50 protein-coding genes and 3 pseudogenes (2 of these 53 running past the window's edge) are annotated in these 57,671 nt (G+C 68.5%); 41 read left to right on the forward strand and 12 right to left on the reverse strand.

What is annotated here, in order from left to right; all coding sequences use genetic code 11:
- Positions 1–1,056, forward strand: the 3' portion of a protein-coding gene (locus H0264_RS06945) for a M20 family metallopeptidase (RefSeq protein ID WP_181583201.1). It extends 108 nt beyond the left edge of the window; only the last 1,056 of its 1,164 coding nucleotides appear in the window; its start codon lies beyond the left edge, outside the window; it ends in the stop codon at positions 1,054–1,056.
- Between the two features lie 126 nt (positions 1,057–1,182).
- On the opposite strand, the gene H0264_RS06950 is transcribed toward H0264_RS06945, so the two are convergent.
- Positions 1,183–1,662, reverse strand: coding sequence for a gamma-glutamylcyclotransferase family protein (locus tag H0264_RS06950; RefSeq protein ID WP_181583202.1), 480 nt, complete (start codon positions 1,660–1,662; stop codon positions 1,183–1,185).
- A 203-nt stretch (positions 1,663–1,865) separates the two neighbouring features.
- On the opposite strand from H0264_RS06950, the gene H0264_RS06955 reads away from it, so the two are divergent.
- The 9 genes from H0264_RS06955 to H0264_RS06995 all read left to right on the forward strand — a co-directional run bounded on the left by H0264_RS06955 (position 1,866) and on the right by H0264_RS06995 (position 11,832).
- On the forward strand, positions 1,866–3,266 hold the full coding sequence (locus H0264_RS06955; RefSeq protein WP_181583203.1) for an NAD(P)H-quinone dehydrogenase: 1,401 nt from the start codon (positions 1,866–1,868) through the stop codon (positions 3,264–3,266).
- Positions 3,267–3,521: 255 nt separating this feature from the next.
- Positions 3,522–4,628: a hypothetical protein gene (locus H0264_RS06960; RefSeq protein WP_244976123.1), complete on the forward strand. Its 1,107-nt coding sequence runs from the start codon at positions 3,522–3,524 to the stop codon at positions 4,626–4,628.
- Positions 4,629–4,725: 97 nt separating this feature from the next.
- Positions 4,726–6,072 (forward strand): DUF8176 domain-containing protein, encoded by a 1,347-nt coding sequence (locus H0264_RS06965; protein ID WP_181583204.1) that lies wholly within the window; start codon positions 4,726–4,728, stop codon positions 6,070–6,072.
- Between the two features lie 216 nt (positions 6,073–6,288).
- Entirely contained in the window at positions 6,289–7,470 is a 1,182-nt protein-coding gene (locus H0264_RS06970; protein WP_181583205.1) for an aminotransferase-like domain-containing protein, read from the forward strand.
- A 149-nt stretch (positions 7,471–7,619) separates the two neighbouring features.
- A complete protein-coding gene (locus tag H0264_RS06975; protein WP_181583206.1) occupies positions 7,620–8,348 on the forward strand; it encodes a response regulator transcription factor in 729 nt (242 codons plus the stop codon).
- Complete coding sequence (locus H0264_RS06980; RefSeq protein ID WP_244976124.1) at positions 8,345–9,409, forward strand: sensor histidine kinase; 1,065 nt, start codon at positions 8,345–8,347, stop codon at positions 9,407–9,409. The genes H0264_RS06975 and H0264_RS06980 overlap by 4 nt, the downstream gene beginning before the upstream one ends.
- Before the next feature lie 181 nt (positions 9,410–9,590).
- The gene (ectA, locus tag H0264_RS06985) at positions 9,591–10,163 is read left to right on the forward strand and encodes a diaminobutyrate acetyltransferase (RefSeq protein WP_181583207.1); all 573 of its coding nucleotides are present in this window, start codon (positions 9,591–9,593) and stop codon (positions 10,161–10,163) included.
- The gene (gene ectB / locus H0264_RS06990) at positions 10,163–11,431 is read left to right on the forward strand and encodes a diaminobutyrate--2-oxoglutarate transaminase (RefSeq protein WP_181583208.1); all 1,269 of its coding nucleotides are present in this window, start codon (positions 10,163–10,165) and stop codon (positions 11,429–11,431) included. Before ectA ends, ectB begins: the two co-directional genes overlap by 1 nt.
- Before the next feature lie 2 nt (positions 11,432–11,433).
- Complete coding sequence (locus tag H0264_RS06995; RefSeq protein WP_181583209.1) at positions 11,434–11,832, forward strand: ectoine synthase; 399 nt, start codon at positions 11,434–11,436, stop codon at positions 11,830–11,832.
- A gap of 199 nt (positions 11,833–12,031) precedes the next feature.
- On the opposite strand, the gene glpK is transcribed toward H0264_RS06995, so the two are convergent.
- Positions 12,032–13,528, reverse strand: a complete 1,497-nt coding sequence (gene glpK, locus H0264_RS07000) for a glycerol kinase GlpK (protein WP_181583210.1) — start codon at positions 13,526–13,528, stop codon at positions 12,032–12,034.
- A gap of 186 nt (positions 13,529–13,714) precedes the next feature.
- Between glpK and glpD the strand changes: the two genes are divergently transcribed.
- On the forward strand, positions 13,715–15,463 hold the full coding sequence (gene glpD, locus H0264_RS07005; protein ID WP_181583211.1) for a glycerol-3-phosphate dehydrogenase: 1,749 nt from the start codon (positions 13,715–13,717) through the stop codon (positions 15,461–15,463).
- A gap of 1 nt (position 15,464) precedes the next feature.
- Here the strand turns inward: glpD and H0264_RS07010 are convergent, their stop codons facing one another.
- The 3 genes and pseudogenes from H0264_RS07010 to H0264_RS39165 form a co-directional block, all read right to left on the reverse strand.
- Positions 15,465–16,226 (reverse strand): Fpg/Nei family DNA glycosylase, encoded by a 762-nt coding sequence (locus tag H0264_RS07010; protein WP_181583212.1) that lies wholly within the window; start codon positions 16,224–16,226, stop codon positions 15,465–15,467.
- Between the two features lie 99 nt (positions 16,227–16,325).
- A pseudogene (locus H0264_RS39160) lies at positions 16,326–19,352 on the reverse strand (Lhr family ATP-dependent helicase); the annotation flags it as partial.
- 291 nt (positions 19,353–19,643) lie between these two features.
- Positions 19,644–21,587 (reverse strand): annotated as a pseudogene (locus tag H0264_RS39165) (DEAD/DEAH box helicase); the annotation flags it as partial.
- Positions 21,588–21,762: 175 nt separating this feature from the next.
- Between H0264_RS39165 and H0264_RS07030 the strand changes: the two are divergent.
- Complete coding sequence (locus tag H0264_RS07030; RefSeq protein ID WP_276514533.1) at positions 21,763–22,308, forward strand: histidine phosphatase family protein; 546 nt, start codon at positions 21,763–21,765, stop codon at positions 22,306–22,308.
- Positions 22,309–22,368: 60 nt separating this feature from the next.
- Here the strand turns inward: H0264_RS07030 and H0264_RS07035 are convergent, their stop codons facing one another.
- Positions 22,369–22,971: a TetR/AcrR family transcriptional regulator gene (locus tag H0264_RS07035; protein WP_181583213.1), complete on the reverse strand. Its 603-nt coding sequence runs from the start codon at positions 22,969–22,971 to the stop codon at positions 22,369–22,371.
- Positions 22,972–23,041: 70 nt separating this feature from the next.
- Between H0264_RS07035 and H0264_RS07040 the strand changes: the two genes are divergently transcribed.
- The 6 genes from H0264_RS07040 to H0264_RS07065 all read left to right on the forward strand — a co-directional run bounded on the left by H0264_RS07040 (position 23,042) and on the right by H0264_RS07065 (position 28,042).
- Positions 23,042–24,007: a patatin-like phospholipase family protein gene (locus H0264_RS07040; protein ID WP_181583214.1), complete on the forward strand. Its 966-nt coding sequence runs from the start codon at positions 23,042–23,044 to the stop codon at positions 24,005–24,007.
- A complete protein-coding gene (locus H0264_RS07045) occupies positions 24,004–24,858 on the forward strand; it encodes an SDR family oxidoreductase (RefSeq protein WP_181583215.1) in 855 nt (284 codons plus the stop codon). The genes H0264_RS07040 and H0264_RS07045 overlap by 4 nt, the downstream gene beginning before the upstream one ends.
- Positions 24,859–25,192: 334 nt before the next feature.
- Positions 25,193–25,792, forward strand: coding sequence for a hypothetical protein (locus H0264_RS07050; RefSeq protein WP_181583216.1), 600 nt, complete (start codon positions 25,193–25,195; stop codon positions 25,790–25,792).
- A 71-nt stretch (positions 25,793–25,863) separates the two neighbouring features.
- Positions 25,864–26,535 carry an LppX_LprAFG lipoprotein gene (locus tag H0264_RS07055; RefSeq protein ID WP_181583217.1) on the forward strand — a complete coding sequence of 224 codons (672 nt, stop codon included), beginning with the start codon at positions 25,864–25,866 and terminating at the stop codon, positions 26,533–26,535.
- On the forward strand, positions 26,532–27,305 hold the full coding sequence (locus H0264_RS07060; protein ID WP_181583218.1) for an ABC transporter ATP-binding protein: 774 nt from the start codon (positions 26,532–26,534) through the stop codon (positions 27,303–27,305). The genes H0264_RS07055 and H0264_RS07060 overlap by 4 nt, the downstream gene beginning before the upstream one ends.
- Positions 27,305–28,042, forward strand: coding sequence for an ABC transporter permease (locus tag H0264_RS07065; RefSeq protein ID WP_181583219.1), 738 nt, complete (start codon positions 27,305–27,307; stop codon positions 28,040–28,042). The genes H0264_RS07060 and H0264_RS07065 overlap by 1 nt, the downstream gene beginning before the upstream one ends.
- Positions 28,043–28,046: 4 nt before the next feature.
- Here the strand turns inward: H0264_RS07065 and amaB are convergent, their stop codons facing one another.
- The gene (amaB, locus tag H0264_RS07070; RefSeq protein WP_181583220.1) at positions 28,047–29,576 is read right to left on the reverse strand and encodes an L-piperidine-6-carboxylate dehydrogenase; all 1,530 of its coding nucleotides are present in this window, start codon (positions 29,574–29,576) and stop codon (positions 28,047–28,049) included.
- 58 nt (positions 29,577–29,634) lie between these two features.
- Here amaB and H0264_RS07075 point away from each other — a divergent pair, with 58 nt between their 5' ends.
- The 6 genes from H0264_RS07075 to H0264_RS07100 all read left to right on the forward strand — a co-directional run bounded on the left by H0264_RS07075 (position 29,635) and on the right by H0264_RS07100 (position 36,116).
- Positions 29,635–30,087, forward strand: a complete 453-nt coding sequence (locus H0264_RS07075; protein ID WP_067720610.1) for an Lrp/AsnC family transcriptional regulator — start codon at positions 29,635–29,637, stop codon at positions 30,085–30,087.
- Between the two features lie 109 nt (positions 30,088–30,196).
- Positions 30,197–31,489 carry an L-lysine 6-transaminase gene (gene lat / locus H0264_RS07080; protein ID WP_420832082.1) on the forward strand — a complete coding sequence of 431 codons (1,293 nt, stop codon included), beginning with the start codon at positions 30,197–30,199 and terminating at the stop codon, positions 31,487–31,489.
- 274 nt (positions 31,490–31,763) lie between these two features.
- Positions 31,764–32,951: a YVTN family beta-propeller repeat protein gene (locus tag H0264_RS07085; protein ID WP_181583222.1), complete on the forward strand. Its 1,188-nt coding sequence runs from the start codon at positions 31,764–31,766 to the stop codon at positions 32,949–32,951.
- A gap of 182 nt (positions 32,952–33,133) precedes the next feature.
- Positions 33,134–34,771 carry an acyl-CoA carboxylase subunit beta gene (locus H0264_RS07090; protein ID WP_181583223.1) on the forward strand — a complete coding sequence of 546 codons (1,638 nt, stop codon included), beginning with the start codon at positions 33,134–33,136 and terminating at the stop codon, positions 34,769–34,771.
- 218 nt (positions 34,772–34,989) lie between these two features.
- A complete protein-coding gene (locus H0264_RS07095) occupies positions 34,990–35,307 on the forward strand; it encodes an acyl-CoA carboxylase subunit epsilon (protein ID WP_181585341.1) in 318 nt (105 codons plus the stop codon).
- Between the two features lie 158 nt (positions 35,308–35,465).
- The gene (locus H0264_RS07100; protein WP_181583224.1) at positions 35,466–36,116 is read left to right on the forward strand and encodes a Maf family protein; all 651 of its coding nucleotides are present in this window, start codon (positions 35,466–35,468) and stop codon (positions 36,114–36,116) included.
- Here the strand turns inward: H0264_RS07100 and H0264_RS07105 are convergent.
- Entirely contained in the window at positions 36,042–36,812 is a 771-nt protein-coding gene (locus H0264_RS07105; RefSeq protein WP_181583225.1) for a helix-turn-helix transcriptional regulator, read from the reverse strand. The genes H0264_RS07100 and H0264_RS07105 overlap by 75 nt on opposite strands.
- Before the next feature lie 165 nt (positions 36,813–36,977).
- On the opposite strand from H0264_RS07105, the gene H0264_RS07110 reads away from it, so the two are divergent.
- The 6 genes from H0264_RS07110 to H0264_RS07135 all read left to right on the forward strand — a co-directional run bounded on the left by H0264_RS07110 (position 36,978) and on the right by H0264_RS07135 (position 43,059).
- A complete protein-coding gene (locus tag H0264_RS07110; RefSeq protein WP_181585342.1) occupies positions 36,978–37,877 on the forward strand; it encodes a sulfurtransferase in 900 nt (299 codons plus the stop codon).
- 179 nt (positions 37,878–38,056) lie between these two features.
- Entirely contained in the window at positions 38,057–39,850 is a 1,794-nt protein-coding gene (locus tag H0264_RS07115; protein WP_181583226.1) for an ATP-binding protein, read from the forward strand.
- A 103-nt stretch (positions 39,851–39,953) separates the two neighbouring features.
- Entirely contained in the window at positions 39,954–40,889 is a 936-nt protein-coding gene (locus H0264_RS07120; RefSeq protein ID WP_181583227.1) for a TerD family protein, read from the forward strand.
- Between the two features lie 116 nt (positions 40,890–41,005).
- Positions 41,006–41,425 carry a DUF1707 SHOCT-like domain-containing protein gene (locus H0264_RS07125; RefSeq protein WP_181583228.1) on the forward strand — a complete coding sequence of 140 codons (420 nt, stop codon included), beginning with the start codon at positions 41,006–41,008 and terminating at the stop codon, positions 41,423–41,425.
- Positions 41,425–41,772 (forward strand): hypothetical protein, encoded by a 348-nt coding sequence (locus H0264_RS07130; protein ID WP_181583229.1) that lies wholly within the window; start codon positions 41,425–41,427, stop codon positions 41,770–41,772. The genes H0264_RS07125 and H0264_RS07130 overlap by 1 nt, the downstream gene beginning before the upstream one ends.
- 495 nt (positions 41,773–42,267) lie before the next feature.
- Positions 42,268–43,059, forward strand: coding sequence for a biotin--[acetyl-CoA-carboxylase] ligase (locus H0264_RS07135; protein ID WP_181583230.1), 792 nt, complete (start codon positions 42,268–42,270; stop codon positions 43,057–43,059).
- A 217-nt stretch (positions 43,060–43,276) separates the two neighbouring features.
- On the opposite strand, the gene H0264_RS07140 is transcribed toward H0264_RS07135, so the two are convergent.
- The 3 genes from H0264_RS07140 to H0264_RS07150 all read right to left on the reverse strand — a co-directional run bounded on the left by H0264_RS07140 (position 43,277) and on the right by H0264_RS07150 (position 47,287).
- On the reverse strand, positions 43,277–44,677 hold the full coding sequence (locus tag H0264_RS07140) for a serine/threonine-protein kinase (protein WP_181583231.1): 1,401 nt from the start codon (positions 44,675–44,677) through the stop codon (positions 43,277–43,279).
- A gap of 68 nt (positions 44,678–44,745) precedes the next feature.
- Positions 44,746–46,278: a serine/threonine-protein kinase gene (locus tag H0264_RS07145; protein WP_181583232.1), complete on the reverse strand. Its 1,533-nt coding sequence runs from the start codon at positions 46,276–46,278 to the stop codon at positions 44,746–44,748.
- Positions 46,279–46,333: 55 nt separating this feature from the next.
- Positions 46,334–47,287, reverse strand: a complete 954-nt coding sequence (locus H0264_RS07150; protein ID WP_181583233.1) for an acyl-ACP desaturase — start codon at positions 47,285–47,287, stop codon at positions 46,334–46,336.
- A 160-nt stretch (positions 47,288–47,447) separates the two neighbouring features.
- On the opposite strand from H0264_RS07150, the gene H0264_RS07155 reads away from it, so the two are divergent.
- The 6 genes from H0264_RS07155 to H0264_RS07180 all read left to right on the forward strand — a co-directional run bounded on the left by H0264_RS07155 (position 47,448) and on the right by H0264_RS07180 (position 52,900).
- Positions 47,448–47,993: a PH domain-containing protein gene (locus H0264_RS07155; protein WP_181583234.1), complete on the forward strand. Its 546-nt coding sequence runs from the start codon at positions 47,448–47,450 to the stop codon at positions 47,991–47,993.
- 9 nt (positions 47,994–48,002) lie between these two features.
- Positions 48,003–48,680 (forward strand): response regulator transcription factor, encoded by a 678-nt coding sequence (locus tag H0264_RS07160; protein ID WP_181583235.1) that lies wholly within the window; start codon positions 48,003–48,005, stop codon positions 48,678–48,680.
- 48 nt (positions 48,681–48,728) lie between these two features.
- Complete coding sequence (locus H0264_RS07165) at positions 48,729–50,042, forward strand: sensor histidine kinase (RefSeq protein WP_181583236.1); 1,314 nt, start codon at positions 48,729–48,731, stop codon at positions 50,040–50,042.
- 122 nt (positions 50,043–50,164) lie between these two features.
- A complete protein-coding gene (locus H0264_RS07170) occupies positions 50,165–50,578 on the forward strand; it encodes a hypothetical protein (protein WP_181583237.1) in 414 nt (137 codons plus the stop codon).
- A 220-nt stretch (positions 50,579–50,798) separates the two neighbouring features.
- Positions 50,799–51,494, forward strand: a complete 696-nt coding sequence (locus H0264_RS07175) for a response regulator transcription factor (RefSeq protein ID WP_181583238.1) — start codon at positions 50,799–50,801, stop codon at positions 51,492–51,494.
- Complete coding sequence (locus H0264_RS07180) at positions 51,491–52,900, forward strand: HAMP domain-containing sensor histidine kinase (protein WP_181583239.1); 1,410 nt, start codon at positions 51,491–51,493, stop codon at positions 52,898–52,900. The genes H0264_RS07175 and H0264_RS07180 overlap by 4 nt, the downstream gene beginning before the upstream one ends.
- A 112-nt stretch (positions 52,901–53,012) precedes the next feature.
- Here H0264_RS07180 and H0264_RS07185 read toward each other — a convergent pair.
- Positions 53,013–53,537 (reverse strand): annotated as a pseudogene (locus tag H0264_RS07185) (GtrA family protein); the annotation flags it as partial.
- A 119-nt stretch (positions 53,538–53,656) separates the two neighbouring features.
- On the opposite strand from H0264_RS07185, the gene H0264_RS07190 reads away from it, so the two are divergent.
- From H0264_RS07190 to H0264_RS07210, 5 genes are all read left to right on the forward strand, one after another.
- Positions 53,657–54,880, forward strand: a complete 1,224-nt coding sequence (locus tag H0264_RS07190) for a 5-(carboxyamino)imidazole ribonucleotide synthase (RefSeq protein ID WP_181583241.1) — start codon at positions 53,657–53,659, stop codon at positions 54,878–54,880.
- Positions 54,873–55,376 (forward strand): 5-(carboxyamino)imidazole ribonucleotide mutase, encoded by a 504-nt coding sequence (gene purE / locus H0264_RS07195; protein ID WP_181583242.1) that lies wholly within the window; start codon positions 54,873–54,875, stop codon positions 55,374–55,376. The genes H0264_RS07190 and purE overlap by 8 nt, the downstream gene beginning before the upstream one ends.
- 35 nt (positions 55,377–55,411) lie before the next feature.
- Positions 55,412–56,089: a TetR family transcriptional regulator gene (locus tag H0264_RS07200; RefSeq protein ID WP_181583243.1), complete on the forward strand. Its 678-nt coding sequence runs from the start codon at positions 55,412–55,414 to the stop codon at positions 56,087–56,089.
- Between the two features lie 170 nt (positions 56,090–56,259).
- Positions 56,260–57,417, forward strand: a complete 1,158-nt coding sequence (locus tag H0264_RS07205; protein ID WP_181583244.1) for an acyl-CoA dehydrogenase family protein — start codon at positions 56,260–56,262, stop codon at positions 57,415–57,417.
- A 153-nt stretch (positions 57,418–57,570) separates the two neighbouring features.
- Positions 57,571–57,671 carry the 5' end (the start) of a hypothetical protein gene (locus tag H0264_RS07210; protein WP_181583245.1) on the forward strand. 229 nt of this gene lie beyond the right edge of the window, so the window shows 101 of its 330 coding nt (coding positions 1–101); its start codon is at positions 57,571–57,573; the stop codon falls past the right edge of the window.

The raw sequence follows: 57,671 nt of genomic DNA on the forward strand, positions 1-57,671 counted from the left end.
TTCGGTACCACCGAGTTCATCGAATCCTGGCTCGTCAAGGCGGGATTGGAGCCGCGCAAACTACCGAGCGGCACCGGCCTGATCGTCGACATCGGTCCCGACACTCCCCGTATCGGCCTGCGGGCGGATATGGACGCGCTTCCGCTGCAGGAGTACACCGGCCTGCCGTTCGCCTCGACCGTTCCCGGTGTGTCGCACGCCTGCGGGCATGATGCGCACACCACGATCCTGCTCGGCACCGCGCTGGCGCTGGCCGAGATCCCGAACCTTCCGGTCGGTGTGCGGCTGGTGTTCCAGCACGCCGAAGAGGTCATGCCCGGTGGGGCCATCGACATGGTCGCCGCGGGGGCCATGGAAGACGTGTCGCGCATGTTCGCGCTGCACTGCGATCCGCGGCTGGAGGTCGGACGGGTCGGTATTCGCGTGGGGGCCATCACTTCCGCCGCCGACACCGTCGAGCTCGTGCTGGATTCGCCGGGTGGGCACACCTCGCGGCCACACCTGACCAGCGACCTGGTCTACGCCATCGGCACCGTGATCACCGGACTCCCCGGTCTGCTGTCGCGGCGCATCGATCCGCGCACCAGCACCGTCATGGTGTGGGGTGCGGTGTCGGCGGGCAAGGCGCCCAACGCGATTCCGCAGACCGGCATGCTCACCGGCACCGTCCGCACCGGCGATCACGCCACCTGGTCGCTGCTCGAGCCCATGGTGCGCGAGATCGTCGAGGGGCTGCTCGCACCGACCGGCGTGCGGTACCAGCTCAACTACAAGCGCGGCGTGCCGCCGGTGGTCAATGACGAACTGGCCGTGCGCATGTTCGAGGACGCCATCCGGCCGCTCGGACCCGACGCGCTCGCCGACACCCTGCAATCCGGTGGCGGCGAGGACTTCTCGTGGTACCTGGAGGAGGTGCCGGGCGCGATGGCGCGGCTCGGCGTGTGGTCGGGTCAGGGCGAACAGCTCGACCTGCACCAGCCCACCTTCGACATCGACGAGCGGGCACTGGTGGCAGGCGTGCGCGTCATGACCAACCTGGTCCTGAACTCGCACTGAGGAATTCACGAACCAACCGGAATCGGGGGCAGCGCCCCCGATTCCGGGCATCCGGGTACACCTCGTAACGGGGGCCGGGGGCAGCGCCCCCGATTCCGGGGGTCCGGGGGCGGAGCCCCTGGGAGATTACAGCCCGAAGGTGCCCGGTCCCACGTTCTTGGAGTTGCGGGTGCGCAGGGCGAGCACGTAATCCGCTGGTGCGCCCGCCTTTTCGGCGGCGTCGGCGATGACGCCCAGGTAGCGGGCCGACGGTAGGCCGCCCTCGTAGGCGTCGAGCACGTACAGCCAGGCGAGGACCGGGTCGGTGCCGGTGCTCTGGTTGGGGGTGACGCGCAGCCGGATCTTCTTGTGGATGCCGAAGTCCGAGCCCTCCCAGCGGTCCAGGCTGATCTCGTCGTCGTCCGGGACGTCGTAGAGGACGACGAAGACGCGTTCGGCGGGGTCCTCGACCACGGTGGCCAGCGGGCCCTCCCAGCCGATGTCGTCGCCCGCGAAGGTCAGCCGCCAACCCTCCAGCCAGCCGGTTCCGTACACGGGGGAGTGCGGGCAGCGCTTCAGCATCTGCTCGGGATCCATGTTGGATCCATAGGCGGCGTAAATCGGCACCACAAAAGCCTATCGAACAAAATCCGCAACCGTCCCCGATCCCCGTCACCGGGCGGTTCGCGCACGGGCGCGGCGTGGTAGCTAAACGCACAAAACGCCCGTAAAGATCACACCCGACGTGCTCGCAGCCGTGAGGACCTGGCCCGATAACGTTGTAGGGCGGCGGCCGGAGATCCCGAGCGCCGAGGCAGAAGCGAGGGACAATGACCCGCATTGCGATCATCGGTGGCGGTCCGGCCGGTTACGAGGCGGCGCTGGTCGCGGCACAGCACGGCGCGCCGGTCACGCTGATCGACAGTGACGGCATCGGCGGCGCATGCGTGCTGTGGGATTGCGTGCCGTCCAAGACCTTCATCGCGTCCACCGGCGTGCGCACCGACCTGCGCCGCGCCCGCGACCTGGGCATCACCGTGCACCCCTCGCAGGCGCAGGTGCGCCTGGCCGAGGTGAACTCGCGCGTGAAGGCGCTCGCGCAGGCGCAGTCCTCCGACATCAAGGCCAAGTTGCAGACGGCCGGCGTGACCGTGCTGTCCGGCTTCGGCGAGATCATCGACCAGGCGCCCGGCCTGGCCACCCACCTGGTGAAGGCCACCTGCCCGGACGGCCAGCAGATTCTCGAGGCCGAGGTGGTGCTCATCGCCACCGGCGCCAGCCCCCGGGTGCTGCCCGGCGCCGAACCCGACGGTGACCGCATCCTGAACTGGCGTCAGCTCTACGACCTCAAGGAACTGCCCGAGACACTGGTCGTGGTCGGCTCCGGTGTGACCGGCGCCGAATTCGTGTCCGCCTATACCGAGATGGGCGTGAAGGTGAAACTCGTCTCCAGCCGCGACCGCGTGCTGCCCGGCGAGGACGCCGACGCCGCGCTGGTGCTGGAGGAGGCGCTCGCCGAGCGCGGTGTGGAACTGGTCAAGCACGCGCGCGCGGACGCGGTGGAGCGCACCGCCGACGGCATCGCGGTGAAGCTGTCCGACGGCCGCGTCGTGACCGGCTCCCACGCGCTCATGACCGTCGGCTCCGTGCCCAACACCGAGAACCTGGGCCTGCAGCGCGTCGGCATCGAACTCGACAAGGGCGGATACCTGCGCGTGGACCGGGTTTCCCGCACCACCGCGCCCGGCGTGTACGCGGCCGGCGACTGCACCGGCCTGCTGCCGCTCGCGTCCGTGGCCGCCATGCAGGGCCGCATCGCCATGTACCACGCGCTCGGTGAGGGCGTGCAGCCGATCCGCCTGAAAACCGTTGCGTCCGCGGTGTTCACGCGCCCGGAGATCGCCACCGTCGGCGTCTCGCAGACGGCGATCGACAATGGTGAGGTGCCCGCGCGCACGGTCATGCTGCCGCTCAACACCAATCCGCGGGCCAAGATGTCGGGCCTGCGACGGGGTTTCGTGAAGATCTTCTGCCGTCCCGCCACCGGCGTGGTCATCGGCGGAGTTGTGGTGGCGCCCATCGCTTCCGAGCTCATTCTGCCGATCGCCCTCGCGGTGCAGAACAATCTGACCGTCAACGATCTCGCGCAGACCTTCTCGGTGTACCCGTCGCTGACCGGTTCGGTGACCGAGGCCGCACGCCAGCTCATGCGCCACGACGACCTCGATTGATAGCGAACACAACTCGTCGGCCGGGGCGGCCGGCAGATGAACAGCGAAAGTTGTGACATCTGCCGCTTGCCGCCTTGCACCACGTGTGATTCACTTCGCCACGGGATGCGATCGGGCAGGGTGATCGCGAGATTGTCGGGGGGTCAACCCTTCCGGCGGAGCCGGTGCTCAAATGACCGTCGGCGGAGCCGGTGCTCGACCTGACCGGCACTCGCGTACCGATCGCGCGCGAGGGACGAAGGAATCGAGCGAAAAGTGAAGCACCGCAAGCCGAACCGGATCAAGGCGAGCACCTCCCTGTCGTTGGCCGTCGCGGCCACGGCGGTGACGCTGTTCAGCACACCCGCCAATGCGGCACCCGCCGATCCGGGCGCGGTGCCGGCCGCCCCCGGGCAGAACGGCGGCACCGACGAGAGCACCGTCGAGCCCGGCGGGCGCAACAACACCGCGCCGAATGACAACGGGCAGAACAACAATGGCGGCCAGAACAACGGCGCGCAGAACAACAACGGCCAGCCGGGTGTGACCACGCCGGGCTCGCCCAAACCGAACGACGAGACGCCGAAGTCGAACGACGCTGCGCCCAAGCCGGACTCGGAGAGCCCGAAGGCCAACGAGAATCAGCCCGCCGGCACCGATCCCAAGAAGGTGCAGCCGGGTGTGACCGTGCCGCGGGTCGCCCCGCTGCCGGTGCCGGGCCAGAACGTGCAGACCGGCGAGCAGAATCAGCAAGCGGGACAGCAGAATCCGGCCGGCCAGCAGAATCAGCAGGCGGGCGTGCAGAATCCGCAGACGGGCACCGGTCAGCCCGGCGCCGGCAACGGCGCCCCGGCCGATCCGTCCGTGAACACCCTGACCGACGAGGTCGTGGTCGAGCAGCAGCCGCGCTGGCAGGCGCCGGTCCTGGACTCCGCCCCCACCGCGCCGGTGGTCGAGATGACCGGCCCGCACAGTGAGCTCGGTGTCAGCATCGACGGCGGCACCCTGCTGGGCGGCTGGGCCGCCAACACCCACCATTTCAGCAACCTGGACGGCTACGTCGGCACCATCGGCTACACCACGCCGGGCGGCGTCGGCGCGGCCGGCATGTCGCTGGACTACACGATCGCCAACCAGATCAAGGTGACGGCGTTCGCCACCGCCGGCACCGACGAGGACCGCAAGCTCGAGTTCATCCTCGACACCACGCTCGCCAACGCCCTCAAGGCCGACGCCGAGAACTGGATCCGTCTGCTCCCCGGTGGCGAGACCATCCTGGAGGCCGCCGGCCAGATTGGTAAGCTCCCGGCAGGTGAACTTCCTGCCCAGACGTCGGACTTCGGTGGTCTGACCGCACAGGTGGGCGGTTCGGTACAGAACTGAGGCGGTGCCGCGCCAGCGGCACCGGTTGACAGGTGAGTCTGTCGCGTGGGGCGGTCAGGGGTGACCGCCCCACGTGTGTGTGGCGAAAGGACGGGTGATGGTTTCCGGCAAGGACGAGACGGCGGATCGCCCTGACCGCGAGTCCGAGTCCCAGCCGGGGCCAGGCGCGGCCCAGCCGGAACCCGGCTTCGGTCCGGCCCTGAATGATTTCGGCCCGCCGGTGCGTGACTCCGGCGCTGCGCCCGGTGGTTTCGGGCCGCCCGTGGATGATTCCGAGTCCGATCCTGCCGGATTCGGGCCTGCCCTCAATGATTTCGGCCCCTCGCTGAACGACTTCGGTCCGGCTGTGGAGCCGGGTGCGGCCGGATGGGCACCCGCGGGCGAGCCCGCCAGCCCGGATCTGGCGTGGCGTCCCGCCGATGCGCCGCCGTCGGTGCCGGCGCCGCCGCCGCAGTATCGTGCGCCGGATTCGTGGACGCCGCCGGCCACCGGGCAGTACCCGCCGGTGGGTGGGGAATCGCCTGCCACCGGGCAGTATTCGCCGGTCGCGCCGCAACAGCCGTCGACCGGTCAGTATCCCCCCGTGGGCGGACAGTATCCGTCGGGTGCGGGTGCCGATCCCACCGTCGTGGCCAACCCGGTCGCGGGGAGCGCGCAACAGTCGGCTGCGGCCGCGTCGAATTCCGGTGCGGCGGTGCAGTCTTCGGGGGCCGGTAGCGCCGGTTCGTGGTGGCGGGATTCGGGGTCGGATGGGTTCCCGCCCACGCCGCCGCCGGAACGGGCCGAGTCGCAGGCGGATTCGCTGTCGTGGGCCGATGACCCGATCGGACGCGCGCTGGCGCCGAAAAATGTTGCGCCGCAGGGGAAGAGCCCGGAGGAAGAGAAGCCCGCGCCGCCGTGGGGGAAGATCGCGGCGGGTGTGGGTGCGGTGGTCGCGCTCGTGGTCGCGGCGGGCGTCGTGGTCGCGGTGACGTCCCGGGACGGCGGGTCGGACGACCAGGCGGCGACCTCTGTCGTGCCCGCCACGTCCACGGCCAAGCAGTCGGTCACCACCTCGTCCGCACCGGCCGAATTGAGCTGCCCCACCAAGCGGGAGGGCAATCTCACCATCGGGAACGGGCCGGGCAGTACGGCCAGTGGCGCGGACGCCATTCTCGGCTTCCAGCACGCCTACTATTCCGAGCGCAGCGGCGTCAAGGCGCTGTCGTTCGTGGCTCCGGGGTCGAATGTGCTGCCGGCCGATGTCATGCAGGGCGCGATCGACCAGCAGATTCCGCCGGGGACCACATACTGCGTGCGGATCCTGCAGGTGCAGCCGGAGCAGTTCGATGTGGATGTGACCGAGCATCGCCCGGACGGGACGACCACGGTGTACCGGCCGCACATCACCACGGTGAACCTGGAGGGCCGGAACCTCATCCAGGCCATTCAGTACCCGGAGTAGCCCTCCCGTCATCCCGGCATGCTTTTGGCCGGGATCCACCGCAATCGGCTGTGCCGTCGACTGTGGATCCCCGCCAAAAGCACGCGGGGATGACGGGGTGAACACCGCAGCTGCGGGTTGGTTCATCTCAGAGTATGGGAATGTCATTTCATATTCTGGTAGCCGTGTGACATGGTGGAATTTCGCATACCCCGGCGTTCCCTCGGAGGTGTTCCCATGTCGGCGCAAGTCCCCCCGCTGTCGCGGCGTCTCGACGGCCTGCGGAGTTCGGCCATTCGCGACCTGCTCAAGCTCACCGCGCGCGCCGACATCATCAGCCTGGCCGGAGGGCTGCCGGATGCCGAACTCATGCCGCGCGATCGCATCGCGGTAGCGGCCGAGGCGGCGCTGTCGGATCGGTCGCGGTTGCAGTACACCGAGTCGCCGGGGTGGGGTCCGCTCCGCGAGGTGCTCGCCGCGCGGGAGTCGGCGCGACTGGGCCGGACCGTGCCGGTCGACGAGGTCTTCGTGACACACGGCTCGCAGCAGGCGCTTTCGCTGCTGGCCGAGGTGCTGCTCGATCCCGGCGCACTGGTGATCGTCGAGGATCCCGCGTATGTCGGTGCGCTACAGGTGTTCCGGTCCGCGGGCGCGCGAATCCTGGCCGTGCCCTTGGATTCCGAGGGTATGCGCATCGATGTTCTGCGCGAGTTGCTGGCGAGCGGGGAACGTCCGGCCTTCGTGCACACGGTGAGCAACTTCCACAATCCCGGCGGCGTCACCATGAGCCCGCAGCGCCGTCGCGAACTGGCGGAACTCGCTGACTCGCACGGGTTCTGGGTGATCGAGGACGACCCGTACGGCGAACTCTGGTTCGACCGGCCGTCCCCGGATCCTGTGGCCGCCCACTCGCCCAATGTGATCCGGCTCTCCAGCGCCTCCAAGATCCTGGCCCCCACCCTGCGGGCCGGGTGGATGACCGCGCCCGTGCGCGTGTGCCGCGCGGTCGAGCTGCTCAAGCAGGGCGCGGATCTGTGTGGTTCGGCGCTCACCCAGCAGATCACCGCCGACCTGCTCGCCGACACCGCCTGGCTCGGCACGCACATCGACACCGTCCGCACCGCCTACGGCGAACGTGCGCACGCGCTCGTGGACGCCGTGCGCACCCGCTTCGGCGACCGCGTCACCGCCACCGACGCGGCGGGCGGCATGTTCGTGTGGGTCGACTTCACCGACGGCACCGACACCCAGGCCCTGCTGCCGCAGGCGCTGGACGCGGGCGTGGCCTACGTGCCCGGTTCCGCGTTCGCCGTCTCCACCGACTACTCGCATTCCATGCGACTGTGCTTCACCACCTCCGACGCGGGCACTCTGAGGGAAGCCGTCGACCGGCTGGCCAAGGCCCACGGGCAGGTGTAACCCCCGTTGGCAAGCCACCGGTGGGCAATGTCACGATTCGGTTTCGATTTGACGTGACCGGGTAGTCCTTGTTGCTGTGACTGTGCGGGCGGGTTGCTGTGCGCTTTCCGAGCGCACGCGGCCCGATCTGGCTGACAGTGAGGACTGATATGAGTGCGAACCTGATGATCGTGGAGGATGACGACCGCGTCCGCGCCGCCCTGCGGCTGGCGATGGAGGACGAGGGTTACGACGTCTCCGAGGCGGAGGAGGCGGAGGTCGCGCTCAGGCTGCTGCGGGACCACGGCGCGCCCGACGTCGTCATCGTCGACCTCATGCTCGGCGGCATGGACGGCTTCACCTGTATCCGGGAGATCCGCCGCGACCACGATGTGCCCATCATCGTGGTGAGCGCCCGCGACGACACCCATGATGTGGTGGCGGCGCTGGAAGCGGGTGCCGATGACTTCGTCACCAAGCCGTTCGAGGTCAAGGAGATCACCGCCCGCATGCGGGCGGTCCGCCGCCGCATGCAATTCGCCGTCGAGGCCGCCGCCGGTGAGGACGAACCCGAGCTCGCCACCACCGTGCTGGATGAGCATCCGGACGCACCCCTGGTGCTCGCGCCCGAAAGCGGCACCGTGCGCCGCGGCGACGAGCAGATCCATCTGACCATCACCGAATATCGCCTGCTGTGCGAGCTGGCCGGTTCGGCGGGACGTGTCTTCAGCCGCGCCACTCTGCTCGAAAGAGTCTGGGACCAAGGATTTTTCGGTGACGAGCGGATCGTGGACGTACATATCCGCCGCCTGCGCACGAAGATCGAACGGGATCCCTCGGATCCACGAGTGGTCGTGACGGTACGGGGCCTCGGGTACCGGCTCGACGTGCAGCGGTGACCGGCGAACGCCCGCGCCGACGCTTGCGGGTACCGCAAAGTCTGCGCGGCCGTGTGGTTTTCGCCTTCGCGGTGAGCGCCAGCCTGGTGTCCTTCCTGCTGGCGGTGATCATGTACACGGTCGGAACCGACTATGTGCGAAGTCATCCCGGCGAATCCGCCGCCCGGCTGGGGCATGTGCTGATCGCCAGCGTGCTTGCCGCCACCCTGATCGGTGCGGCCGTCGGCGTGTGGGTGAGCCGCCGCGTGCTCGAACCCCTCGGCCGGATCTCGGGCACCGCCTCGCGAATCGCCGCGGGCGAGTTGAACACTCGGCTGCCGCGCTCGGAGGACCACGATCTCTCGCCGACGGTGGATGCCTTCAACAGCATGGTCGATTCGCTGCAACGCCGGATCGAACGGGAACGCCGCCTGGTCGGCGATGTGAGCCACGAACTGCGCACACCGCTCACGACGCTCGTCACCAGTGTCGGTGTGCTGCAACGGTATGCGGACGATATGCCGGAGCGTTCCCGGCGTGCGCTGGCGCTGGTCGACGACGAGCTGGAGCATCTGGTCGGCACGCTCGACGACATGCTGGCCTTGGCGCGCGTCGAGGCGGGCGTCCATGCGGGTGATACCGAACCCCTTTCGGTAGCGGATCTGCTCAGGCATACCCTCTCCGGCCGGAAGCACGCGTCCGAACTGCTGACCGTGGTCGAGGATGTGACGATCAGCGGCCGCAAGCTGGAACTCGAACGCGCACTGGCGAATCTGCTCGACAATGCCGTCCGCCACGGCGGTGGCATCACCGGCGTCAGCGTCCGGCGCGCGGGCGATGCGGCGGTGATCGCGGTCGACGACCGCGGCCCGGGAGTCCCTGTGGCAGAACGAGAACGCATCTTCGAACGCTTCGCCACCGTGCGCGCCGGCCGTCGCACCGCGACCGGCACCGGCATCGGTCTGGCGCTGGTCGCGGAGACGGTGGCCGCACACGGCGGGCGCGTCGACTGCGCGGACCGCCCGGGCGGTGGCGCGCGCTTCGTGGTCCGCCTGCCCATCTGCCCCGACCTGGCCGAGTAATCGTCCGGAAGTAATCCGCGGCAATTCGAAACAATCCGCGCCACCGGCGTACCCGCAGGTGGCGCGGCTTTCGCGCGCGCGAAAAGTACGCTTTCATGACGATCGCCGGCATAGCCGTCATGAAACGGTAATGATCTCGACCGGGTGACCTCAAGATCGCTCGGTAAGGCTGAGATTCGTCATGAAGACGCAATTCAGCCAATTTCCCGTTTCCGAAGATGTACTCCCGGGCCCCGCACAGGTGTGGGCCACCACGACCATCGATTCGCACACCGTGCTGCGCAGCCCCCGTGTCGCCGACGGCGCCGACATCTGGCATATCGCGGCCGATTCCGGTGTGCTGGACACCAATTCGAGTTACGCGTACCTGATGTGGTGCCGTGACTTCGCTGCCACCTCGATGGTGGCCGAAATCGGGCGTACGGTAGCCGGATTCGTCATCGGCTACCGGCGGCAGGAGGCGCCCGGCACCCTGTTCGTCTGGCAGGTGGCCGTCGACCATCCCTACCGCGGGCTCGGATTGGGCGTCTCCATGCTCGACCGCCTGCTGGACGACCTGTCCCTGCAAGGTGTCTCGACCCTCGAGACCACCATCTCGCCCGACAACAAGGCGTCCATCGCCATGTTCGCCGCCCTGGCCCGCCGCCGCGGCGCGGCCCTGACCTCGCGACCCCTCTTCGAACGCCCGGACTTCCCGGATCCGCACGAGCCGGAACTTCTCTACCGCATCACCCCGACCCACCCGGAGGAATGATGACCAGCACCGATATGACGATCTTCGAGCACGTCGAGTCGAATGTGCGCGGCTACTGCCGTTCCTGGCCGACGGTGTTCGATACCGCCAGCGGCGCCTGGCTGCACGACGAGAGCGGCCGCGACTACCTCGACTTCTTCGCCGGCGCGGGCGCGCTCAACTACGGGCACAACAATCCCGTGCTCAAGCAGGCGCTCGTGGATTACATTGCGGGCGACGGGATCACGCACGGCCTGGACATGTCCACGGTCGCCAAGCGCAATCTGCTCGAGACCCTGCAGCGCACGGTTCTGCTGCCGCGCGGGCTCGACTACAAGGTGCAGTTCCCCGGACCCACCGGCGCGAACGCCGTCGAAGCCGCGCTCAAGCTGGCGCGCAAGGTGACCGGGCGCACCGCCGTGCTGAACTTCACCAATGCCTTCCACGGCATGACCCTGGGCGCGCTCGCCGTCACCGGCAATGCCGGTAAGCGTGCGGGAGCCGGTGTGCCGCTGAACCATTCGACCTCGATGCCCTACGACGGCTACCTGGGCGACACCGACGGCCTGGAGTGGATGGAGCGCGCGCTCGACGACACCTCGTCGGGTCTGGACGTCCCCGCCGCGGTCATCGTGGAAACCGTGCAGGGTGAGGGCGGGGTGAACGTGGCGCGGCCGGAATGGTTGCGGCGCTTGGCCGAACTGTGCGCCGCACGCGGCATCCTGCTCATCGTCGACGATGTGCAGATGGGCTGCGGGCGCACCGGGCCGTTCTTCTCCTTCGAGGCGGCGGGCATCACCCCCGATATCGTGACGCTGTCCAAATCCATTGGCGGCTACGGGCTTCCGATGGCGCTGGTGCTCATGAAACCCGAGCTCGACCAGTGGGCGCCCGGCGAGCACAATGGCACCTTCCGCGGCAACAATCCCGCCTTCGTCACGGCTCAGGCCGCGCTGCAGCACTATTGGTCCGACGGCGGCCTGCAGACCGCGACCTTCGTGAAGGGCGAACGCATTCAGCGCGCGCTCGGCGGCATGGCCGCCGCGCACGAGGGGCTCAGCAGCCGTGGCCGCGGGCTGGTGCACGGTCTCGCCTTCGCCGACGCCTCCCTCGCCGGCAAGGTGTGCAGTGTCGCCTTCGACCACGGCCTGCTGGTGGAGACCTCCGGCCCCGAGGACGAAGTCGTGAAACTGCTTCCCCCGCTGACCATTACCGCCGACGAACTCGACCACGGCCTCGAAATCCTGGCCACCTCCGTCGATGTCGTCTGCGCCGGAAAGGGCAACTGACCATGATCGTGCGCACCACCGCCGAAATCACCGGCACCGACCGCGATGTCGCGGGACCGGGCTGGCGCAGCAAGCGCATCGTATTGGGCGGCGACGGAGTCGGATTCTCCTTCCACGAGACCACAATCGAGGCGGGCACCACCCACGAATTCCACTACCGGAACCACATCGAAGCGGTCTGGCTGGTGGAGGGCGAGGGCACTCTCATCGACCTCGACAACCAGACCGCCTACCAGCTGGCCCCCGGCTCGATGTACCTGCTGAACGGCCACGAACGGCACCGCCTCGACGCCCGCACCCGCATGCGCATGATGTGCGTGTTCAACCCGCCCGTCACCGGCCGCGAGGTCCACGACGAGAACGGCGTCTACCCGCTGGTCGCCGTCGCCGAGCCGGTCTAGGACGTACCCGCCCGCTGCGGTAGGTCGCTCCGGGCGGGTACCCCTGCGTCGCCGTGGGTCGAGCAGTCGCTCTACGGCATATCGTATTCCGATGACCCGCCCGTCATCCCGGCGCGCTTCTTGGCCGGGATCCACACAGTAGGTACTGCACCTTCCCGTGTGGATCCCGGCCGAAAGCATGCCGGGATGACGGGGGTGGTCAAACCCAGTTGTAGGTGCGTTCGACCGCCTTGTTCCACTCGTGCATGAGGTAGTCGCGGTCGCCCTCGGACATGGTGGGATTCCAGCGCTTGTCCTCGGCCCAGTTGGCCCGGATGTCCTCCGGGCTCGCCCAGTAGCCGACCGCCAGCCCGGCCGCGTAGGCGGCGCCCAGGGCGGTGGTCTCGGTGACGACCGGGCGCACCACGGGCGCGTCCAGGATGTCGGACTGGAACTGCATGAGCAGTTCGTTCACCACCATGCCGCCGTCGACCTTGAGGGTCACCTTGGCGACATCCAGCTGCTGCGCCTCGGCATCCGCGCGCATGGCGTCGATGACCTCGCGGGTCTGGAATGCGGTGGCCTCCAGCACGGCTCGCGCGATGTGGCCCTTGTTGACGAACCGCGTCAGGCCCGCGAACACCCCGCGCGCGTCCGGCCGCCAGCGCGGGGCGAACAGGCCGGAGAAGGCGGGCACCACGTACGCGCCGCCATTGTCGGGCACGCTGCGGGCCAGCTCCTCGATGTCGTCGGCGGAATTGATGATGCCCAGATTGTCGCGCAGCCACTGCACCAGCGAGCCGGTGACGGCGATGGAACCCTCCAGCGCGTACACGGCGTCTTCCTCACCGAGCCGGTAACAGACGGTGGTCAGCAGTCCGTGCTCGCTGAAAACCGGTGTGGTGCCGGTGTTCATGAGCATGAAGTTGCCGGTGCCGTAGGTGTTCTTGGTGTCGCCCGGTGTCAGGCACGCTTGCCCGAAGGTTGCCGCCTGCTGGTCGCCGAGAATGCCCGCCACCGGTACGCCCGCCAGTGCGGTGCTGGTGATGTCCGCGTACACCTCCGAGGAACTGCGGATCGCGGGCAGCATGCCCATCGGCACCCCGAATTCCGCGCAGATCCGCGGATCCCATTGCAGCGTGCGCAGATCCATGAGCATGGTGCGGGAGGCATTGGTGACGTCGGTGATGTGCTCGCCGGTCAGATTCCACAGAATCCAGCTGTCGATGGTGCCGAAACACAGTTCGCCGTCCTCGGCGCGCTGCCGGGCGCCCGGCACCTGGTCGAGAATCCAGCGCAGTTTCGGCCCGGCGAAGTAGGTGGACAGCGGCAGGCCGGTGCGGTCGGCGTAGCGGTTGGGGCCGTGGTCACCGGCGAGTTCCTCGGTGAGCGCGGCGGTCCGGGTGTCCTGCCAGACGATGGCATTGTGGATCGGCTTGCCGGTGGCGCGCTCCCACACCACGGTGGTCTCGCGCTGATTGGTGACGCCGGCCGCGGCGATGTCGGCGGCCCCGATCCCGAGCTTGTCCAGCACCTCGCCGATCACGGCTTCGGTGTTGCGCCAAATGGTTTCGGCATCGTGCTCGACCCAGCCGGGCTGCGGGAAGATCTGCTCGTGTTCGCGCTGGGCGACTCCGGCGATCCGGCCCTGGTGGTCGAAGACGATGCACCGGCTCGAGGTCGTACCTTGATCGATGGCGGCAACATAGCGACGCATTTCAGCAGGCTACTCGACGCGGGAGTGGGTGCGGCGCTGCGACACTGGAGCCTGGGGGTCACCGCTGCCGCGGGTGGTGCGCATTCGACACCGGGGGCGGGTGGTCGCACCGTGAGCCGGGCCCGTGGTCTACGGTTGCTATCGGGTAGCTGGAGCGCTGCATGAACCGACTTGAAGGAGTCGAGCATGACCCCGAAACCGCAATCGCAGTTCCTCGGCCCCCAGCAGCGCGACGCTGCCTGGGAGCGGCTCGGAAGCGACCACTTCGACATGATCGTCATCGGCGGCGGCGTGGTCGGCGCGGGCATCGCGCTCGACGCGGCCACCCGGGGACTCGAGGTCGCCCTGGTGGAGGCGCGTGACCTGGCCGCCGGCACCTCCAGCCGTTCGTCCAAGATGTTCCACGGCGGTCTGCGCTACCTGGAGATGATGGAATTCGGGCTGGTGCGGGAGGCGCTCAAGGAGCGCGAACTCGCGCTGTCCGGGCTCGCGCCGCACCTGGTGAAGCCGCTGCGCTTCCTCTACCCGCTCTCGCGCTACGGGTGGGAGCGGCCGTACGTGGCCGCCGGGCTGTTCCTCTACGACAATATGGGCGGCGCGAAATCCGTTCCGGGACAGCATCATCTGACGAAATCGGCGGCGCTGCGGCTGGCTCCCGGACTCAAGGGGAGCGCACTCACCGGCGGCCTCACCTACTACGACACCGTGGTCGACGACGCCCGGCACACCATGACCGTGGCGCGCACGGCCGCCCACTACGGCGCGGTCATCCGCACCTCCACCCAGGTGGTCGGCTTCCTGCGGGAGGCGGACCGGGTGGTCGGCGTGAAGGTGCGCGACAGCGAGGACGGCCGCACCACCGAGGTGCGCGGCAGTGTGGTGGTCAACTCCACCGGCGTCTGGACCGACGAACTCCAGGCTCTCGCGCATGTTCGCGGTCGATTCCATGTCCGAGCATCCAAGGGCATTCATATCGTCGTCCCGCGCGACCGCATCGCCAGCGACACCTCCATCATCCTGCGCACCGAGAAGAGCGTCCTGTTCGTCATCGCGTGGGGCACCGACCACTGGATCATCGGCACCACCGACACCGACTGGAACCTCGACCTCGCGCACCCGGCCGCCACCAAATCCGATATCGACTACCTGCTCGAACACGTCAACAAAGTGCTGGTCACCCCGCTCACGCACGCCGACATCACCGGCGTCTACGCGGGCCTGCGACCCCTGCTGGCCGGTGAGAGCGATCAGACCTCCAAACTCTCCCGCGAGCACGCCGTCGCCCGCATCGCACCCGGCCTGGTCGGCATCGCCGGCGGCAAGTACACCACCTACCGCGTCATGGCCTACGACGCGGTAGACGAAGCGGCACAAGACATTCCACGCAGCGTGCCCTCCACCATCACCGAACGCGTCCCCCTGCTCGGCGCCGACGGGTACTACGCCCTCATGAACCAGATCCCGCACCTCGCCGAGAAGTACGGCATCCACCCGTACCGAATCCAGCACCTGCTCAACCGCTACGGTTCCCTCATCGACGAGGTGGTCGGCATGGCCGAAGGCAAAGCCGAACTCCTGGAACCGATTACGACCGCCCCCGGCTACCTCCAGGTCGAGGCCCTGTACGCGGCCGCCGCCGAAGGCGCGCTGCACCTCGACGACATCCTGGCCCGCCGCACCCGCATCTCCATCGAATACGCCCACCGCGGCGTCGACTGCGCCGACCAGGTGGCCCGCCTCGTAGCCCCCATCCTCGGCTGGTCCGACGCCGACATCGCCCGCGAAGTCGAAACCTACAGCGCCCGAGTAAAAGCCGAAATCGAATCCCAAACCCAACCCGACGACGCCGCCGCCGACGCCCTCCGCCAGGAAGCCCCCGAAGCGCGCCGCGAAGTCCTCGACCCGGTCCCCATCGTCCCCACCATCCAGGACTGAATCAGACGACCGGCGTCGGCTGGCAGCGCGGGCAGAAATAGATCCCGCGCTCCTCCTTCACGCCATCTCCCAGCATGCGCACCACAAGGTTGGTCCCGCACCGCGGGCACGGCCGGTGCTGCTTGCCGTAAACCAGTGCCCGCCACGGTGGTTCGTGCGCCGCGCGAGTCAAAACACGCTGTGCCTCGTCCACCAGCCCCGGTAGATCCGCGATCCGGCCGACCGGTGTAGCAGGATGCACCCGCCGCAGAAAGCACACCTCGCTCCGGTAGATGTTCCCGATCCCCGCCAGCTTCGTCTGATCCAGCAACGCCACCCCGATGGGAATCGCCGGCTCCCGCTCCAGCCTGCGCACCGCCTCCTCGGCATCCCAGTCCGCCGCCAGCAGATCCGGGCCCAACCGGTCGGTCACGGCGTGCTCGTCGCCCACGCGCAGCACCTCCACCGTTCCGAGCGAAAACCCCACGGCTTCAGCATCATCGGTCGCCAGGACGACCCGCGCCGTGAACCCCGGCTTGGTCCACCGTTGTCCGGGCGCATACACCCGCCACGACCCCTCCATCTTCAGATGCGTGTGGATGCTGACCTCGGCTGTCCGTATGAACAGATGCTTTCCGTACGTCCCGACGCTCTCCACCCGCTGGCCCCGCAGATCGAGCGTGGCGTACCGGGGAACGCGGAAATCACTACGCGTCAGCGTCTTTCCCGCCAAGGCGGGACGCAGCCGCTTGGCAGTCAAGAAGACCGCGTCACCTTCGGGCATGCCCGCCTCGCCCGCGACTCTGGTCCGGGGTCGGGCGCAGCGCCCTGTCGCCCGGGGCAATCGGCCGCAGCTCAGCGGGTGGCGGACCGGTTCGCCGCATCACGGGCGGCTCCGTAGCCGGAAACCGCGCGGCGTGGGGGCGAAGCCTGCTTCGGTGAGGAATCCGGCGAAGGTGTTGCCGTGCACGGATTCTCCATTGACCCGGTCGATCACCAGGGAGTCGACTCGGCGGTCGTGCACCAGATCGGCCAGGGCGGCGGCCGCGGCGGTGCGCACGGCCGGATCCTCGGTGAAGGTGAGCAGGGTTTTGCCGCCGCGTTCGAGGTAGAGCGCCAGCTCACCGGCGACCAGCACGACCAGCGCGCCCGCTTTGCGGCCCGGTCGATGTCCGGCCCCGTCGGCGGCGGCCTTCGGCCAAGATAGTGCCGCGCCATAGGGATTCGCGGGGTCGCAGGCCGCGAGGGCCAGGGCGGTGCCGGTCGATTCGGGCTGCCCGGTGCGATCGGTGTCGAACGAGCGCAGGCGATCCACCACATCGGTGGTGGAGAACTGCGCTCCGCCCAGGGAATCCACGAAGTAACCGCGGCGGCAGCGGCCACGATCCTCGAATTCGGTGAGCACCCGGTACATGAGCGCGAATCCGCCGGGGACGCCTTCGCTCTGCACCGAGCCTCGCGTCAGCACGCCGTAGCGTTCCAGCAGGATGTCCGCCGTGGCGTGGGCGCGCAGGGTGTTGTCCACCACCCGCTCCGGCAACAGCGACCAGCGTCCGGCCACTTGCGGCGAACTCGTGCGCACGGGCATCCCCGCGCCGGGCAGATACATCCGGCCACGCGGGGCCCGGCGCGGCGTGCGGTGCGCGGTCGTCGTCCGGGTGGTCCCGGCCAGCAGTGCGCGCACCGGCGCGAAGGTATCGCCCGCCACATGCCCGGCCCACACCAACTCCCAGAGCGCGGAAACGACAGCCGCCTCGTCCTCGACCCCGGTCGATTCCGCGAGCTGCCGGAAGAAGTACGCCCCACCTGAACTCGGCACCACCTGATACGCGGGAGCCGAGGCGGGCGGGCCGAGGCGGGAGCTGCCCGTGGCACCTATACCGGGAGCAGTCGTTCCGGACGGACCCGCGGTGCGAGATTTCGCCGCACGGGAATCGGTGGCCGGGGCGCCACTGTTCGCATCGCCGGATTCCAGGTCGGTGGGTCGCACGAGATCAGCCGGTGTGCCGGTGCGTGCGGACCGCTGGTCACTCCCGGTCGGCCCCGTGCCGTTCGCACCCGAGTCGGCTGGATGCGGTTCTACCCCAGTGGTATTCGGACGGTGCGCGGGGCCGCCGATGACGGTGGCCCCCATGGCCATGAGCAGGCTGATCTGGGTTTCGGTGAGGTCCAGGTCGGTTGGCGGCGGGAGGGTGAAGGGGGCTTGGTCGGTGGGGTGGAGGGCGATCCAGCCGTCCTTGGCGGTGATGGAGCCGTGGCCGGACCAGAGGACTTCGCCGGTGGCGAGGAGTTCGTCGAGCAGGGCGGGGGAGTAGTCGCGGACCCGGGACGGGAGGATGAGGGATTCCCAGGCCGAAGCTGGGATGGGCACGCCCGCAAGCTGTTCCACCACCGCCGCCACGCCGTCGAGGCCGCGCAATTCGCGGGTGGCGACGTGCTGCCAGGCGGGCAGGAAGCGGCCGAGGGCGGCGGTGGAGACGGGCTCCACCTCCTTGCGGGCGGCGGCCAGGGAACGGCGGCGCAGGCGGCGCAGAACCTCGGTGTCGCACCATTCGGTGCCGGCTGAACCCGGCGTGAATTCGCCTTCCACCACCCGCTTTTCGAGGCTCAGACGGTGCAGGGCGGTGGCGGCCACCGCCGTGCCGAGGCCGAAGCGGTGCGCCACCTGGGTGAGGGTGAAAGGGCCGTGCGTGCGGGCGAAGCGGGCGACGAGATCGCCGAGGGGGTCGGCGACCGGTTCGATGAAGGCGGCGGGGACGCCGATGGGGAGGGGTACGCCCAGCGCGTCGCGCAGGCGGGCGGCATCCTCGATCGCCACCCACCACTGCGAGCCCGCGAAGGAAACCTCCAGGGCGCGACGGGCTTTCACCAGCTCCTGGAACCAGGGACGCGGATCGTCGGTGCAGCGTTCGCGCGCTTCCTCGGCGGTGATCGGGCCGAGCAGGCGCAGCAGGTCGGCCAGCCCCTCCAGATCGCGGGCGTGCCGTTCCGGGGTGAGTCGCTGCAGTTCCCGCTCGGTCTGCTCGAGCACCTCCGCGTCCAGCAGCTCGCGCAGTTCCACCCGGCCGAGCAGTTCGGCCAGCAGGCTGGAATCCAACGACAGTGCGGCAGCACGACGTTCGGCGAGCGGACTGTCGCCCTCGTACATGAACGTGCCGATGTAGTCGAACAGCAGCGAATTCGCGAACGGCGACGGCGCGGGCGTCTCCACCTCCACCAGTCGCAGCTGCCGCCGCGCCACCCGGCCCAGCAGATCCCGCAGCGACGGCAGGTCGTACACGTCCTGCAGGCATTCCCGCACGGTCTCCAGCAGGATCGGAAAATCCGGGAACTTCCGTGCCACATCCAGCAATTGGGCCGCCCGCTGCCGCTGCTGCCACAGTGGCGCGCGTTTCCCCGGATCGCGCCGGGGCAGCAGCAGCGCCCGCGCCGCGCACTCCCGGAACCGCGACGCGAACAGCGCCGACCCGCCCACCTGCTCGGTCACCAGATCATCGATCTCGTCCGGCTCGAACACGAACAACTCCGCCCCCGGCGGATCGTCCGTCGTATCCGGCAGCCGCACCACGATTCCGTCATCCGAAGGCGTAGGAGCCGCATCCACCCCGAACTGCTCCCGCAGCCGCGCCCCCACCGCCAGCGCCCACGGCGCATGCACCGGCATCCCGTACGGCGAATGCAACACCACCCGCCAGTCCCCGAGCTCATCCCGGAACCGCTCCACCAGCAGTGTCCGATCCGTCGGCAACTGCCCGGTCGCCTCCCGCTGCTCCTCCAGCAGCGCAACCAGATTCGCCGTCGCATTGGCATCCAGCCCGGCCGCATGTGCCACCCGATCCAAGTCGGAAACGGCCTGGCCGCTGTGCACAGAGCGACGTGCGCCGGCCTTGCCGAGTTTCGCGGTCTTGCCGCCCGCAGGTACGTCGTTGTTCGTGGGAGGCTCCCCACCCTGGGCTCGGCCGCGCGTTGCCGCGTCGTCCTGCGATGTCGCCGCGCGGTCCGTCTCGCCGGAGTGGGCGGAGGGCAGTGCGCCGCGCTCGAGGGTCTGTTCCGCATCGCGGACGAATTCGTCCAGGGCAGCGCCCAAGTGGATGGGATCGAGTCGGTCCGAGCCTTTCGCGCCTGCCCGTGGGCGGGCACTGCTGTCCGAGGTCGCACGTGCGCCGCGCGGGAGCTGCTCCACGGCCTGACCCGCCACGCGGACGAATTCGCCCAGGGCAGCGCCCAATTCGGCGGGGCGGCCGAGGGAGTCGCCGTGCCAGAAGGGGAGGCGGCCGGGGAGGCCGAAGGCGGGGGTGACCAGGACTCGGTCGAAGGTGATCTCTTCGATACGCCAGCTCGTCGCGCCGAGGGCGAAGACGTCGCCCACACGGGATTCGTAGACCATCTCCTCGTCGAGTTCGCCTACGCGGGAGGCTTTCTCGCCGACCATGAAGACCGGGAAGAGGCCGCGGTCGGGGATTGCGCCACCGGAGGTCACCGCCAGACGCTGGGCGCCGGGGCGGCCGGTGAGGGTGCCCGCGTCGCGATCCCAGACGATGCGGGGGCGCAGTTCGGCGAACTCGTCGGAGGGGTAGCGGCCGGACAGCAGGTCCAGCACCGACTCGTAGGCCGAACGGGGCAGGGCCGCATAGCTTCCCGTGCCGCGCACCGTCTCGAACCAGGCGTCGGCGTCGAGTGGTTCCAGCGCACAGGCGGCCACCGTCTGCTGGGCGAGAATATCGAGGGGATGGGCGGGGACGGCGAGCTTCTCGATCTGCCCGGCCGTCATGCGGATGGACGAGACCGCGCAGTGGATGACGTCGGTGCGATGCTTGGGGAAGATGACGCCGCGCGAGATCTCACCGACCTGATGCCCGGCGCGCCCCACCCGCTGCAGACCGCTCGCCACCGAGGGCGGCGCCTCCACCTGCACCACCAATTCGACTGCACCCATGTCGATCCCGAGCTCCAGGCTGCTGGTGGCCACCACACAGCGCAACCGCCCGCTCTTGAGATCGTCCTCGATGATCGCGCGCTGCTCCTTGCTCACCGACCCGTGGTGAGCGCGCGCCAAAAGCGTTGTCGCCCCGTGGATCACCTCGGTGGACGCGCCCAGTTGCGCGGGCGGCTTGTGCTCGGTCGCCACCGCCTCGCCGATGCGTGCCGCGTACGCCTCGTTCAACCGCGCCGTGAGCCGCTCCGACAGCCGCCGCGAATTCGCGAACACGATCGAGGACCGATGCTCCAGCACCAGATCCACGATCGCCTCGTCCACATGCGGCCAGATCGAGCCGGGCTGATCCGAATCCTCGCCGCCCGCATCGGGTTCGGTCATATCCGCGACCGGCACCCGCACCGACAGATCGAACGTCTTGGGGGCGGGCGGCGCGACGATCGTGATGGGCGCGCTACCCACCAGGAACCGCCCGACCTCCTCCGGCGGCCGCACCGTCGCCGACAAACCGATCCGCTGAACGGGCCGCTCCGTCAACGTATCCAGACGCGCCAGCGAAAGTGCCAGGTGTGCCCCCCGTTTCGACCCGGCGATAGCGTGCACCTCGTCCACGATCACCGTGTGCACACCGCTGAGCGTCTCCCGCGCCGCCGAGGTGAGCATGAGGAACAGCGATTCCGGCGTGGTGATCAGAATGTCCGGCGGCGTGCGCTGCATACTCCGCCGATCCGCCGCACTGGTATCGCCCGAACGCACGCCCACCCGGATTTCCGGCGCGTCCAGCCCCAGCCGCTTGGCCGTCTGCGTCACCCCCACCAGCGGTGCTCGCAGATTCCGCTCCACATCCACCGCCAGCGCCTTCAGCGGCGAGATATACAGCACCGAGGTCTTACGTGCCGTGCCACCGGCTCCCCGGCGGCTCTCGGCTGCCTCGCCCCCGAGCTCCGGGGCACGCTGTGCGGCATCCCCGCTGGAAGGCCGGGTGGCTCGGCCCCTGGAACTCGGCGCGGCCACCGCCTCCGGTTCGCGCGTGGCCAATTGATCGATCGCCCACAGGAAGGCCGACAGCGTCTTGCCCGACCCGGTCGGCGCGATGACCAGCGTGTGCTCACCCGCCGCAATGGCATTCCACGCCCCGAGCTGGGCGGCCGTGGGCGCGGGGAACGCGCCTTCGAACCACTGCCGAGTCGCGGGGGAGAACCGATCCATGGCCCCAGTGTGCACCGCGGCACCGACACGTCAGGGCCGCACCGCGCTGGTCCGCCGGTCGGCGCGCGGTCGCAGGCCACGGCCGCTGCGCCGGCCTGCCGGTGTCCGATTCCACCCTGAGCGAAGCACGGGCAATCGAAGTACGGCCTTGGCGGCCACGCGTACGCTTCGAACCGTGCAGAAGGTGCTCCGACTCGACTTGGTCAGTCACGGTATGACCGAGGCGATGCGCAAAGCACGATTCCCGGTGGACGAGCCGCTGACCGAGGCGGGCCGCCGCGCCGTCTCCGCATGCGGCCGGTTGCAGGCCGCCCGCGTGCTCACCGCCCCCGAACGCCGCACCGTCGAAACCGCCGCGCTCATGGGTCTGATGGGCGACGAGGACGACCGACTACGCGATCTCGACGCCGGCGCCTGGCGCGGCGGCGAGCTCATGTCGGTGCCGAAGGAGGACCTGTACCAGTGGCTCACCGACCCGTCCTATCGCGGCCACGGCGGTGAATCGGTGACGGATGTGCTCGAGCGCACCGGCGAATGGCTGGCCGATATCGCGGTGGAGGGTGAGCCGACGATCGCCATCACCCACCCGGCGGTGATCCGTGCCGCGCTGCTGGTCACCCTGGACGCACCCGCGAAGTCGTTCTGGCGCATCGACGTTCCACCGGTGAGCGTCACCCGCCTGCACTATCGCGGCGAATGGACCCTCCACTTCCGGGCTTGATATTCCCCAGGGGCTCCGCCCCCGGACCCCCGGAATCGGGGGCGCTGCCCCCGGCCCCCGTTACTGGGTGGGGTGCTGTGCGGGCGTGATCAACACTCGCACGGCATCGGTGATGAGGCGGGCCGGCAGGCTCGGATCGAGGGCACGCTGTATGCCCAGTCCCAGTCCGAGGCTCAGCACCGAGGTGGCGGCGTCCTCAGTCGACATGGGCAGTTCGATGCCGAGTGAGTCAGCCAGCGATTGCAGTTGCGCGGCGACCGTGCCGCGCATCAGCGACAGGTTCGATACCAGGGCCGCCTCCAGGATCGGATCGTCGCGGGCTACAGTCGCGAATTCGAGTTCGAGCCTGGTCCATCCGACATCGCCGAGGGTGCGTTCGGCCCAGCCCTGGAATCGTTCCAGGCGTTGCTCGAGGCTGCCCTCCTCGATCAGCTCGCTGACCTCACCGAACTTTGTTTCGTGGATGAGCCCCAGCACCTCCAGGCACAGCTCGGATTTGGTCTTGAAGTTGGAGTAGACCGCGCCCTTGGAGTACCCCGCCTCTTCGGCGACGCGTTCCAGGCTGGTCTTGGCGTAGCCGTCGGTCAGGAACAGATCGCGCGCCGTGGCGAGCAGATCCGCGCGCGTGCGGGCCTGGCTTTCGGACCGGGTGAGTCGTGCCATGCGCCGAATTCTATGCGAAAACCGGTTTCGGGATACCGCCAGTATCCGAAAACTGTTAGTGTTCGAGACTATGAGTAACAGGAACGGGTCACAGCGACGTGGCCTGGCCATCGGATGCGGCGGCACGGTCGGCATGGCGTGGATCGTCGCGGCGCTGGCCTCGGTGCGCGACGTATTGGACTGGGATCCCCGCGAAGCCGACGTCATGATCGGCACCTCCGCCGGCGCCGAGGCGCTCACCATGCTCGGCAGCGGCATCGGCGTGGACGAGCTGGTCGCCATGCAGAACGGGACCTCCACCAACCCGATCCTCACCGCCCACATGCGCAGCGAACCCGGGCGCATCCCGCCGCTGCCCAAGCCGCGCCTGCGGTCCGGCGCGCTGGGCCGCTCCGCACGGGAACTACTTGCCCGGCCCGGCAACGGCCACGCCCTGCTCACCGCGGGCAGCGGCCTGCTGCCGCAGGGCGGCGGCGACCCGGCCTGGTTGCAGCGCCTGGCCGACCGGCTGAATCCGGGCCGCAGCTGGGTCGAGCATCCGGCCACCTGGCTGGTGGCCATGGACGACGCCACCGGCGAACGCGTCGCCTTCGGTTCGCCGTCCGCGCCGGACGCGAGTCTCGGTGCGGCACTGCGGGCTTCGTGGGCCGTCCCCGGCTGGCTCCCGGCCGTGCCGATCGCGGGCCGCACCTTCATCGACGGCGGCGCGGCCTCCACCGCGTCGGTCGACCTGCTCATCCCGGCCGATCTCGACGAGGTCGTGGTGATCGCCCCGATGGCCTCCACCGGCCGCATCCCCGCCGCCAGTGCGGGCCACTTCCTGGAACGTCAGCTGCGCAATCGCATGAGCGAGAAGCTGGACGCCGAGATCGCGCTGATCCGCGCGGCGGGCACCAAGGTGCTCCGAATCGACGCCACCGCAGCGGATCTCGCGGTCATGGGCCCCAATTTCATGGACGGCCGCCGCCGTCTCGCCACCTTCGAGCACAGCCTGAAGAGCACCCGCCGGGCGCTGGAACAAGGGAGTTTCGCATGAGTGTCTTCGGAAGCGGTTATCCCGCAATCGAATTGAAGGGCGCGCGGGTGCTGATCACCGGTGCGGGCCGCGGCATCGGCGAGCAGACGGCCGTCCTGTTCGCGAGCAGGGGCGCCGAGGTCGGCATTGCCGACGTGGACACCGCCGCCGCACAGAGCGTCGCGGCGTCGCTGGGCGGCAAGGCTTTCGACCTCGACGTGCGCCATCGTGAGCAGTGGGATCGGGTGGTGGCCGAGTTCGGCCGCGTCGACATCCTGGTCAACAATGCCGGCGTCATGCCCGCGGGAGCCTTTCTGGACGAACCGGATTCGGTCGGCCGCGCCGCCATGGACATCAATGTGTGGGGCCTGATCCACGGCATGCGCGCCGTCGCGCCCGGCATGATCGACCGCGGGCACGGGCACATCGTGAACGTGGCCTCCCTGGCCGGCAAGATCCCGATCGCGGGCCTGGCCGTCTACAACGCGAGCAAGTTCGCGGCCGTGGGACTCTCCGCCGCAACACGTTTGGAGTTCGCCCCGGCGGGCGTCAGCGTCAGCTGCGTCATGCCCTCGGCCGTGCGCACCCGCCTGTCGTCGGGCCTGGCCCTCGGCAACGGCATGCCCACCGTGGACCCGGAGGATGTGGCCGCCGCCATCGTCAACACCGTGCGCACCCGCCGCGCCGAAGTGGCCGTGCCGAACTACCTGGGCCCCATCGACGTCGCCCTGGCCGCCGCCCCGGAGCCCGCGGTGCGCCTGGTGCGCAGGCTCTTCAACGGCGACCGCGCCCTGCACCCGGCCGACACCGTCACCCGCGCGGCCTACGAAAACCAGATCCGCTCCATCGCCGACGACAACACGCCGGACTGACCCCCGCGTCGAGCAGGGGCGAGCCGCGGTACCCCGACGGCCCCGGACCGGAAGGCCCGGGGCCGTCCGGTGTCCCACACCGATATCGCCTTGGCCCCTGCTGTGCGGCGCTGGTAGCGTGCGGGCTGCGATACCCGGTGCGCAGGCGGCGGATACTTCGAAATTTTGGGACGGCGTCCCTCGCGGGTTCGAATCCCGTCGTTCGCCTCGGCGAACGTGGCTGAGCGGCCGAAAGCGGAATTCCAACGGCCGCTGCCGAACTCGATCTCGGGTAACGCATCGGCCGGGCCGTGCGCCCGGCATGCGACAACGCTGTTCTGGAGGTCCGGGGGAAATGGCAGTTCGCACTGGGGCACTCGTCGCCGCGGCGGCAGTGCTGCTGGGGGAAGCGCTGTGGGTGCTGCTCGCGCACGGAGAACTCGGCTGGCCGACGGCGACCGCGGTCGTGATCATCGGCATCGCGGTCATGACGCGAAATCGCTGGAGTCCGGCCACCATCGGCGTCCGGGTGGTGATCGCCCTGCTGTTCCTCGGTTCGGTCGCCGACCGATTCGGCCTGCTCGGTGAGCCCGGCGCACCCGGCGTCTCCTGGGGCGAGTACGACGCATTCGTGGACTACACGCGAAAGTTGTTGCCCGGCTTCCTGGATTGGTCCGCGCCGACCGCCGCCCTCACGGCGACGGTGCTGGAAACCGTCCTGGGATTCGGGCTGCTCGTCAGCATCAAGATCCGCTATGTCGCCGCCGCCTCCGGCGCGCTGCTGACGGGATTCCTGATCGCCATGTGGACCTCGGTCGGCTTCGGCGACATGATGTCCTACGCCGTGCCCGTACTGGTCGCCGGTGCGGCACTGGTCGCCACAGCGCCGCGGCATGACGACGCCGTTCGGGCGGACGGCGCGGCCGAGAGCCTCCCCACCGCCCTGACCTCTTAGCCACCCGGCCCTCTAGCCGTGCGGGCCGTCGGTGTCGTACTGTCCCAGCCAGTAAGGTTGGGAGGTGGCCGATGGGACGGCGTATCAGCCGGATTCGGCACACTCTGCTGGTGGTGGCGCTGACCGGGGTGCTGGCGGCCTGCGGTGACGGCTCCGGGGGACTGCCCGATGCCGGATTGATCATGCGGGATGCGGCTATCGCCAGCCGGCATATGAAATCGGCGCACATCGTGCTGACCGCCACCGGATCCGTGCCGGGCTTTCCCTTCCAGCGCTTGGAAGCCGATGTGACGACGGGTGGCAGCGAGGTGAGCGGCGCGGCGACAACCATGCTCGGGCAGGTGATTTCGTTCGTGCAGCGGGACGGCGCGCTGTACGGCCGCGAACCCGACGGCACCCTGCGCCCCCTGCCCGCCGGGACCGCGCGCCCGCCGGGCATGCTCGGCCCCGGTGGATTCGCCCGGTTGCTCGACGATCTGCGCGACCCCCGGACCACCGAACGCGGCGAGTTCGAGGGGACCGACGCCTTCCGCATCCAGGCCGAGGTACCCGCCGAAACCATTGCGGCCCTGCTCCCGACGGCGAATACCGCGGCCACCCTGTCGACCTGGATCCGGGTGCGCGGCGTGCGCGTACCCCTGCGCACCGTCCTGGAATTCCCGGGCGGCGGCACCCTCGGCATTCAGGTCGCACGCTCCACCACACCGGCGAATACCACTACCGGACAGGCGAATCCGAAATGACGACAGCGATCCGGGTGACCGATCTGGTGGTGGAACGCGCCCGGCAGCGCGTCATCGACCAGGTGAGCTTCGAGATTCCGGCGGGCAGCGTCACCGGACTGCTCGGCCCCAGCGGCTCCGGCAAGACCACGCTGTTGCGCGCCATCGTCGGTGTGCAGCGTATTCGTTCCGGAACCATCCAGGTGCTCGGAATGCCAGCGGGCACAGCCGAATTGCGCCGTCGCGTCGGATACGTGACGCAGCAGCCATCCGTCTACGGCGACCTCACCGTGCGCCAGAACGCCCGCTACTTCGCGCTCATCCAGGGCGCGGGCGCGACCGCCGCCGACACCGCCATCCGTGACGTCGGACTCGCGGATTTCGCCAGCCGCCGGGTGGATTCGCTCTCCGGCGGGCAACGCGCCCGGGTGTCCCTGGCCTGCGCGATGCTGGCGAATCCCGATGTGCTGATCCTCGACGAACCGACCGTCGGCCTGGATCCCGTGCTGCGCCGCGATATCTGGCAGCAGTTCCACGCCCTCGCCGACTCCGGCACCACGCTACTGGTGTCCAGCCACGTCATGGACGAGGCCGACCGCTGCGAGCGGCTCCTGCTGCTGCGCGAGGGCCGCCTGCTCGCCTACGAGACGCCCGACGAACTCCGGGCCACCACCGCCGCCCCCGACCTGGAAGAGGCGTTCCTGCGGCTCATCCTGCGCCAGGCAGACCCCTCGGGCCAGAAACCGGTCCCGCCCCCGGAACCGTCGCCGAACCGAAAGAGCCTGGCCTGATGTCGATCTCACTGCTTCTCGGCACCGCGCTGCGCGTGCTCACCCAGATCCGCAACGATCGCCGCACCATCGTCATCGTGCTGGCCATCCCGTCGGCCCTGCTCACCCTGCTGCGCTTCGTCTTCGACGACCGCCTCGACATCTTCGATCAGGTGGGCCTGATGCTGCTCGGCGTCTTCCCCTTCACCTCCATGTTCCTCATCACCAGCGTCGCCATGCTGCGCGAACGCATCGGCGGCACCCTCGAGCGCCTGCTCAGCACGCCGCTGCACAAACTCGACCTGCTCTTCGGTTACGCGGTCGCCTTCGCCCTGCTGGCCACCGTGCAGGCGGCCATCGCGGTCGCCATCGCCTACGGGCTGCTGGGGTTGCGCAGTCAAGGCGGTATTCCCACGGTGCTGCTCATCGCGGTCTGCACGGCCATCCTCGGCTCCTGCACCGGTCTGTTCACCAGTGCCTTCGCGCGGACCGAATTCCAGGCCCTGCAGTTCGCCCCGCTCGTGGTGTTCCCGCAGGCCCTGCTGTGCGGCTTGATCTGGCCACGCGAGGAGATGGCCCCGGTCCTGCAATGGGTCAGCAACGCACTGCCTTTGCGTTACGCGGTGTCCGCGCTCAACGAGGTCAGCATTTTCCCCGAACCCACCACTCTGCTGTGGCGCGATCTGCTCGTGGTTCTGGTCTTCGGCGTGGTCACCCTGGTCGGTGGTGCGGCGACCCTGCGCCGCCGCACCAGCTGAGCCGCTATTCGAACTTGATCCCTTGGGCCAGTGGGAGTTCCGACGAGTAGTTGACCGTGTTGGTGGCCCGCCGCATGTACGACTTCCACGAGTCGGATCCGGATTCGCGTCCGCCGCCGGTCTGCTTCTCGCCGCCGAAGGCGCCGCCGATCTCCGCGCCGGAGGTGCCGATATTGACATTGGCTATGCCGCAATCGGATCCGTTGGCCGCCAGGAAACGTTCGGCCTCCCGCTGGTGCTGCGTGAAGATCGAGGACGAAAGGCCCTGCGGGACACCGTTGTGCAGCTCGATGGCGGCGTCCAGATCGTGGTAGGTGAGCACGTAGAGGATGGGTGCGAAGGTCTCCTCGCGGACCACGGCCGTCTGCGCCGGCATGCGCACCACGGCCGGTCGCACGTAGTAGGCGTCGTCGCCGAAACCTTCGACTCGCTCACCGCCGCAGATCAATTCGCCGCCATCGGCCAGGGCGCGCCGGATGGCGTCCTGCATGGCGCGGTAGGAGCGGCCGTTGATCAGCGGACCGACGAGAACCCCGTCGTCGAGCGGATTGCCCACGCGCAGTTGGCGATACGCGGCCGCGATGCGATCCACCAGTGGGCCGACCACGTCGACGTGCGTGATCAGCCTGCGCAGCGTGGTGCACCGCTGCCCGGCCGTGCCTGCCGCAGCGAAAACAATTGCGCGCGAAGCCAGATCGAGATCCGCCGAGGGCGTCACCACCGCGGCGTTGTTGCCGCCGAGCTCCAGCAGGCACCGGCCGAAGCGGGCGGCCACGCGCGGTGCGACGATGCCGCCCATGCGCACCGACCCGGTGGCGCTGACCAGGGCCACGCGCGGATCGTCCACCAGCTGTGCGCCGACCTCGGATCCGCCCTGAATCAGTTGGTGCACTTCGGGATCCAGTCCTACCTCGACGGCAGCGCGCCGCAGCAGGCTGTGACAGGCGTGCGCGGTCAACGGCGTCGCCTCCGACGGTTTCCACACCACCGTGTCCCCGCACACCAGCGCCAGCGCGGTATTCCACGCCCACACCGCGACCGGGAAGTTGAAGGCGGAGATCACCCCCACCACGCCGAGCGGATGCCAGGTCTCCATGAGCCGGTGCCCGGGGCGTTCCGACGGCATGGTCCTGCCGTACAGCTGCCGCGAAAGACCCACGGCGAATTCGCAGATGTCGATCATCTCCTGGACTTCGCCGCGCGCCTCCGCGCCGATCTTGCCCGCCTCCAGCGTGACCAGTTCGCCCAGTTCATCGAGGTGCAGGGCCAGGAGTTCGGCGAGTCGGCGCACCACCGCGGCCCGGCGTGGCGCGGGCACGACACGCCAGTCGCGAAAGGCGGTGGCGGCCCGCTCGATTGCGCTGTCCACGTCGCCCGCCGTGCTCGGCCGCAGTGTGCCCAGTTCCTCGCCGGTGATCGGCGTCCGCACCGACAGTTCGCCCGGTTCGGGTGATTCCGCCCCGAGGTTGCGCAGCAACTCCCCGGCGCGGGCTCGTAGTTCACGCGTGTTGCGTTCGGTCGGTGCGGAAGTCATAACAGCTCCAGGGGTAGGTTCCGAGGACGAGTTCGTTTCCCTGAGTTAGCCTTCGCTGATGGCGGATACACCGGCGAAACCTGTACTCGACGACATCGATCGACTGCTGATCCGTGAGCTGATTGCCGATGGTCGCGCCACCCTCTCGAATCTGGCCGAGAAGGCCAACCTATCGGTGTCCGCGGTGCAATCACGGGTGCGGCGACTCGAGGCGCGTGGCGTGATTCGCGGCTACACGGCGAATGTCGATCCGGAAGCCCTGGGACAGATGCTGTCGGCATTCGTCGCCATCACTCCTCTCGACCCGTCGCAGCCGGACGACGCGCCCGCACTGCTGCAGCACATTCCGGGCATCGAGGCCTGCCACTCGGTGGCGGGGGACGAGAGCTACATGCTGCTGGTGCGCGTGGCGTCCCCCCGGCATCTGGAGCAGCTCCTGCAGGAGATCCGTGCGACCGCGAACGTCAGGACTCGAAGCACCATCATTCTGCAGACATTCTATGACAAATAGGTTTGTTTCGTAATTCTTTCGATACTCACGCGCAGAACCGTAAAAATTCATTTACGCTGGGGTGGTGACCCTCGAAACCGATCGGCTCAGGGCGGTTGCCGAAACGCAGCTGGTCACCCCCGCCCGGGTGCACGAAATCCTTGCCGCGAGCATTCTTGCCGACGGCTTCGATCTTGTTCTGGACCTGCGCAAATCGCGCGGACGCCGCCTGGTGGACGCGCGCGACGGCACGGCGTACCTGGACATGTTCGGCTTCTTCGCCTCCTCGGCGCTGGGCATGAACCATCCGGCGCTGCTCGGCGACAAGCGCTTCCTCACCCACCTCACCGAGGCGGCGCTCAACAAGCCCAGCAACTCCGACGTCTACACCGTCGAAATGGCAAGGTTCGTAGACACTTTCGTGCGCGTGCTCGGCGATCCGCGACTGCCGCACCTGTTCTTCATCGACGGCGGCGGGCTCGCGGTCGAGAACGCCCTCAAGGCCGCCTTCGACTGGAAGTCCCGGCACAATGAAATGCACGGGCGCGCACCGGAACTCGGCACCAAGGTGCTGCACCTCACCGGCGCGTTCCACGGCCGCACCGGGTACACCCTCTCGCTCACCAACACCGATCCGGTGAAGACCGCGCGCTTCCCGAAATTCGACTGGCCGCGCATCGACACCCCGTTCCTCGAGCCGGGCCGCGACATCGAGGCCGCCGAACGGCACGCCCTCGACCAGGCCGCCCGCGCCTTCGCCGAAAACCCTGACGACATAGCGTGTTTCATTGCCGAACCCATTCAGGGCGAGGGCGGCGACCGGCACATGCGCCCGCAGTTCCTGCAGGCCGTGCAGCGCCTCTGTCATCAGCACGACGCCCTGTTCATCCTCGACGAGGTGCAGACCGGCGTCGGCATGACCGGAACCCTCTGGGCCTACCGGCAACTCGGCCTCGAACCCGACATCGTCGCCTTCGGCAAGAAGACCCAGGTGTGCGGCATCATGGCCGGCGGCCGCATCGACGAGGTGCCCGACAACGTCTTCCACGTCAGCTCCCGCCTCAACTCCACCTGGGGCGGCAACCTCGCCGACATGGTCCGCTCTCGCCGCATCCTCGAGGTCATCGAGCACGAGGACCTCGCGGCCCGCGCCGCCCGCCTCGGCCCCCACCTCCTGCAACGCCTCATCGAAGTGGCCGAACAGGATTCCCGCGTCACCAACCCCCGCGGCCGCGGACTCATGTGCGCCATCACCCTCGAAACCCCGCAGCTGCGCGACGAAGTCGTGACACGTCTCCGCGAGGAAGAGCAAGTCCTGCTGCTCGGCACCGGCGAGCGCGGCATCCGTTTCCGCCCCCCGCTCACCGTGACGATGGACGAACTGGACGAGGCGGTCGACGCCCTGGCTCGCGTGCTGAGCTGATCGCTCTCGTCATCCCGGCGCGCTTTTGGCCGGGATCGACACGGATAGCGGGCGTTGCTCTGTGGATCCCGGCTAAAAGCATGCCGGGATGACGGGGTGTGGTGTCGCTTGTATTGCGTTGTGCCGCAACCTGTCCGGAATGCGAGGGTTGCAGCGTCAAGCGCGGGTGCGTGTCTGCGCCACACGCGGGGAAGGGGCGGCGCGGGCACCCGTCACCGCCTAGGCTTCGTGCCATGTCAGGTCGCCGCAATGCCGGTGTGACACGGTGCTCCGCGTGACAGCGCGCCGTGCTCGCCTGGGTGTCATCGCTTGCTTCCTCGTCCTCGCCGGCTGCTCGGGCAGTAAGGCCGGAACCGTGGACTCGACGGCCGCCGCGCCGTCAACCACCGTCGCTCCCACCACCGCCGAGGCGGCGGCGAACCTGCTGCCCGGTATGCCGCCGCCGCTCTCGCCGACGGACGTGTATGCCGCGACCCGCGAGCTGAGCCCGGCTGTCGCCGGTCACCTCACGCGCGTGTACGTGCCCAACAGCGAATCGAATTCGGTCACGGTGATCGATCCGGCGACCTTCCAGGTGATCGACACCTACCCGTCGGGCGGCAAGGAGCCGCAGCATGTGGTGCCGTCCTACGACCTGCAGACGCTGTACGTGAACAACGACCTGCCCATCGGCGGCGGCAGCCTGCTGCCCATCGATCCGCGCACCGGTGCGGCGGGGCAACCGATTCCGGTGCGCGACCCGTACAACCTGTACTTCACCCCGGACGGCAGGTACGCCCTCGTCATCGCCGAGGCCGACAAGTCGATCGACATCTACGACCCGCACAGCTGGCAGAAGATCGACGCCATCGCCGTGCCGGACTGCCCCGGCGTCAACCACATGGACTTCACCGCCGACGGCCGCTTCGCGCTCACCAGTTGTGAATTCAGCGGTCGCATGGCGGTGGTCGACATCGCGGCGCTGAGCCTGGTGAAGATGATCGACCTGCCGCAGGGCCGCGGCGGCAAACCGCAGGACGTGAAGCTGTCACCCGACGGCCGCACCTTCTACGTCGCCGACATGGTCGCCGACGGCATCTATGTCTTCGACGCCAAGACCTTCGACAACACCGGCTTCCTGCCCACCGGTCACGGCGCGCACGGCCTCTACGTCACCCGCGACTCCAGGCAGATGCTCATCACCAACCGCCACGAGGGCAGCCTCTCGGTGTGGGACTTCGCCGCCAATGCGCTCGTGCACAAGTGGTTCATCCCCGGCGGCGGCTCCCCGGATATGGGCAATCTGTCCGTGGACGGCCGCGTCTTCTGGGTGGCGGGCCGCTATCACGGCGAGGTCTACGCCATCGACATCGCCGAGTGGAAGCTGCTGGCGCGCATCAAGGTCGGCAACGGCGCGCACGGCCTGACCATCTGGCCGCAGCCCGGCCGCTACTCCACCGGGCACACCGGCGTCATGCGCTGACCCGTTCGAGCCGCCTGGGGAGAGTGAGAAATCTGCCCCTATTTTCTGTAGGGGTTCACAGCAACAATGTCGGAATCGCGCGTCTACCAGGGTGTTTTTGCTGGCGTGTCGTCAATAACAGTACTCGCGAGTAGCCCAGACACGATTACAAATGACCACTGGTACTGGTTACACTCCCCGTCATGACGAGTGTCCAGCAGCAGCCTTCGCCGGGGTCGGCGGGCGCCCCAGATATCCACACCACCGCCGGCAAGCTGGCTGACCTGCGCAATCGGCTGGAAGAGGCCAAGCACCCCATGGGTGAGGCCGCCGTCGACAAGGTGCACGCCAAGGGCAAGATGACCGCGCGCGAGCGCATCCTCGCCCTGCTGGACGAGGGCTCGTTCGTCGAACTCGACGCCCTGGCCCGCCACCGCAGCGTGAACTTCGGTCTCGCCGACCAGCGTCCGCTGGGTGACGGCGTGGTGACCGGCTACGGCACCATCGACGGCCGCGACGTCTGCATCTTCTCCCAGGACGTCACCGTTTTCGGTGGCTCCCTCGGCGAGGTGTACGGCGAGAAGATCGTCAAGGTCATGGACCTGGCACTCAAGACCGGCCGCCCACTGATCGGCATCAACGAGGGCGCGGGCGCGCGCATCCAGGAGGGCGTCGTCTCCCTGGGCCTCTACGGCGAGATCTTCCACCGCAATATCCAGGCCTCCGGCGTGATCCCGCAGATCTCGCTCATCATGGGCCCGGCCGCCGGCGGCCACGTGTACTCGCCGGCGCTGACCGACTTCGTCGTCATGGTCGACCAGACCTCGCAGATGTTCGTCACCGGCCCGGACGTGATCAAGACCGTCACCGGTGAAGAGGTCACCATGGAGGAGCTGGGCGGCGCCCAGACCCACATGGTGAAGTCCGGTGTCGCCCACTACGTCGCCTCCGGCGAGCAGGACGCCCTCGACTACGTGCGCGATCTGCTGAGCTACCTGCCCAGCAACAACCGCGCCGAGGCCCCGCGCTTCCCGTCCTCGAATCCCGTTGCGGGCATCGAGGATTCGCTCACCGAGGCCGATCTGGAACTGGACACCATCGTCCCGGATTCGCCGAACCAGCCGTACGACATGCACGAGGTCATCAAGCGCCTGGTGGACGACGAGGAGTTCCTCGAGGTCCAGGCCGAGCGCGCCATGAACATCATCGTCGGCTTCGCCCGCGTGGACGGCCGCAGCGTCGGCATCGTGGCCAACCAGCCCACCCAGTTCGCGGGCTGCCTGGACATCGACGCCTCGGAGAAGGCCGCGCGCTTCGTGCGCACCTGCGACGCCTTCAATGTCCCGATCATCACCCTGGTGGACGTGCCGGGCTTCCTGCCGGGCACCGGCCAGGAATACAACGGCATCATCCGCCGCGGCGCGAAGCTGCTGTATGCCTACGGTGAGGCCACTGTGGGCAAAATCACCATCATCACCCGCAAGGCCTACGGCGGCGCCTACGACGTCATGGGTTCCAAGCACATGGGCGCCGATGTGAACCTGGCGTGGCCGACGGCGCAGATCGCCGTCATGGGCGCGTCCGGCGCGGTCGGTTTCGTGTACCGCAAGCAGCTGCAGCAGGCGGCCGCCGAGGGCAACGATGTCGACGCGCTGCGCCTCGAGCTGCAGAACGAGTACGAGGACACCCTGGTGAACCCGTACGTGGCGGCTGAGCGCGGTTATGTCGACGCGGTCATCCCGCCGTCGCACACGCGCGGTCAGATCGTCTCGGCGCTGCGGCTGCTCGAGCGCAAGATGGTGTCGCTGCCTCCGAAGAAGCACGGCAACATTCCGCTCTGAATCGACGATATGCGCGGTGTGGGGCGCACACTGACATGTGAGTCAGGTGACTCGTACCGCGCACGATCGCCCTATCCGAGCAAAGATGGTAAGAACGCGGCCCTCGCACTCAGGGGCCGCAACGAATACCGTTTGCGGATTCGGAATGCTTTTCCGGACCGCGGACCGAGCCGCGTGACCCGCGGCGAGTGGACAGGAGGACTGGCGCTGTGACGACCATGGCTGATGAAGAGGTATTGCGCGCCGCCGAACTGGATCTAGCCGTCGATGACGAACTGGCGGACGCAGTCGATACCGCCGTCGCCGCGGCCGAGACGCCCAGCGCTGGGCCGGCCATCCAGATCCTGAAGGGCAATCCGACCGACGTGGAGCTCGCCGCTCTGGTGGCGGTCTTCGCCGCCGCGTCGGCCTCGGCCTCCGCCGCACCGGCCGACAACGGCCCGGCCGACATGTGGGGCCGCCCCACCCTGTCGCACCGCGGCACCGCCCCGTTCTCGCCGTACGCCTTCCCGGCGCTCTCGCACCTGCGGGATTGATCAACTCTCGAAACTCTCAGGGGCTTCGCCCCCCGAACCCCCAGAGGCGGGGAGAGTTTCGAGCCGCTGGCCTCCCCGCCCGCAGCGGCGGGGGAGAGCTTGTGCGGCGGCGCTGGGCCATCCGGTCCGGCGAGAATCCCAACGTAGACTGACGGCTCGTGACGATCTTCGTACTCGGCTCCCAGTCCCCGGCCCGGCTCGGCGTCCTGCGTAATGCGGGGGTCGAGCCGGTTGTCGTCGTGTCGCATGTGGATGAGGACGCGGTGGCGGCGGCGCTACCCGCGGGCACCACGCCGGATCGGGTGGTGGTGGAGCTGGCGCGGGCCAAGGCGCTGGAGGTGGCCGAACAGCTGGCCGCTGATTCCGGCGCTGCCGCGTACGCGGATTCCGTTGTGGTGGGCTGTGATTCGATGCTGCTCGTGGACGGGGTGTTGCAGGGCAAGCCGCAGACCGCGGAGGTGGCGCGGGCGCGCTGGGGGCAGATGGCCGGGCGCAGTGCGGATCTGCTCACCGGGCACTGCGTGCTGCGGGTGCGCGACGGCGCGGTGGTCGCGGAATCCTCCGATTGCAGTTCCACCACAGTGCATTTCGCCAAGCCGGAGCCGGACGAGCTGGACGCCTACATCGCCACGGCCGAGCCGCTGCAGGTGGCCGGTGCGTTCACCCTGGACGGCCGCGGCGGCTGGTTCGTGGACCGCATCGACGGAGATCCGTCCAGCGTCATCGGGATCGGGCTACCGCTGGTTCGTCGCCTGCTTGCCGACGTGGGGGTCGGCATTGCGCAGCTGTGGGGCGATACGTCCCGTTGAGGGCGCCAGCCGGGGCGACACGGACTCCTCGGCCTCCACGCCGGGGACCGCGGGCGCGTGCGTCTTGAGCAGTTCCAGGCGCGCCACGCACAGTTCCGGTTCCACGAACGGGTGCAGGCGGACGTTCACCTGATCGCGTCCGCCATTGCGGTCCAGCACTTCTCGCATGAGTCCGAGGTGCACCCCGCACACGACTTCCGAATGCGTGCGCGCGAGTTCGCGCAGCGGGCAGGCGGTCATGCGGATCATGACCTGTTCGTCGGTTTCGCCATTGTGGTCGCGCTCGGGGGCGAAGCCGAGTTCCGACATCAGCGTGACCGTCAGATCTTTCGCGTCCTCGAGCGATTCGACCGGTTGGTCCACCGATTCCATTTTCGCGCCCCAGGCCCGTCCGGCCGCGATGGCGGCGTCGGAGCGACGGCGTGGATCGCTGCCCAGCTGGTCGGCGAGGACCTGTGCCAAATCCTGATAGCCGACCGATCGCTGCACGGCCGCATATCCAATGCGCGGGCGCCCTCGACCGCGCGGTGGCTGCTGGAATTGCCGCACCAGTGATTCCCGGGTGAGGACATCCAAATGGAAACGAACCGTGGTCACATGCTGTCCGGTGACACGGGCGAGTTCCTGCGCGTCGAGAGGCTCACTGGCGCCGCGTAGGATCGCGAGCAGTCGCCGCCGCGGCCAAGAATCGGACATAGCTCACCCCTCCTCTCGGGAGACTTTATCGGATGAAGCTGCGCTTAATTCGCCCAATCACCCGATTCGTGATCTGAAACGAGTTTCGTAACCGCACCATGCCTACGATCGGTGTTGAGATTCTTACCGCCAATACCTAACCCACCACGCGTGAAGGACCACACCGTGCCCGTCGCCCCGGATCCGCATTCCACGTTCGGCTCCTATGCACATCCTGATCGACTAGTAACCACAGAGTGGCTGTCTGCAAACATCGGCGCGCCGGGACTCAAGATCATCGAGTCCAACGAAGACATATTGCTATACGACATCGGCCATGTCCCGGGTGCGGTCAAGATCGATTGGCGTTCCGAGCTGATCGACCAGCGCACCCGCGATGTCATCGACGGTGAACGCTTCGCGGCCCTCATGCGCGCGAAGGGTGTCGAGCGTGACGACACCGTGGTCCTCTACGGCGACAAGTACAACAGCACCGCAGCCGCCACCCTATGGGTCTTCACGCTCTTCGGCCACAAAGACGTCCGCCTGCTCGACGGCGGCCGCGACGCGTGGATCTCCGAGGGCCGCGACACCGCCTTCGAAGTGCCGTACCTGGCGGTGACGGACTACCCCGTGGTCGATCGCGACGACAAGGTCGCCCGCGCGTACCGCGAGGACGTGGTCGCCCAGCTCGGCAGCCCGCTGGTCGATGTGCGCGTCTTCGAGGAGTACACCGGCGAACTCGTGCAGCTGGAGCGCGCCGACGAACAGGCCCTGCGCTCGGGCCACATTCCCACCGCGGTGAACATCCCGTGGACCTCCGCGGTCGGCGCGGACTCGCGCTTCCGGCCGCGCGCCGAGCTGGATGTCATCTACGGCGCGGTCGCCGACGGCAGCGCACCGATCGTCTACGCCCGCATCGGCGAGCGTTCGGCCCACACCTGGTTCGTGCTGACGCATCTGCTCGGCGTGGCCGGAGTGCGCAATTACGACGGCTCCTGGACCGAGTGGGCGAATCTGGTGGGCGCACCCATCGTCACCGGGGAAGACCCGGGCCCGGCGCCGGTGATAGCGTCGCGGTCGTAACGGGGACGCCGATTTCCGGCGATCCACGAGGGAACCGGGCTCCAGGATGTAGCCTCCTGGGGTCGCTTCCGGCGAGTCGGCTTGCCCCTACTGCCGGGTAGCCCTAGCCCGGTTCGGCGCTTGTTGGCAGACTGCCTACACTCGCCCAAGACGAAAGTTTTCAGAGCACAGGAGGCTCAGTGCCCAACCATGCCAACGCGCAGATCACGAAAGTCCTCGTAGCCAACCGAGGCGAGATCGCCGTGCGCGTGATCCGGGCCGCCAAGGACGCCGGCATCGCGAGTGTCGCCGTCTACGCCGAGCCGGACGCCGACGCGCCGTTCGTGAAGCTCGCCGACGAGGCCTTCGCGCTGGGCGGCCAGACCTCGGCCGAGTCGTACCTCGTGTTCGACAAGATCCTCGACGCCGCCGCCAAGGCCGGCGCGGACGCGATCCACCCGGGCTACGGCTTCCTTTCCGAGAACGCCGACTTCGCGCAGGCCGTGATCGACGCCGGTCTCATCTGGATCGGCCCCTCGCCGCAGTCCATCCGCGATCTGGGCGACAAGGTCACCGCCCGCCACATCGCCGAGCGCGCCCAGGCCCCGATGGCCGCGGGCACCAAGGACCCGGTCAAGAACGCCGACGAGGTCGTCGCGTTCGCCAAGGAGTACGGCGTCCCGGTGGCCATCAAGGCCGCCTTCGGTGGTGGCGGCCGCGGCATGAAGGTCGCGCACACCATCGAGGAGATCCCGGAGCTGTTCGAGTCCGCCACCCGTGAGGCCATCGCCGCCTTCGGTCGCGGTGAGTGCTTCGTGGAGCAGTACCTGGACAAGGCCCGCCACGTCGAGGCGCAGGTCATCGCCGACAAGCACGGCAATGTGGTCGTCGCGGGCACTCGCGACTGCTCGCTGCAGCGCCGCTTCCAGAAGCTCGTCGAGGAGGCGCCCGCGCCGTTCCTGTCCGACGAGGTGCGCTCCAAGATCCACGAGTCCGCCAAGCGCATCTGCAAGGAAGCCGGCTACTACGGCGCCGGCACCGTGGAGTACCTGGTGCAGGGCGAGACGGTGTCCTTCCTCGAGGTGAACACCCGCCTGCAGGTCGAGCACCCGGTCACCGAGGAGACCGCCGGAATCGACCTGGTGCGCCAGCAGTTCCGCATCGCCGAGGGCCACGAGCTGTCCATCAAGGAGGACCCCACCCCGCGTGGCCACTCCTTCGAGTTCCGCATCAACGGTGAGGACGCCGGCCGCGGCTTCCTGCCCGCCCCCGGCCCGGTCGTCGTCTACAAGGAGCCCGCGGGCCCCGGCGTGCGCGTCGACTCCGGTGTGGTCGAGGGCTCGGTCATCGGCGGCCAGTTCGACTCCATGCTGTCCAAGCTGATCGTCACCGGCGAGACCCGCGAGCAGGCGCTGCAGCGCGCCGCCCGCGCCCTGGCCGAGTACCAGATCGAGGGCCTGGCCACGGTCATCCCGTTCCACCGCCACATTGTCGAGAACCCCGCGTTCGTCGGCGACGGCACCAAGTTCGACGTCTACACCAAGTGGATCGAGAACGAGTGGGAGAACCCCATCGAGCCCTACACCGGTGGCGTCGCCATCGAGGAGGACGACGAGGCTCCCCGCCAGAAGGTGGTCGTCGAGGTCGGCGGCCGTCGCCTGGAAGTGTCTCTACCGGGCCAGTTCTCGGTCGGCGCCGCCGGTAACGGCGCCGCCGCCGGTGTGGTCCGCAAGAAGCCGAAGCCGCGCAAGCGCGGCGGCGGCGCGGGCGGCGCGGCCTCCGGTGACGCCGTGACCGCGCCCATGCAGGGCACCGTCGTCAAGGTCGCCGTCGAAGAGGGCCAGACCGTCGAGGCCGGTGACCTGGTCGTGGTGCTCGAGGCCATGAAGATGGAGAACCCGGTCACCGCGCACAAGGCCGGTGTCATCACGGGTCTGTCGGTGGAGGCCGGTGCGGCCATCACCCAGGGCACCGTGCTCGCCGAGATCAAGTAGCACCAGCTTCCGGAGCAGGCCGTCCCCCACGGGTGACGGCCTGCTCTGCTGTGTCGGTACAGTCTTCGGCGAACTGTACGGAACCACCTCGGGGGATAGGCAATTGGAGATCGGACGCGGCGGCAATACGGTGCTCACGAATGGGAGCGTCGCGATTCAGTTCCTCGGAACCCAGTACCGGCCAGAGCTTTTCGCACTGAGCCTGGGTGCGTCCGGCCGGGTGTGCGGCGCGGCGGACGTCGTGGCAGGCAAAGATTTCGCGAGTGCGACGCCGAATCGGTCGGTGGCCCTGCGCGGCTCGGCGATCGAAATCGACCTCGCCGGAATCGATCCCGCGATCGACCGCATCGTCATCGCGGCCGTACTGCCGCAGGGCAACTTCGCTGGGGCCCGGTTGACCACCGCGGTGCACGATGGGCCCGGCCGGACCTATTCGCTGGTCGTCGACGACCTGCGGACCGAGAACGCCATGCTGCTCGCCGAGGTGTACCGGCACAACGGCGGCTGGAAGGTGCGCAACCCCGGCCAGGGATACAACTCCGGAACCCACGGTCTGACAGCCGATTTCGGATTACCGCAGATCATTCCTGCTGCCGCGCATCAGTTTCCGGTTCCACAGCCGGCACCGGCTCCGAACCCACTGCCCGGTCCGGGAACCCCGCCCGGGACCCCACGCCAATCCCACGGCCAGAGCGTCCCCCGCTACCTCCTCAGCCTCACGATCTGGACGGCGTTGCTGCTGCTGGTTGGTTGGGGTGCGGTGAGCTGCCAGGGCGAGATCTATGGTGACGGCCCGATCAAATGCGGCACCGAGGTCATGCAGGCCGGTGACGAATGCCGCACCACCAGCGGCGGCGGCAGCACCACGAAGTCGATGGATGAGCAACGCTCGGTCAACAATCGCCTGTCCTGGGTCGGGCTGATCTTCTTCGGTGCTCTGGCCGTGCTGTTCGCGTGGGTGGTACTCCGGACGCTGTTCGCATTCCTCAGCGGCAAGCGGTGGGACGAGTTCTCGCCCGAGACGGAGCAGAACGGCTAGCGCAGTGTGCCGCGCGACAGCGGTGTCGGCATCGGCCGGCGTACGCGTTCGGGCGGGGTCCGGGCCTACGTCTGCGGGCGGACGTGCGGTGTGGGTGGGGGCGCTATGGTCGTGTTATGGCTGAACTACCGGACATTCGCATCGGTACCGCGGAGCGTGAGGACGCGATGAAGCGGCTGTCCGACCATTTCGCGGCGGGGCGGTTGAGTGTCGCGGAGTTCGATGAGCGCAGTGGGGTGGTCGCGGCGGCGGTGACGCGAGGCGATCTGGCCGAGGTGTTCACGGATCTGCCGGAACCGGTGGTGGAGAAGCCGGTTTCGCTGGTGAAGGAGCGGCGGCCGTTCCGGGTGCCGCAGCGGTTCGCGCCGCTGGTGCCGATCATTGCGGTGCTGCTGTTCTTCGTGACCCATCAGTGGCTGGTGTTCCTGCTGATTCCGGTGGCGTTCATTCTGTTGTTCGGTGGTGGCCCGGGTGGTCCGGGCGATCGTAGGCGGTCGCGGCGGGAGCGGCGGCGTGGTGAAGGTGATGAGGGCTGATGGAACCGATCGAGATCAATGCGGGCAGTTGGTATTTGCGAGCCTTGCGCGCGGACGAGCGGATCGACGACCGGCCCGCACTGGCGGACGGCGGCATCACCGATCCGGAGTATGTGACGCGGCGGAATTCGGAATGGGCCGCGGAGACGCACTTCTCGTGGGCGGTGTGCGTGCCGACGACGGCGGAGATGGTGGCCGAGATCGGCGTGACGCCCGAACCGGAGGGCACCGCACTGGTGACCGGGTGGGCGCGCGCGGGCTATGCCGAGGCCCTCGAGGACGGCTTGGTGACGGTGCGCCGGTTCACCGCCGGAGCCCTCGGATTGCAGCCGCGCGACGCACTCTGAGCCTCGCTCCACGACCGTCCGGACCGTTCGATCTGTCCGCTCCGGATAATTCATCCCACCGCTGAAACCGCCTGTCACCTGCGCATATAGCGTATCCCCGCTCGAAAATGGTTCGCTTCCGCGCCCATCCCCGGGGACCCTGGAGTCGCATCCGAAAACCGGTAGCAGGGGAGACGGTTATGTGGGGCTGGAGTAAACACAACGCAGATCGGGCGACCGCGGCATCGTTCACCGCATGGCGGTTCACCGAGCCGCAGCCGAAGTACACCGATCCCGATTTCCGCGCCGAGCACGCCGGCAGCGAGAACGGCTCGGCCGCCGACACCGGCGATCGCACCGCGGAATATGTCGCGACCGAGGGTGACCTCGTCTCGGCCGATGAGGCGTCCATGGGTTCGTCCATGGGCGCCGTCGTCGGCTCTACCCCCATCACGGCCGACGGTTCTCCGCGGGGCGCTGAAGGTCCGGGGAGGCGGCACAGCGTAGCCTGCGGGCATGGACGACAGGCCAGCCTTGGCGGCCGAGCGACTGCGCAGCAGCCTCGCCGGGACGCGATTCTTCAACGGGATCGACGTGGTGGAGTCGACGGGGTCGACGAATGCGGATCTGGTTGCGCGTGCGGCGGATCCGGACACGGATCGGTTGGTGCTGATCGCGGAGGCGCAGGAGCGCGGTCGCGGCCGCCACGACCGCAACTGGGTGAGCCCGCCCCGTGCCCAGCTCGCCATGTCCCTCCTGGTGCGCTTGCGCGGCATCGACCCCGAGGTACTGGGCTGGCTGCCGCTGCTGACCGGTATCGCGGTCGTTGACGCCGTCCGCGCCACCACCGGCGTGAAGGCAGTTCTCAAGTGGCCCAACGATGTTCTGGTCGACGGCCGGAAGCTGTCCGGCATCCTGGCCGAGCTCGCGGCGCCCGGCCCGGACCCGGCCGTCGTCATCGGCATCGGCCTGAACGTCAGCCTCACCGAGGCCGAACTCCCCGTCGCCCACGGCACCTCGCTCACTCTGGAGGGCGCCGAGGTCGATCGCACCGCCCTGGCCGCGGCCATCCTCACCGAGTTCGCCCGCCGCTTCACCGCCTGGGAAGCCTCCGGTTGGGATATCACCGACGTGACCGCGGCCTACCGCGAGCGCTGCTCCACCCTCGGTGCCCAGGTGCGTGCCGAACTCCCAGGCGGTGACGTGCTCACCGGTATCGCGACCGGAATCGATGTCAACGGCAGGCTCCTCATCGGTGATCACGCCGTCTCCGCCGGAGATGTCACGCACTTGCGCGCGGAGTACTGATCCGCCGCACGCCGGACGACCCGAGAGATCCGGTGGCGCAGTGATGCGCGGCCGGAGCGGGCCGGGCGCACAACGGAACCGGTGACCACGGGCTGAGCTGATGCGAGTGGTCGGCGCAGCGGCCAGGTCAGCGGGGGGCTTGCCGTTCCCGTTCCGCCGTCATCCCGGAGCCGGTAGGCCGTTCACCGGGGTGGAGCGACGGTGATTCGCACCGGTGTCAGGGCCTGCCGTGATTGCCATCGCGGCCTGTGCCTCCCGCGCCGCCATCGGTATCTCCGCCTCGCCCTCCCTCGGTGTTTCCGCTCGAGCCCTTCTCGGTGCCTCCGTTCGGGCCCTCACCGGCGCCGCCGCGACTCCCGCCATTGTGGTTGCCGTCGCCGCGCCCGGCCTGGTCGTCGCCCGGTTCTCGGCCGGACGGCTCGCGCGTCGGAGCCGTGATTACCTGCGGTGCAGTGGTTTCCGGCATAGAGATCACCGGCAGCGGAGGTGTCTCGGCGGGCGTGCTGGGCTCGGCGGTGGGGTCGGCGCGACGATCCTCGGCGTCGGATGCGTGCTGCGGTTGTCGATAGTCGGCCGGCTGATTCGGTTGCGGCGCACCGTGTTCGCCGCCGCCCTTGATGATCCAGGCAATGCCGTGCAGCAGCACTATGGCGGCGATGGCCAGCGTCCACCGGAGCCCTTTGTGCCGCAGGAGAGCTGACGGCAGTGGCCGTGTGGCGGTCGCCGGTGCCCGCGTCACCACGGTGGTGGCTTCGGTGTGGGCCAGGGGAGCGGCTTCGGCGCGCATCGGGGCGGCGGTGGATTCGGTGCTGCTCAGGGCGGTTCGGGCGGCGGCTGCGAATTCGCCTGCGCTGAAATATCTTTCAGCTGGGTCCTTCGACATGGCGCGGGTGATGATCGCGTCGAGTGCGGTCGGTGCTGTGTCCACGACGGTGGAGGCGGCGGGCGGCATCCTGTCCAGGTGGGCGCGCATGAGCTGGGCTGGGTTGCCGGTGCGGAACGGTCGCTGGCCCGTAAGGCATTCGTAGAGCACGCAACCGAGTGAGTAGATGTCCGAGCTTGCCGTTGCCTGGCCGTGGTATCGCTCCGGAGCCATGTAGGCGGGTGTGCCGACGAGCATGCCGGTTTGGGTGATGGTGGTCTGCCCGTCGTGCAGGGCGGTGCCGAAATCGATGAGGTAGGCGGTGTTGTCGGGTGCGACGACAATGTTCTGTGGTTTCACGTCGCGATGCACCAGACCGGCGGCGTGCGCCTCGTCGAGGGCGGTGGCGATCTGCTCGATGAGCGTGACGGCGGCGTCGGGGGACAGCGGCCCCTCCCATTCGAGCAGCGCCTCGATGTCGAGGCCGTCGACGAATTCCGACTCGATGAACAATCGCCCCTCGAGTTCACCGAAGGCGCGCACGGCCACCACGTGCGGCCCGTGCAGCAGTGCGGCGGCGTGGGCTTCGCGTTCGAAGCGCCTGCGGTATTGGGGATCGGCGGTCAGGACCGGCGCGAGGACCTTCAGCGTGACGGTGCGATCGGTGTCGGTGTCCTGGGCGCGCCACACCTGAGCCGAACCGCCACTGCCGAGTAGCTCGTCGAGGCGATACCGGCCCAGATAGCCATCTGCCACCAGATTTCCTCTCGTCTTTGCGAGGAATCACCATAACGCTCAGAGGTTGCCGGCGGCTTGGACCGGGCTCACCGTGGCGGTCTGAACGTGGGCGGCCCATTGCCATTGCCACGACCTTCGCCGCCGTTGCCGTTGGCATTCCCGTTCCCATTTCCGTTGTTCCCGTTCCCGTTTCCGGAGGGGCGTCCGGCGGGCGGCGCGCCGGGGAAGGTGGGGATGGTGAACTGGCCTGGGGTCGTGGGAGGAATCGTCGCCTCGGGCTGCGTCGTGGCCTCCGGCTGGGTGGTCGCGTTCGACGGAGCGGTGGTCGCCGGGGGAACGGATGTCTCGGGTGGCGACTCCTGCCGCGAATCGGCCGGCGGTGGTTGTGGATTCGATTCGGCGGTCGTTTCGGACCGAACGGGTTGTGTGGTCTGAATGGTGGTGGACTCCCCGCCTCCCGGTCCCACCGCCGGCGCCTGCTGGCTGGGCTGTGGCTGCGAGGGCGACTCCTGTGCGACCAATCCGGTCAGCCAGGCGGTCCCACCGGCGGCGGCCAGCAGCGCGAAGATGATCAACGCGATCGCTATCCGCCTGGGAATGACCGGCGCGATCCGGTCGCGCCCCGGCCCGCTCGAATCGGCGGGAACGAGGCCGCCCGCACCGGGTTTCGACCCATTGGCAGGCCGTTCGTCCGGCGGGATGACCGCTGTCCGCTCGGTGTCGAGCCGCGTCTGCGCCACTTCGGGCAGCGGCTCGGTCGATGCTGCTCCGGCCGCTGCTGCCGCCCCCGGTTCGACCACGACCGCACCGTGGAACAGCGCTCCCCGTGCGGCGGCGGCGAATTCGCCCGCGGTGCCCGGCCGCTGGTCCGGATCCTTGGCCATGGCCCGGCAGATGACCTCGTCGAGCGCTTCGGGCACAGCGGGATTCGCCGCGCTCGCCCGGGGCGGGTCCTTGGTCAGGTGTGCGTGCATCTGCTGCGCCGGATCGAGTGCGGTGAAAGGTCTTCGCCCGGTGAGGCATTCGTAGAGCACGCAGGCCAGCGAGTACACGTCGGAGCGCCCGTCGACCTGCCCGGTGAACCGTTCCGGCGCCATGTAGGCGGGCGTGCCGATCACCATGCCGGACAAGGTGATCGCCGATTGCCCGCTGCGGTGCGCGGTGCCGAAGTCGATGAGGTACGCGAACCTGTTGCGGGTCAGCAGAATATTGGAGGGCTTGACGTCGCGGTGGATGAGCCCGTTGCGATGCGCCTCGTCCAGCGCCGTGGCGGCCTGGGAGATGATGTCGACGGCCAGGGGCGGCGGCATGGGCCCGTTGCGTTTGAGTATCAGCCCGAGATCTGTCCCGTCGACGAATTGCATGTCGATGAACAGCCGGCCGTCTTCTTCGCCGAAGTTGTGGATGGACACCACATGTCGCCCGCGCAGCCGGGCCGCGGCGCGGGCTTCGCGCTGGAATCGTTCCCGATAGGTCGGTTCGGCCGCGAGGTCCGGTGCGAGCACCTTCAATGCGACCGTCCGGTCTGTCGTGCTGTCGTGCGCGCGCCACACCTGCCCGGTACCGCCACTACCGATGGGCGATTCCAGGCGGTATCGGCCGAACCACCTGTCCCCCATGAGAAGCCTTTCGTCGCTCTTCTCATGGGGAACTACCCGTTATGAGGGAAAGTGTTCAGGCCGGCTGGAGTTGACCCCGGGCGGCCTCGCGGGCGAGCAGCTTGTCGCGCTGCTCCTCGAACTTGAGCACATCGCCTTCGAGCTTCTCGACATAGGCGGCGAGCTGTTCCCGCGCGATCTCCCCGCGGGCTCCGAAGTCGTTGCGTTCGAAGATGTTCCAATTCTTGAGCACCGGCTGCACCACCTCTTCGAGGTGCTGGCGCAGGTCGTAGATGCCGTGCTTGGCCATCATGACGCCATTGCGCCGGAAGTTCGGCATGCCGTGCCCCGGCATGACGAAGTGCGTGAGCACCTTGGTGATGGCCTCCAGCGCCTGATCCGGCACCAGATCCAGCCCCGCCGCGCACATGGTCCGGTAGAAGATCATGTGCAGGTTCTCGTCGGCGGAGATGCGCTGCAGCATGCGGTCGGCGATGGGGTCGTTGCACACCCGCCCGGTATTGCGGTGCGAGATGCGGGTCGCCAGCTCCTGGAATGTCACATAGGCGACGTTCTCCAAGAACCCGCCCCAGTCGTCGGGGGAGGCGACGCCATTGGTCATGTGGATCATGCGCGCCTCTTCGAGGGCCACCGGGTCGACACCCCGGGTCACGACCAGGTAGTCGCGCATGACGATGCCGTGCCGGTTCTCCTCGGCGGTCCAGCGGCCGACCCAGGTGCCCCACGCGCCGTCCTGCGAGAAGTTCTCGGCGATCTCGCGGTGGTAGGAGGGCAGATTGTCCTCGGTCAGCAGATTGGTGATCATCGCGATCTTGGCGATCTCGCTCAGATTGGACTGCGAGGGGTCCCAGTCCTCCCCGCCCATGGCGGCGAAGTTACGTCCCTGATCCCATGGCACGTAATCGTGCGGGTGCCATTCCTTGGCCATCGACAGGTGGCGGTTGAGGTTCTGCTCCGCCACGGGTTCGAGTTCTCGGAGAATCTGGAGCTGGGTCAACTCTCGGGTCACACACGCCTCCTGTGTCATGCACGGGCTCTAGGGTGTTGCGCGGGACAGCTCGACGAAAGGCAATCGTGGTCGCCGATGCTACGCGGGTGCTGCACGATTGTGCTCCAGACCGCGTTTCGGCGTGAGGCATTCTGTCATCTCCGCGCGATAGGGTTTGCGCATGGGTTATCCCGAGGAGGCACTGGCGCCCGAGGAACAGTTGCTGCTGCACCGGCATCCGCATTGGAAGATGTTGTTCTGGCCCGCCGTGACTTTCATCCTGATCACCGCTTTGGCCGGATTCGGTCTCGGCGTGGCGTCGCGAAATACCGAGGGCGGCTTACGGTCCGGATTGCTCCTCGCGATTCTCGTGATCTGGCTGGTGATCGTGCTGTGGCGCAGCATCGCACCGCTGATCCGTTGGAAGTCGACGCATTTCATCATCACCGATCGCCGCGTCCTGATCCGGCACGGTGTGCTCACCCATACCGGAATCGACATTCCGATGAACCGCATCTCGAATGTGCAGTTCCGCCATGGCCTGTTCGATCGCATGCTGGGCACGGGCACCCTCATCATCGGCTCGGCGTCGGAGGACGATCTCGAATACGACGACATTCCGCATGTGCAGCAGGTGCATGCCATGCTCTATCACCAGGTCTTCGACGTGGTGCAAAACGATCGGGCCGGTGGTGGCTACTACGGAACCGAGGGTGGTTACCCGTAGGCTTGTCGCGTGACCGCCGTACTGCTGGCCGAAGACGACGAGGCCATCGCCGCGCCGCTGTCGCGAGCGCTGGGGCGTGAGGGCTATTCGGTGACCGTGGAGAGTTATGGTCCCGCCGTGCTCGAACGGGCCCTGGAGGGCGGCCACGACCTGCTGATCCTCGATCTCGGACTGCCCGGCATGGACGGTCTGGAGGTGTGCCGTCAGGTGCGGGCGCGCGGAGCCGATCTGGCGGTGCTCATGCTCACCGCACGCACCGACGAGGTGGATTTCGTGGTCGGCCTGGACGCCGGCGCGGACGACTACGTGGGCAAACCCTTCCGGCTCGCCGAACTGCTGGCCCGGGTGCGAGCCCTGTTGCGGCGCAGCGGAATCGGCGACGACGTGGTGGAGGTCGGCGGCATCCGGCTGGAACCGCAGGCGCGGCGGGTGCTGGTGAACGGCGTCGAGGTGAACCTCGCCAACAAGGAGTACGAGCTGCTCAAGGTGCTCATCGACCGCGCCGGGCAGGTGGTCTCGCGTGAGACCATCCTGCGCGAGGTGTGGGGTGACGCCGATCTGCGCGGCTCCAAGACCCTCGACATGCACATGTCCTGGTTGCGTCGCAAGATCGGCGACGAGGGCCCGGTGGCCGAGCGCCGGATCGTGACGGTGCGCGGCGTAGGCTTCCGCTTCAATACCGACTAGCGTTTCGGCACCGATCAGCGTCCCCTAGCGAAGCGAGGCCCCTCGACGATGAGACGCAGAATTCTGCTGTCCATGGTTGCCGCGCTGACGCTCACCACCCTGGTTCTCGGTGTGCCGCTGGCCTTCACGGCCTGGCAGTGGGTGGAGGACATCTCCCGCAACGAACTGCGCAACCGGCTGGACCGCATCGCGGTGGAGGTGGTGGCGCAGGAGCGCGGCGACGGGCTGGTGCACGGGGATCTGGATCTGCGGTCGGTGCGGCCGCTGGTGCCGTCCGGCGGACGGCTGACCATCGTGTATCCGACACCGCAGGACAATGCCTCGCGCATCGACGTGGGGGCGGAGGCGGTGACGGACCCGCTGGTGGAATCCCTGGCCATGGGAACCTCCGGCTCGCTGCGCCTGGAAACCCCTGCCGCGCCGATGCATTCGATGCAGCGACAGGCCCTGGGCGCGGTGGTCGGCCTGGTGCTGATCTCGCTGGGCGCGGGCATCGCGGTCGCGGTGGTCACCGCCCGCCGTGTGGCCGACCCGCTCCGTGATGTGGCCGCGCGCGCCGCCCGGCTGGCCATGGGCGACTTCCGCGCGGACCCGCGCCGCCACGGCATCACCGAGTTGGACCGCGTCTCCGACGTATTGGATTCCGCGACAGTCGAAATCGCGGGCCGTCTGCAACGCGAGCACGCCCTCGTCGCCGACGTCTCCCACCAGCTCCGCAGCCGCCTGACCGCCGTCCGCCTGCGCCTGGACGAATTGTCCACGCACACCGACCCGGAGGTCGTGCACGAGGCGGAAGAGGCCATGGCACAGGTGGATCGGCTCACCGGCGCCATCGACGAACTGGTCCGCGCCTCCCGCGACGAAGGCGCCGACGACCGCGACCCGGTCCCCGTCGTAGCCGAACTCCGCGGCGTGGTCGCCGAATGGCGTCACCCCTTCGCCGAAGCGGGCCGCAAACTCGTTCTCCTCGGCGACCCGACCCTGAAGGCCCCCGTCACGGGTTCCCGCCTCCGCGAAGCCGTTGCGGTGCTGGTCGACAACGCCCTCATGCACGGCGGCGGCACCTGCACGGTCTCCGTCCGCACCGTCACCGGCGGCCGCGACATCCGCGAACCCCTCGTCTGCGTCGAGGTGGCAGACGAGGGCGACGGCGTCCGAGACGAACTGGCCCCGCACATCTTCGACCGCGGCTTCTCCGCCGCGGGTTCCACCGGCGTCGGCCTGGCCCTGGCCCGCGCCCTCATCGAAGCCGACGGCGGCCGCCTCGAACTGCAACGCCGCCGCCCAGCGCTTTTCTCGGTCTTCCTGGGCGCACCGGGTTCAGCCCGCATCCAGAACGACATCGCCGCCGAACCTCGCTGACGGTTCTATCCATTCCCTAACCATTCGTTAGCGGCTGCTGAGAACTGGCTTCCTACCTTCGGATTCGTCAGCGAGATCGGCGAGTGATCGCCGTCCGAGAAGGACGAAACGAAGGAGAACGTATGCGCAAGTTCACGATTCGTGGTGCCAAGCGGGCTGCGCTCGCGGGCGGCCTGGTGGGTGCCGCGGGGCTGACGCTGCTGGTCGTGCCCGCCGTGGCCAATGCCGCGCCGGGTGAGGCACCGGTGGCGGAGGCCCCGGCCGTGGCCGGTGCCACGCTCGATGATGTCGCCGCGCCGCGGGAGGAGGTCATCGTCACCAAGGATCGGGACGGCAATGTGACCGTGCAGCGGCGCAATCCGGGCGACACCATCGTGGTCGGCCCCGGCGCGCCCGGTGTGCCCGCGCTGCCCGGGAACGCCGTTCCCGCCCAGCCCCTCGGCCCGGGCGCAGTCCTGCACCACGACGGCGGCCCGGACGTCGTGCCCGCGCTGCCGACGTTGCCGGCGCGCCCGTCCACCGGTAGCGCGGGCTGATCGGTCTCGCGGACGAGTCCGGCAACGCGGTAGATCGCTCGCCACTGCCCGGCGGCCCTCGCCCCCCGCGTTGATCGGGCATGAGACCCGGCTGTTCCTCCCCTCGCGGAGCAGCCGGGTCGTCGCGGATCTTGCGGTACCGCCGGGAGCAGCCGGTTCCTTGGCCGATGATGTGCGGACGCACCGCGAATTCTCAGGAGGTTCCCTTAGCCTCGACGCCGTGACGAGCCCCCGGATTTTGATTGTGGACGATGACGCCCGGGTGCTGGCGTCAGTGGCTCGGGGGCTGCGGCTGTCCGGGTTCGCGGTGGAGTCCGCGGCGGACGGGGCATCGGCATTGCAGCGCATTGCCGCCGCAGCACCGCAGGCGATGGTGCTCGACCTGAACATGCCCACCCTCGACGGAGTGCAGGTGGTCACCGCCTTGCGCGCACTGGGCAATGACATCCCCATCTGTGTGCTGTCGGCGCGTTCCGAGGTGACCGACCGCATCGAGGTGCTCGAGGCGGGTGCCGACGACTACCTCACCAAACCGTTCGACCTCGGGGAACTGGTGGCCCGCCTGCGCGCCATGCTGCGCCGCGCCCCCGCCGCCCCCTCGGCGCAGGGTTCGGACCTGATCGCGGTCGGCCCGCTGACCGTGCACCCGGCCGCCCGCCGCGCCTACGCCAACGACACCCTGCTCGACCTGACCAAGCGCGAATTCGACCTGCTCGCAGCGCTTTCCGGCGCTCCCGGTCAGGTCTTCACCCGCACCCAGCTGCTCGACCGCGTCTGGGGCTACGACTTCGAAACCCAAACCAAGGTGGTCGACGTGTTCGTGTCCTACCTGCGCCGCAAGATCGAATCCACCGGCTGCCCGCGCCTGATCCACACCGTCCGCGGCGTCGGCTTCGTCCTCCGGGAGGACGCATGACCCCGCCCACCGGCAGCTCCGCGTCCGGTGGGGCAACCCCGTCATTCTGGCGCCGGCTGCGGCGTCCGGTGTCACTGCGCACCCGTGTCGCGCTCGCCAGCGCGCTGACCGCGGCGATCGTGGTGACCGCGATGGGCGCGGTGCTCTTCGCCGTCGCCAAGCCGGATGCCGAGAAGCAGGCGGGAACGGTGGTGAGCGCGCTGGCCATCAGGCACCCCGACGGGTCGGTGGAGAACGGAACGCCCGCTGTCCCCGCGCTGCCCGGCGATCCCACCGGCCCGATCACCATCCATCGCTCACCCGACCGCTCCTCGACCACCACCGAGCAGGGCTCGCCCGGAGGCGCCACGCCCGCACCGGACTCGCACTGGCCGCCGGAAGCGGCAATGCCCGCACTGGAATTGGGCCCGGCGGACTTCGCGCGCACCCTGCCGGTGGACGCCGGGAAGACGGTGGTCGTGGCGGTGCCGCGCAGTGTGGTGGCGGAGTCGACGACGCAGCAGCGCACCCGCATCGTGGCCATCGGTGTCGCGGCGGTGGCGCTGGCCGCCGTGCTGGGCTGGTGTTTCGCGAATCGCGCGGTGGCGCCGCTGCGCCGGCTCACGGCGGCCACGGCCGGACTGGGTGATGGGCTGGTGCTGGAGAGCCGCAGCGGCCCGGGTGCGAGCGAGACGGCGGAACTCGGCGCCGCCATGAACACCATGCTGGGCCGGATCGCCGACGAGCGCCGCCACACCGGCGAAGCCTTGGTCACCGCAAGGGATTTCGCAGCGACGGCCGCGCACGAGTTGCGGACCCCGCTCACCTCTATGCGCACCGATCTACAAGTGCTGCGCAGCATGCCGCTGTCCGAGTCCGAGCGCGCGGGGATCATCGACGAGATCCTGGTCACCCAGGGCACGGTCGAAACCACCTTGGCCGCATTGGAACGCCTCGCGGTCGGCGATCTCACCACCGAATCCGATTGGGAGGACGTCGATCTGGGTGAACTCGTGGACCAGGTCGTCGACGATGCCCGGCGCGCGCACCCGCAGGTCACCATCACCGACACTGCCGTGGACCCGATTCGCTTGCGCGGCTTGACCGCCGGGCTCCGCTCGGTGATCGACAATGCGCTGACGAACGCGGTCCGCCACGGCGCGGCCACCCGCATCGACCTCGCCGCGCATCGGGACGGCGACACCGTCACCCTCACCGTCGACGACAATGGCACCGGCATCCCGGAATCCGAGCGTGCCCGGGTGTTCGACCGTTTCCACCGCGCCAGCGCCGCCCCCGGCAGTGGTCTGGGCCTGGCGCTGGTGGCGCAGCAGGCGCGACTGCACGGTGGGTTTGCCCGCATCGACGAGAGCCCGCTCGGCGGCGCTCGCCTCACGTTCACGCTGTCCGTGACCCCGGTGCGGTAGCCCAAGTTTTTGGGGGCATTCGATATGCGAGTTTCGTCCCGAAAATGACTGCGGCCCGGAACCTTCGGGGGTTCCGGGCCGCGAATTCCGTTGGCTACGAGTGGCCGAGCTGCTCCTCGTTGATGAGATCCTCGAACTCCTCCTGGAGTTCGGCCATTTCGTCGGGGAACACCCACTTGCGCAGCGCCCAGAATCGGAAGGCCATCTGCAGCAGATTGCCGATGATGAACCCGCTGATGAAGTCGGCGATGTTCTCGACGGTGAAACTCACGTCGGGCTGGCGCAGATCCAGCCAGTAGCTCGACACCCACAGCGGCAGCGCGGCCAGCCCGACGCCGATGCCGCTGATGAGGAAGAACAGCAGCGCCTCGTGGTGCTTCTCGCGTCCGCCGCGCTTGTCGAAGGTCCATTCCCGGTTGAGGATGTAGGACGCGATGACCGCGATCACACCGGACAGGATGCGCGCGACAGTCGGCTTCGGCTCCAGAATTGTCAATTTCAGGAGATAGAAAATACCGGTGTCGATCACGAATGTGGTCGCACCGACAATGGCGAACTTCAAGAGTTCGTAATGCCGGTCTGCGAGGGCCCGCAACGGCGCGGGGAGACCGTTTACCACTTTGTCGACAAATGACACGGGTCGAGTCTACGTCTCTCGATCCGGGCTCGAGCAACTCGGAGCCGGGATGAGCTCGAGCCGACGCGAGGGCGCGACTGTGCTCGAGCCAACCCGCTGGACAGTAGCCAGTCGATGCCATGACAACATTGACCAACGTGAGCGCCCGTTCCTTCGATTCTTCCGCGATGCCCACCGTCACCATGATCGGTGGCGGCCAGCTGGCGCGCATGACCCACCAGGCGGCCATTGCGCTGGGGCAGCGGCTGCGCGTGCTCGCCGAGCGCGCCGACGACCCGGCCGCCCAGGTCACGCCCGATGTGGTCTTCGGCAGCCACGACGATCTGACGGCGCTGCGCAAGGCGGCAGTCGGCTCGCACGCGGTGACCTTCGATCACGAGGGTGTGCCGACCGACCTGCTCGAGGCGCTCATCGCCGAGGGCGTGAACGTGCAGCCGCCGCCGCACGCGCTCATCTTCGCGCAGGACAAGCTCGCCATGCGTAAGAAGCTGGCCGAGCTGGGTGTCCCGATTCCGGCGTTCGTCCCGGTCGAGAGCGCCGCCGATGCCATCGCCTTCGGCGCCGAGCACGGTTTCCCCTTCGTGCTCAAGGCCGTGCGCGGCGGTTACGACGGCCGTGGCGTGTGGATGCCCGCCGATGCCGACGAGACCACCCGCATTGTGGAAGACCAACTGGCGCACGGCGTTTCTCTACTCGCCGAGGCCAAGGTGGATTTGAAGCGCGAGCTCTCCGCCATGGTGGCCCGCTCGCCGTTCGGTCAGGCCGCGACCTGGCCGGTGGTGGAGACCATCCAGCGCAACGGCCAGTGCGCGGTGGTCATCGCCCCCGCCCCCGAGCTGTCCGACGATCGGGCCAACGAGGCCGAGACCCTGGCCCTGCGCCTGGCGTCGGAACTCGGTGTCACCGGCGCGATGGCGGTGGAGCTCTTCGAAACCCGTTCCGGTGAGCTGCTGGTGAACGAGCTGGCCATGCGCCCGCACAACTCCGGCCACTGGGGCATGGACGGCGCCTGCACCGGCCAGTTCGAACAGCACCTGCGCGCGGTCCTGGACTACCCGCTCGGCAGCACCCGCCCGCTGGCTCCGGTCACCGTGATGGCGAATATTCTCGGTGCTCCCGAGGCCCCGCAGATGTCGATGGACGAGCGCCTGCACCACCTGGCCGCCCGCATCCCCGACGCCAAGGTGCACCTCTACGGCAAGGGCGAGCGCCCCGACCGCAAGATCGGCCACATCAATATCCTCGGCGACGACGTGGCCGAGACCCGCGAGAAAGCAGAGCGTGCGGCCCACTGGATGTCGCACGCGATTTGGACCGACGGATGGGATCCGCACCATGGGTGACACTGCACAGGTTGGCCTGATCATGGGCTCCGACTCGGACTGGCCCACCATGGAGGCCGCCGCGGAAGCCCTGGGCGAGTTCGGCATTCGCTTCGAGGTCGGCGTGGTCTCCGCGCACCGCACCCCGCAGCGCATGCTCGACTACGCCAAGAACGCCGCCGGTCGCGGCATCAAGGTCATCATCGCGGGTGCGGGCGGGGCGGCTCACCTGCCCGGCATGGTCGCCTCCGCCACCCCGCTGCCGGTGATCGGCGTCCCGGTCCCGCTCAAGTACCTCGACGGCATGGACTCGCTGCTCTCGATCGTGCAGATGCCCGCCGGCGTCCCGGTCGCCACCGTCTCCATCGGCGGCGCTCGCAATGCCGGTCTGCTGGCCGTCCGCATCCTGGCCGCGTCCGACCCCGAATTGCGTTCCCGCATGGAGCGTTTCCAGGCCGACCTGGAGAAACTGGTCCTCGAGAAGGACGACGCCCTCCGCAGCAAACTGCTCGGATAACGACCACCGTGAGCACGCCCGGCTACGGTGGGCGTGTGGCCCCCGAGGACTCCGCGACCGCGCGACGGCTGACCGTCGTCGACCAGGCGCTGCGGTTGTTCGCTGAAAAGGGTTACGAGGCAACGACGGTCGATGAGATCGCGGAGGCGGCGGGGATCTCCCGCCGCACCTTCTTCCGGCAGTTCCGCTCGAAGGAGGATGTGGTCTTCGCCGATCACGAATCCCAGCTGGCCCAGGCGCGCGAGTTTCTCGATGCCGCGCAGGGCGATCCGTGGGTGGCGGTGGTCGAGGCCGTCGTCGCCATCTTCGAACGGTTCACGCAGTGGCGTGAGCTGGCGGCCCGCCGCTACGGCGTGGTGCGCAAGGTGCCGACGCTGCGCGAGCGCGAGATTGTGACGGTTTTCCGGTACGAGCGGCTGTTCACCGATTTTCTGCGCGCGAGACTGCGCGGTGAAGCAGATCTTGCGCTCGTGCAGTTCACCGCGGCGGTCACCGCGACACACAACTACCTCCTGCGCCGCATGGTGCGCGGCGAGTCGGACGCGAGTCCCGCCGATCTGCGCGCGGCCCTGAGTGCCATCCCGCGTGGCACCGCGCCGAGTGCTGAAGATTCGCCCGGAAGCTCCGACGACATGGTGGTGGCGGTGTTCCCGCGGGACATGCCCGCTCGGCAGGTCGCGGATCTGCTGGCCCGCCGCCTCGATACGCTGTGAGAGCGCACGTCCGGTGATGACACTGCGTGCCACTCGGTTGTGAGGTATTACGCGCACGTGGCCGCGATATTGCGGCGTATACTCGGCTCTGAATGGCACTGAGTGCCGCATAGTTGGCGAAGCTGGGCAACCAGCGGCGATCCCCACCGACGACCCAGGAGAGACACCCCATGGCGGGCAACCCCGACTTCAATCTGTTCCAGCTCGAGGACTTCCACCACGAGCTGCGCGAGGCCATCCGTGGCCTGTCCGAGAAGGAGATCGCCCCCTACGCGAAGGACGTCGACGGCAACTCCCGTTTCCCGGAGGAGGCGCTGACCGCCCTCAACGCCGCCGGCTTCAACGCCGTGCACGTGCCCGAAGCCTACGGCGGCCAGGGCGCGGACTCGGTCGCCACCTGCATCGTCATCGAAGAGGTCGCCCGCGTCTGCGGTTCCTCCTCGCTGATCCCCGCCGTCAACAAGCTCGGCACCATGGGCCTGATCCTGCAGGGCTCCGAGGAGCTCAAGCAGAAGGTGCTGCCGGACATCGTCAACGGCCGCATGGCCTCCTACGCGCTGTCCGAGCGTGAGGCCGGCTCCGACGCCGCCTCCATGCGCACCCGCGCCAAGGCCGACGGCGACGACTGGATCATCAACGGCTCCAAGTGCTGGATCACCAACGGCGGCAAGTCCGACTGGTACACCGTCATGGCCGTCACCGACGCCGAGAAGGGCGCCAACGGCATCTCCGCGTTCATGGTGCACAAGGACGACGAGGGCTTCGTGGTCGGCCCGCTGGAGCACAAGCTGGGCATCAAGGGTTCCCCGACCGCCGAGCTGTACTTCGAGAACTGCCGCGTCTCCGGCGACCGCATGATCGGCGCGCCCGGCACCGGTTTCAAGACCGCGCTGCAGACCCTGGACCACACCCGCCCGACCATCGGCGCGCAGGCCGTCGGCCTGGCCCAGGGCGCCCTGGACGCCGCGATCGCGTACACCAAGGACCGCAAGCAGTTCGGCAAGACCATCGCGTCCTTCCAGAACACCGAGTTCATGCTGGCCGACATGGCCATGAAGATCGAGGCCGCCCGCCTCATGGTCTACACCTCGGCCGCCCGCGCCGAGCGTGGCGAGAAGAACCTGGGCTTCATCTCCGCCGCCGCCAAGTGCTTCGCCTCGGATGTGGCCATGGAGGTCACCACCAACGCGGTGCAGCTGTTCGGTGGCGCCGGCTACACCACCGACTTCCCGGTGGAGCGAATGATGCGCGACGCCAAGATCACTCAGATCTACGAGGGCACCAACCAGATCCAGCGCGTCGTCATGTCGCGTCAGATCCTGCGCTGAAACAGCTTCAGTAGCTAGCTGATTGCTCCGGTGGCTGGGGCGCCGCGGTTGGGGCGGCGTCACGGACCGCCGGAGTTTTTCTTTGTGTGTTTCCCAGGGCGAGGCCGGATTTCAGGGCTGTTCGGCCGGGCATGGTAGGGGCACCATGTATCCATGGCCGGAGTCGAAATCAACGACACGTTCGTCCGACGGACGCTGGCCGACGGACGGGTGGAAGAGGTCGCCTGGAACGAACTGGCGGAGGTTCGGATCAT

This window comes from Nocardia huaxiensis, assembly GCF_013744875.1.
Taxonomy (GTDB): Bacteria; Actinomycetota; Actinomycetes; order Mycobacteriales; family Mycobacteriaceae; genus Nocardia; species Nocardia huaxiensis.

Bases quoted from the DNA above. Each gene is read 5' to 3' on its own strand.
- H0264_RS07055 (WP_181583217.1), top strand. From the start codon at position 25,864: ATGGGACGGCGTATCAGCCGGATTCGGCACACTCTGCTGGTGGTGGCG.
- H0264_RS07065 (WP_181583219.1), top strand. From the start codon at position 27,305: ATGTCGATCTCACTGCTTCTCGGCACCGCGCTGCGCGTGCTCACCCAG.
- H0264_RS07040 (WP_181583214.1), top strand. From the start codon at position 23,042: ATGAGTAACAGGAACGGGTCACAGCGACGTGGCCTGGCCATCGGATGC.
- H0264_RS07095 (WP_181585341.1), top strand. From the start codon at position 34,990: ATGGCTGATGAAGAGGTATTGCGCGCCGCCGAACTGGATCTAGCCGTC.
- H0264_RS07130 (WP_181583229.1), top strand. From the start codon at position 41,425: ATGGAACCGATCGAGATCAATGCGGGCAGTTGGTATTTGCGAGCCTTG.
- H0264_RS07165 (WP_181583236.1), top strand. From the start codon at position 48,729: ATGAGACGCAGAATTCTGCTGTCCATGGTTGCCGCGCTGACGCTCACC.
- H0264_RS07035 (WP_181583213.1), bottom strand. From the start codon at position 22,971: ATGGCACGACTCACCCGGTCCGAAAGCCAGGCCCGCACGCGCGCGGAT.
- H0264_RS06955 (WP_181583203.1), top strand. From the start codon at position 1,866: ATGACCCGCATTGCGATCATCGGTGGCGGTCCGGCCGGTTACGAGGCG.
- H0264_RS07155 (WP_181583234.1), top strand. From the start codon at position 47,448: ATGGGTTATCCCGAGGAGGCACTGGCGCCCGAGGAACAGTTGCTGCTG.
- H0264_RS06975 (WP_181583206.1), top strand. From the start codon at position 7,620: ATGAGTGCGAACCTGATGATCGTGGAGGATGACGACCGCGTCCGCGCC.
- H0264_RS07170 (WP_181583237.1), top strand. From the start codon at position 50,165: ATGCGCAAGTTCACGATTCGTGGTGCCAAGCGGGCTGCGCTCGCGGGC.
- H0264_RS07060 (WP_181583218.1), top strand. From the start codon at position 26,532: ATGACGACAGCGATCCGGGTGACCGATCTGGTGGTGGAACGCGCCCGG.
- H0264_RS06970 (WP_181583205.1), top strand. From the start codon at position 6,289: ATGTCGGCGCAAGTCCCCCCGCTGTCGCGGCGTCTCGACGGCCTGCGG.
- H0264_RS07190 (WP_181583241.1), top strand. From the start codon at position 53,657: ATGACAACATTGACCAACGTGAGCGCCCGTTCCTTCGATTCTTCCGCG.
- glpD (WP_181583211.1), top strand. From the start codon at position 13,715: ATGACCCCGAAACCGCAATCGCAGTTCCTCGGCCCCCAGCAGCGCGAC.
- H0264_RS07135 (WP_181583230.1), top strand. From the start codon at position 42,268: ATGGACGACAGGCCAGCCTTGGCGGCCGAGCGACTGCGCAGCAGCCTC.
- purE (WP_181583242.1), top strand. From the start codon at position 54,873: ATGGGTGACACTGCACAGGTTGGCCTGATCATGGGCTCCGACTCGGAC.
- H0264_RS07050 (WP_181583216.1), top strand. From the start codon at position 25,193: ATGGCAGTTCGCACTGGGGCACTCGTCGCCGCGGCGGCAGTGCTGCTG.
- H0264_RS06995 (WP_181583209.1), top strand. From the start codon at position 11,434: ATGATCGTGCGCACCACCGCCGAAATCACCGGCACCGACCGCGATGTC.
- H0264_RS07010 (WP_181583212.1), bottom strand. From the start codon at position 16,226: ATGCCCGAAGGTGACGCGGTCTTCTTGACTGCCAAGCGGCTGCGTCCC.
- H0264_RS07125 (WP_181583228.1), top strand. From the start codon at position 41,006: ATGGCTGAACTACCGGACATTCGCATCGGTACCGCGGAGCGTGAGGAC.
- H0264_RS07180 (WP_181583239.1), top strand. From the start codon at position 51,491: ATGACCCCGCCCACCGGCAGCTCCGCGTCCGGTGGGGCAACCCCGTCA.
- glpK (WP_181583210.1), bottom strand. From the start codon at position 13,528: ATGCGTCGCTATGTTGCCGCCATCGATCAAGGTACGACCTCGAGCCGG.
- amaB (WP_181583220.1), bottom strand. From the start codon at position 29,576: ATGACTTCCGCACCGACCGAACGCAACACGCGTGAACTACGAGCCCGC.
- H0264_RS07090 (WP_181583223.1), top strand. From the start codon at position 33,134: ATGACGAGTGTCCAGCAGCAGCCTTCGCCGGGGTCGGCGGGCGCCCCA.
- H0264_RS07145 (WP_181583232.1), bottom strand. From the start codon at position 46,278: ATGGGGGACAGGTGGTTCGGCCGATACCGCCTGGAATCGCCCATCGGT.
- H0264_RS07205 (WP_181583244.1), top strand. From the start codon at position 56,260: ATGGCGGGCAACCCCGACTTCAATCTGTTCCAGCTCGAGGACTTCCAC.
- H0264_RS07075 (WP_067720610.1), top strand. From the start codon at position 29,635: ATGGCGGATACACCGGCGAAACCTGTACTCGACGACATCGATCGACTG.
- H0264_RS06965 (WP_181583204.1), top strand. From the start codon at position 4,726: ATGGTTTCCGGCAAGGACGAGACGGCGGATCGCCCTGACCGCGAGTCC.
- ectB (WP_181583208.1), top strand. From the start codon at position 10,163: ATGACCAGCACCGATATGACGATCTTCGAGCACGTCGAGTCGAATGTG.
- H0264_RS07105 (WP_181583225.1), bottom strand. From the start codon at position 36,812: ATGTCCGATTCTTGGCCGCGGCGGCGACTGCTCGCGATCCTACGCGGC.
- H0264_RS07045 (WP_181583215.1), top strand. From the start codon at position 24,004: ATGAGTGTCTTCGGAAGCGGTTATCCCGCAATCGAATTGAAGGGCGCG.
- ectA (WP_181583207.1), top strand. From the start codon at position 9,591: ATGAAGACGCAATTCAGCCAATTTCCCGTTTCCGAAGATGTACTCCCG.